At 63.6% G+C, this 57,671-nt stretch carries 46 protein-coding genes (2 of these 46 cut by a window edge); 7 read left to right on the forward strand and 39 right to left on the reverse strand.

Features of this window, described 5'->3' with window-relative positions:
* Positions 1–278, forward strand: partial view of a phage receptor gene (locus HU766_RS17050; RefSeq protein ID WP_186659081.1) — the 3' end only. The gene continues 2,725 nt to the left of window position 1, outside the view; the window shows 278 of its 3,003 coding nt (coding positions 2,726–3,003); the start codon falls outside the window, past its left edge; the stop codon is at positions 276–278.
* Positions 278–1,117 carry a DUF4434 family protein gene (locus HU766_RS17055; RefSeq protein ID WP_186659084.1) on the forward strand — a complete coding sequence of 280 codons (840 nt, stop codon included), beginning with the start codon at positions 278–280 and terminating at the stop codon, positions 1,115–1,117. The genes HU766_RS17050 and HU766_RS17055 overlap by 1 nt, the downstream gene beginning before the upstream one ends.
* 164 nt (positions 1,118–1,281) lie before the next feature.
* Here HU766_RS17055 and HU766_RS17060 read toward each other — a convergent pair whose 3' ends face one another.
* The gene (locus HU766_RS17060) at positions 1,282–2,583 is read right to left on the reverse strand and encodes an ATP-binding protein (RefSeq protein ID WP_186659089.1); all 1,302 of its coding nucleotides are present in this window, start codon (positions 2,581–2,583) and stop codon (positions 1,282–1,284) included.
* A 6-nt stretch (positions 2,584–2,589) separates the two neighbouring features.
* Positions 2,590–3,291 (reverse strand): response regulator transcription factor, encoded by a 702-nt coding sequence (locus tag HU766_RS17065; RefSeq protein WP_033697621.1) that lies wholly within the window; start codon positions 3,289–3,291, stop codon positions 2,590–2,592.
* A gap of 212 nt (positions 3,292–3,503) precedes the next feature.
* On the opposite strand from HU766_RS17065, the gene HU766_RS17070 reads away from it, so the two are divergent.
* Positions 3,504–4,691 (forward strand): efflux RND transporter periplasmic adaptor subunit, encoded by a 1,188-nt coding sequence (locus HU766_RS17070; RefSeq protein WP_186659092.1) that lies wholly within the window; start codon positions 3,504–3,506, stop codon positions 4,689–4,691.
* Between the two features lie 11 nt (positions 4,692–4,702).
* Positions 4,703–7,831, forward strand: coding sequence for an efflux RND transporter permease subunit (locus tag HU766_RS17075; RefSeq protein WP_186659099.1), 3,129 nt, complete (start codon positions 4,703–4,705; stop codon positions 7,829–7,831).
* A gap of 68 nt (positions 7,832–7,899) precedes the next feature.
* Here HU766_RS17075 and HU766_RS17080 read toward each other — a convergent pair whose 3' ends face one another.
* Positions 7,900–8,178, reverse strand: a complete 279-nt coding sequence (locus HU766_RS17080; protein ID WP_186659104.1) for an HU family DNA-binding protein — start codon at positions 8,176–8,178, stop codon at positions 7,900–7,902.
* A gap of 182 nt (positions 8,179–8,360) precedes the next feature.
* On the opposite strand from HU766_RS17080, the gene mobA reads away from it, so the two are divergent.
* Positions 8,361–8,939, forward strand: a complete 579-nt coding sequence (mobA, locus tag HU766_RS17085; RefSeq protein ID WP_186659107.1) for a molybdenum cofactor guanylyltransferase MobA — start codon at positions 8,361–8,363, stop codon at positions 8,937–8,939.
* 21 nt (positions 8,940–8,960) lie between these two features.
* Here the strand turns inward: mobA and HU766_RS17090 are convergent, their stop codons facing one another.
* The 5 genes from HU766_RS17090 to peaA all read right to left on the reverse strand — a co-directional run bounded on the left by HU766_RS17090 (position 8,961) and on the right by peaA (position 15,257).
* Positions 8,961–10,634, reverse strand: coding sequence for a fatty acid CoA ligase family protein (locus HU766_RS17090; protein WP_186659111.1), 1,674 nt, complete (start codon positions 10,632–10,634; stop codon positions 8,961–8,963).
* Between the two features lie 100 nt (positions 10,635–10,734).
* Positions 10,735–11,856 (reverse strand): quinohemoprotein amine dehydrogenase subunit beta, encoded by a 1,122-nt coding sequence (gene peaD, locus HU766_RS17095; RefSeq protein ID WP_186659114.1) that lies wholly within the window; start codon positions 11,854–11,856, stop codon positions 10,735–10,737.
* Positions 11,857–11,888: 32 nt separating this feature from the next.
* On the reverse strand, positions 11,889–12,212 hold the full coding sequence (gene qhpC, locus HU766_RS17100) for a quinohemoprotein amine dehydrogenase subunit gamma (protein ID WP_008091708.1): 324 nt from the start codon (positions 12,210–12,212) through the stop codon (positions 11,889–11,891).
* A 1-nt stretch (position 12,213) separates the two neighbouring features.
* A complete protein-coding gene (peaB, locus tag HU766_RS17105; protein WP_033697612.1) occupies positions 12,214–13,644 on the reverse strand; it encodes a quinohemoprotein amine dehydrogenase maturation protein in 1,431 nt (476 codons plus the stop codon).
* 47 nt (positions 13,645–13,691) lie between these two features.
* A complete protein-coding gene (peaA, locus tag HU766_RS17110) occupies positions 13,692–15,257 on the reverse strand; it encodes a quinohemoprotein amine dehydrogenase subunit alpha (protein ID WP_186659119.1) in 1,566 nt (521 codons plus the stop codon).
* A gap of 411 nt (positions 15,258–15,668) precedes the next feature.
* Between peaA and HU766_RS17115 the strand changes: the two genes are divergently transcribed.
* Together HU766_RS17115 and HU766_RS17120 are read left to right on the forward strand one after the other, a co-directional pair.
* Positions 15,669–17,162, forward strand: a complete 1,494-nt coding sequence (locus HU766_RS17115) for an aldehyde dehydrogenase family protein (RefSeq protein ID WP_186659123.1) — start codon at positions 15,669–15,671, stop codon at positions 17,160–17,162.
* Between the two features lie 137 nt (positions 17,163–17,299).
* Positions 17,300–18,613, forward strand: coding sequence for a hypothetical protein (locus HU766_RS17120; protein WP_186659128.1), 1,314 nt, complete (start codon positions 17,300–17,302; stop codon positions 18,611–18,613).
* Between the two features lie 81 nt (positions 18,614–18,694).
* On the opposite strand, the gene HU766_RS17125 is transcribed toward HU766_RS17120, so the two are convergent.
* From HU766_RS17125 to HU766_RS17275, 31 genes are all read right to left on the reverse strand, one after another.
* Positions 18,695–19,987 (reverse strand): tryptophan 7-halogenase, encoded by a 1,293-nt coding sequence (locus HU766_RS17125; RefSeq protein WP_186659132.1) that lies wholly within the window; start codon positions 19,985–19,987, stop codon positions 18,695–18,697.
* Positions 19,980–20,657: a peptidase S8 and S53 subtilisin kexin sedolisin gene (locus HU766_RS17130; RefSeq protein ID WP_186659136.1), complete on the reverse strand. Its 678-nt coding sequence runs from the start codon at positions 20,655–20,657 to the stop codon at positions 19,980–19,982. Before HU766_RS17130 ends, HU766_RS17125 begins: the two co-directional genes overlap by 8 nt.
* Positions 20,647–22,380 carry an ABC transporter ATP-binding protein gene (locus HU766_RS17135; protein WP_186659141.1) on the reverse strand — a complete coding sequence of 578 codons (1,734 nt, stop codon included), beginning with the start codon at positions 22,378–22,380 and terminating at the stop codon, positions 20,647–20,649. The genes HU766_RS17130 and HU766_RS17135 overlap by 11 nt, the downstream gene beginning before the upstream one ends.
* Positions 22,381–22,383: 3 nt before the next feature.
* The gene (locus tag HU766_RS17140) at positions 22,384–24,297 is read right to left on the reverse strand and encodes a sigma-54-dependent Fis family transcriptional regulator (protein ID WP_186659144.1); all 1,914 of its coding nucleotides are present in this window, start codon (positions 24,295–24,297) and stop codon (positions 22,384–22,386) included.
* Positions 24,298–24,595: 298 nt separating this feature from the next.
* Positions 24,596–30,229 carry an RHS repeat-associated core domain-containing protein gene (locus tag HU766_RS17145; RefSeq protein ID WP_186659147.1) on the reverse strand — a complete coding sequence of 1,878 codons (5,634 nt, stop codon included), beginning with the start codon at positions 30,227–30,229 and terminating at the stop codon, positions 24,596–24,598.
* Between the two features lie 771 nt (positions 30,230–31,000).
* On the reverse strand, positions 31,001–32,317 hold the full coding sequence (locus HU766_RS17150) for a hypothetical protein (protein ID WP_186659151.1): 1,317 nt from the start codon (positions 32,315–32,317) through the stop codon (positions 31,001–31,003).
* 164 nt (positions 32,318–32,481) lie between these two features.
* Complete coding sequence (locus tag HU766_RS17155) at positions 32,482–33,333, reverse strand: CsgG/HfaB family protein (protein ID WP_186659155.1); 852 nt, start codon at positions 33,331–33,333, stop codon at positions 32,482–32,484.
* A gap of 33 nt (positions 33,334–33,366) precedes the next feature.
* On the reverse strand, positions 33,367–33,780 hold the full coding sequence (locus tag HU766_RS17160; protein WP_033697605.1) for a curli assembly protein CsgF: 414 nt from the start codon (positions 33,778–33,780) through the stop codon (positions 33,367–33,369).
* Positions 33,777–34,178, reverse strand: a complete 402-nt coding sequence (csgE, locus tag HU766_RS17165) for a curli production assembly/transport protein CsgE (RefSeq protein WP_033697604.1) — start codon at positions 34,176–34,178, stop codon at positions 33,777–33,779. The genes HU766_RS17160 and csgE overlap by 4 nt, the downstream gene beginning before the upstream one ends.
* On the reverse strand, positions 34,175–34,702 hold the full coding sequence (locus HU766_RS17170; RefSeq protein WP_186659158.1) for a type II secretion system protein: 528 nt from the start codon (positions 34,700–34,702) through the stop codon (positions 34,175–34,177). The genes csgE and HU766_RS17170 overlap by 4 nt, the downstream gene beginning before the upstream one ends.
* A complete protein-coding gene (locus tag HU766_RS17175; RefSeq protein WP_186659163.1) occupies positions 34,677–35,051 on the reverse strand; it encodes a type II secretion system protein in 375 nt (124 codons plus the stop codon). The genes HU766_RS17170 and HU766_RS17175 overlap by 26 nt, the downstream gene beginning before the upstream one ends.
* Before the next feature lie 5 nt (positions 35,052–35,056).
* Positions 35,057–35,530, reverse strand: coding sequence for a type II secretion system protein (locus HU766_RS17180; protein ID WP_033697600.1), 474 nt, complete (start codon positions 35,528–35,530; stop codon positions 35,057–35,059).
* Positions 35,527–37,392 (reverse strand): secretin N-terminal domain-containing protein, encoded by a 1,866-nt coding sequence (locus tag HU766_RS17185; protein ID WP_033697598.1) that lies wholly within the window; start codon positions 37,390–37,392, stop codon positions 35,527–35,529. Before HU766_RS17185 ends, HU766_RS17180 begins: the two co-directional genes overlap by 4 nt.
* Positions 37,389–37,913 carry a hypothetical protein gene (locus tag HU766_RS17190; protein ID WP_186659168.1) on the reverse strand — a complete coding sequence of 175 codons (525 nt, stop codon included), beginning with the start codon at positions 37,911–37,913 and terminating at the stop codon, positions 37,389–37,391. The genes HU766_RS17185 and HU766_RS17190 overlap by 4 nt, the downstream gene beginning before the upstream one ends.
* Complete coding sequence (gene pilO, locus HU766_RS17195; RefSeq protein WP_033697594.1) at positions 37,913–38,476, reverse strand: type 4a pilus biogenesis protein PilO; 564 nt, start codon at positions 38,474–38,476, stop codon at positions 37,913–37,915. Before pilO ends, HU766_RS17190 begins: the two co-directional genes overlap by 1 nt.
* Positions 38,463–39,005, reverse strand: a complete 543-nt coding sequence (locus HU766_RS17200) for a pilus assembly protein (protein ID WP_156310325.1) — start codon at positions 39,003–39,005, stop codon at positions 38,463–38,465. The genes pilO and HU766_RS17200 overlap by 14 nt, the downstream gene beginning before the upstream one ends.
* A gap of 1 nt (position 39,006) precedes the next feature.
* Complete coding sequence (locus HU766_RS17205; RefSeq protein WP_186659171.1) at positions 39,007–39,801, reverse strand: hypothetical protein; 795 nt, start codon at positions 39,799–39,801, stop codon at positions 39,007–39,009.
* Complete coding sequence (locus tag HU766_RS17210; RefSeq protein WP_186659174.1) at positions 39,782–41,485, reverse strand: GspE/PulE family protein; 1,704 nt, start codon at positions 41,483–41,485, stop codon at positions 39,782–39,784. Before HU766_RS17210 ends, HU766_RS17205 begins: the two co-directional genes overlap by 20 nt.
* 61 nt (positions 41,486–41,546) lie before the next feature.
* A complete protein-coding gene (locus HU766_RS17215; protein WP_186659177.1) occupies positions 41,547–42,080 on the reverse strand; it encodes a response regulator in 534 nt (177 codons plus the stop codon).
* Positions 42,081–42,328: 248 nt separating this feature from the next.
* Positions 42,329–42,970 (reverse strand): SurA N-terminal domain-containing protein, encoded by a 642-nt coding sequence (locus tag HU766_RS17220; protein ID WP_186659180.1) that lies wholly within the window; start codon positions 42,968–42,970, stop codon positions 42,329–42,331.
* A gap of 12 nt (positions 42,971–42,982) precedes the next feature.
* Complete coding sequence (locus tag HU766_RS17225) at positions 42,983–44,527, reverse strand: ABC transporter substrate-binding protein (protein ID WP_186659263.1); 1,545 nt, start codon at positions 44,525–44,527, stop codon at positions 42,983–42,985.
* A 5-nt stretch (positions 44,528–44,532) separates the two neighbouring features.
* On the reverse strand, positions 44,533–45,198 hold the full coding sequence (locus HU766_RS17230) for an SCO family protein (RefSeq protein WP_186659183.1): 666 nt from the start codon (positions 45,196–45,198) through the stop codon (positions 44,533–44,535).
* Complete coding sequence (locus tag HU766_RS17235; protein ID WP_033697582.1) at positions 45,195–45,887, reverse strand: SCO family protein; 693 nt, start codon at positions 45,885–45,887, stop codon at positions 45,195–45,197. Before HU766_RS17235 ends, HU766_RS17230 begins: the two co-directional genes overlap by 4 nt.
* Positions 45,884–47,875 carry a cytochrome D1 domain-containing protein gene (locus HU766_RS17240; protein WP_186659186.1) on the reverse strand — a complete coding sequence of 664 codons (1,992 nt, stop codon included), beginning with the start codon at positions 47,873–47,875 and terminating at the stop codon, positions 45,884–45,886. Before HU766_RS17240 ends, HU766_RS17235 begins: the two co-directional genes overlap by 4 nt.
* 18 nt (positions 47,876–47,893) lie before the next feature.
* Positions 47,894–53,755, reverse strand: coding sequence for a manganese-oxidizing multicopper oxidase MnxG (mnxG, locus tag HU766_RS17245; protein ID WP_186659189.1), 5,862 nt, complete (start codon positions 53,753–53,755; stop codon positions 47,894–47,896).
* 170 nt (positions 53,756–53,925) lie between these two features.
* Positions 53,926–54,690, reverse strand: a complete 765-nt coding sequence (madM, locus tag HU766_RS17250; RefSeq protein ID WP_033697574.1) for a malonate transporter subunit MadM — start codon at positions 54,688–54,690, stop codon at positions 53,926–53,928.
* Positions 54,691–54,692: 2 nt separating this feature from the next.
* Entirely contained in the window at positions 54,693–55,115 is a 423-nt protein-coding gene (gene madL / locus HU766_RS17255) for a malonate transporter subunit MadL (RefSeq protein WP_186659192.1), read from the reverse strand.
* Between the two features lie 163 nt (positions 55,116–55,278).
* Entirely contained in the window at positions 55,279–56,199 is a 921-nt protein-coding gene (gene mdcH / locus HU766_RS17260) for a malonate decarboxylase subunit epsilon (RefSeq protein ID WP_186659195.1), read from the reverse strand.
* Positions 56,196–56,810: a malonate decarboxylase holo-ACP synthase gene (locus tag HU766_RS17265; protein WP_186659198.1), complete on the reverse strand. Its 615-nt coding sequence runs from the start codon at positions 56,808–56,810 to the stop codon at positions 56,196–56,198. The genes mdcH and HU766_RS17265 overlap by 4 nt, the downstream gene beginning before the upstream one ends.
* Position 56,811: 1 nt before the next feature.
* Positions 56,812–57,603, reverse strand: a complete 792-nt coding sequence (mdcE, locus tag HU766_RS17270) for a biotin-independent malonate decarboxylase subunit gamma (RefSeq protein ID WP_186659202.1) — start codon at positions 57,601–57,603, stop codon at positions 56,812–56,814.
* Positions 57,600–57,671 carry the end of a biotin-independent malonate decarboxylase subunit beta gene (locus tag HU766_RS17275; RefSeq protein ID WP_186659206.1) on the reverse strand. It continues 777 nt past the right edge of the window, so 72 of the gene's 849 nt are visible here — the last part of the coding sequence; its start codon lies beyond the right edge, outside the window; it ends in the stop codon at positions 57,600–57,602. Before HU766_RS17275 ends, mdcE begins: the two co-directional genes overlap by 4 nt.

A 57,671-nucleotide genomic window follows, 5' to 3' on the forward strand; every position in this document is an offset into this window, starting at 1 on the left:
GCTACCAGCAGGGCCATACCTGGAAGCTGCCGGGTAATTCGCCGCAAACCCTCATGCCCTATGGCTTTGTCGAATTATCCAGCCAGGACCCGAGCAACGACTGGCGCCAGGATGCCCGTGCCGGGGTTGGCCTGCGCTGGCAGTGGTGGTTCGATGACGACCGCTACAACGCTTATCGCGGCTCGCTGAAAGTGCGTGCCGAGTACCAGCAATCGCTGGGCGGCAACCTCTACGAGCGCGCCAATGGCGTGCTGCTTGGTGCGGAGATGACCTTCTGATGCGCACGCTCCTGGCGATCTGCCTGCTAACCCTGTGCCTGCCGGCTGCGGCAGACCAACGCCTGTTCTACCAGCCACTCAACCGCGATGCGAGCGTTACCCCGGCCCAGTGGCAACAACTGTGGCGTGCCACTGCGGCGCAGGGTGGCAAGACCCTGATCGTGCAGTGGAGTGCCTACGGCGACAGCGATTTTGGCGGGGCAAAGGGTTGGCTGGCCAACAGCCTGCGCGAAGCTCGCGCCCAGGGGCTTGAGCTGGTACTTGGGCTGTACATGGACCCGTCCTATTACCAGCGCCTGGAGCAACTGGATGGCGAGGGCCTGAGCAGTTACTGGAAAGCCCAACTGGGGCGTTCGCTGGGCCAGTACACGCAATTGCGGGATGGCTGGCAGCTGGCAGTGGACGGCTGGTACTTGCCCATGGAGTTGGACGACCTGCACTTTCGCGAGTCGAGCAGGCGCGACGCGCTGTACAGCCAATTGCAGGCATTCAACCGGCAACTGGACAAGCCCTTGCATATCAGTGCTTTCAGCGTGGGCAAGCTGGCACCGCGGGTCAACGGCGCATGGCTGGGTCAACTGGCAAGCTTGGGCTTGACTGTCTGGTGGCAGGACGGGGCCGGTACTGGAAGGCTGCCAGCGCTGGTACGTGACGGTTATGAACAGGCCCTGCCGTGCCGGGTGGGCGTGGTGCGTGAAGCGTTTCGCCAGGTGAGTGCACCGGGGCAGGTGTTCAAGGCGCAGCCTGCAGAGCCGAAACTGGGCACGGGTTGCCATGCCGAAGCCGTGTTCGACTTGCGCTACCGGCCTTGGGCCAGGGGAGTCTTGCCGCAGAATTGAATCTGTCTGTGCAGAACGTGCATGCCTCAACGGAGCTGGGCTGGCCCCAGTGGACCCTGCAGATACCTTGACCAGGGTGCTGGTCAAGGCGGATCAGGCGTTATATGAGGCCAGGCACAACGGTAAAGATCGCTTCGTGCTGTGGACTGCCCAGCAGAGCGAACCTACCCACCCGCAGGCAGGCGAATCCTGAACTGCGCCCCGCCCAGCGCAGACTGCGCCACCGTCAACGTGCCGCCCTGCCCTTCGATGGCCCGCCGGCTGATCGCCAGCCCCAGGCCGAAACCACCAGTATTGCGGTCACGGCTACGGTCCAGGCGATAGAACGGCTGGAAGATCCGCTCACGTTCTTCAACCGGAATGCCGATCCCGTCGTCCTCAACCGTCAGCAGGCAAGCGCCGTCCTCTTCAAGCCGCAACCTCAACAACAGGTTTTCGTCACAATAACGCATCGCATTGCGCACCAGGTTCTGCACCGCCCGGGCTGTCAGCCGTGGGTCGAGCACGAACCGCGGCAGCTCACGCTCGGCACGCACTTCCCACTGGATGCCGCGGCTGTCGAGCTCTTCGGCAAAGCCGCCAAGCACACTGTCGACCAGCTCCAGCAACGACACCTCGACCCGCTCACGGGCCTGGTCGGCGTTGTACAGGCGGCTGTAGGACAGTAGCTCGAGCACCAATTCGTCCAGCTCACGCACGTGCCCAACCAGCTCCAGCAGGCGCTTGCGGCTGGTGGGCGGCACCTCGTCGAACAGCAGCACAAGGCCGAAGTCCAGGCGAGTCAGCGGTGTGCGCAGCTCATGGGATACCGCATTGAGCAGCTCGCGCTGCTGGTTGACGTGGCGCTCCAGGTCGCTGGCCATGGTGTCGAACACCCCGGCCAGTTCGCCGATGTTCGAGTGCGACGAGATGTGCGTGCGTTCCGCCATCTGCCCCTGGCCCAGGCGCCGGGCGGTTTCTTTGAGCCGCTCCAGGTCGCGCCAGTGCGGCCATACCCACAGCAGCAGGCAACCGAGCATGGCCGCGCCGATCAACACCGTGACGCCCCACGACAGCACGTTGATGTCCAGTGGGTCCGGGGGCGCATGCAGGCGCACCAGCCAGTCCTTGTCGAGCGGTGCCAGCACCGTCTCGTAATAGCCCCAGTCGGCGATGCGCACGGCGTACGAGCCGTGCTCCAGGCGCGCCTGTTCATCTTCGCTCAGCTCGGCCTGGTCCCTGCGCAGCAGCTTGATTTCGAGCGGTGCGAAGGCGTCTGCCAGGTCTTGCTCCACCGCAGGCCAGCGCTCGCGCGGGGCTTGCTGGAACTGGCGCACGATCAGCGACTGCACGCCTTTGGCCTGGTCCAGGTTGTAGGCCATGAAGCGATCATGGAACAGCCCGACGATGGTGTCGGGAATGAACAGCAGCGCACCGGCGTAGGCGACGATGATCACCAGGTAGAGGCGCACCAGGATCTTCAGCATACTCGGTCAGCACTCCCACTCGACGCGGCTGAACAGGTAACCTTTGCCCCACACGGTCTTGATCTTGCGGGCCTCGCCAGCGCTGTCGTCGAACTTGCGGCGCAGCTTGGAAATGGCGACATCCACCGAGCGGTCGGTGCCGTTGAACTCGATGCCGCGCAATTGCTGGAGGATGCGGTCGCGGCTGAGCACTTCACCGGCATTGCGCGCCAGCACCACCAACAGGTTGTATTCGCCGCTGGAAAGCTCCACTTCTTCACCGCGCCAGCTGACCAGGCGCTCGGCCAGGTCGATGCGCAAGCAGCCGACCAGGATCTGCTCGCTGTCCAGGCGCGGCTCGTGAACGCCGCTGCGGCGCAGCAAGGTCCGTACACGCGCCAGCAGCACACGGGGCTCGCACGGTTTGGTCACGTAGTCGTCGGCGCCCATCTCCAGGCCCAGCACCTGGTCGTGGCTGTCGTCGCGGGCCGTCAGCATCAGGATCGGCAGGCTCTGCGATTCCTGGCGCAGCAGGCGGCACACCTGCAGGCCATCGATACCTGGCAGCATCAGATCGAGGATGACCAAGTCGGGTTTGTCCTGGCGCAAGGCCTCCAGCACATGATCGCCGCGGGCGATCACCCGGACATGAAAGTCGTTGCGTTGCAGGTAGCTGGCGATCAGTTCGGACAGGGCGCTGTCGTCCTCGACCAGGAGAATATTCGGCATAGGCGTTTGGGTAGAATTCAGTGAAGACGTCGCCGGCCTCTTCGCGGGCTTGCCGGCGAAGGGTCCAGCACACAGGGTTACAGGCAGAATATAGAATCCCCTATAGCGACAGGATTTTTCTTCACACTTTTTCACACACGCCCTACAGGTATTAACAGGCACCGGAACGCCGTCTGCCTTAGCATACGCACGGTCATCATCGGAAGATCCGTATGCTTATTACCCGTATTCCTCGCCTGCGCCCCGTGGCGCTACTGGCGTTTCTGAGCATCTCCCTGGCCGGCTGTGGCGACAGCAACGAGCAGGAAGAAAAACCCCCCGCCACCCACGTCCGCGTGGAAACCCTGCAATTGCAGCCACTGGCCATCAGCAGCGAACTCAGCGGCCGGATCCTCGCCCCGCGCACTGCCGAAGTGCGCGCACGGGTGGCCGGCGTGGTGCTCAAGCGGGTGTACCGTGAAGGCAGCGACGTCAAGCAAGGCGACGTACTGTTTCTGATCGACCCGGCGCCGTTCAAGGCCGACCACGACAGCGCCCGCGCCACCCTGGCCAAGGCCCAGGCCAACCTGTATCAAGCGCGCCTGCAAGAGCAACGCTACGGCGAGCTGGTCGACGAAAAGGCCGTGAGCCGCCAGGAATACGACAATGCCCGGGCCAGCTTCCTGCAGGCCGACGCCGAAGTGTCCGAAGCCAAGGCCGCCCTGGAACGCGCCCGCCTGAACCTGGGTTATGCCACGGTCACCGCGCCGATCTCCGGGCGCATCGGCCGTGCGCTGGTGACCGAAGGCGCACTGGTTGGGCAAAACGAGAGCACGCCGCTGGCCACCATCCAGCAACTGGACCCGATTCACGCCGACGTCACCCAGTCGACCCGCGAGCTCAACGCCCTGCGCCGTGCCCTGCGTGCCGGCGAGCTGCAGCAGGTCGGCGACGGCCAGGCCCGCGCCACACTGATCCAGGACGATGGCAGCGCCTACCCGTTGCCCGGCAAGTTGCTGTTCTCCGACATCAGCGTCGACCCGAGCACCAACCAGATCACCCTGCGCAGCGAGTTCCCCAACCCGGACCTCGACCTGCTGCCAGGCAGCTACGTGCGCGTGCGCCTGGAGCAGGCGGTGCAGCCCAAAGGCCTCAGCGTGCCGCAGCGCGCCATCCTGCGCGACAGCGCCGGCGTGCCGAAAGTGTTGGTGGTCGACCCGCAGGCCCGCATCAGCGACCGTCAGGTGGTGCTGGGCAATGCCCAGGGCGACCGCTGGGTCGTCAGCGAAGGCTTGGCGCCCGGTGAACAAGTGGTTATCGAAGGCCTGCAGCACGTCAAGGCCGGCGACCAGGTGCAGGTCGAAGCGAGCCAGGGCACAACGCCCGGCGCGCCGCCCATCGCACAGCACAACAGCCAGTGAGGGGCTGACCCATGCCGCAATTCTTCATTGACCGCCCGGTATTCGCCTGGGTTGTCGCATTGTTCATCCTGCTGGCCGGTGCCTTGGCCATCCCGCAGTTGCCGGTGGCCCAGTACCCCAACGTGGCCCCGCCACAGGTGGAAATCTATGCCGTGTACCCTGGCGCCTCGGCGGCGACCATGGACGAAAGCGTGGTCAGCCTGATCGAGCAGGAGCTCAACGGTGCCGACAACCTGTTGTATTTCGAGTCGCAAAGCAGCCTGGGCAGCGCCACCATCACCGCCACCTTCGAGCCTGGCACCCACCCCGACCTGGCCCAGGTCGATGTGCAGAACCGCCTGAAGGTGGTCGAGTCGCGCCTGCCCCGCCCCGTGACCCAGCAGGGCCTGCAAGTGGAAAAGGTATCCACCGGCTTCCTGCTGCTGGCCACCCTGACCTCGGAAGACGGCAAGCTCGACGAAACCGCCCTGTCGGATATCCTCGCGCGCAACGTGATGAACGAAATCCGACGCCTCAAAGGCGTCGGCAAGGCCCAGCTGTATGGCTCCGAGCGCGCCATGCGGATCTGGATCGACCCGAGCAAGCTGATCGGCTTCAACCTCACGCCTAACGACGTAGCCGACGCCATCAGCGCACAGAACGCCCAGGTCGCCCCCGGCAGCATTGGTGACCTGCCCGCCCGTGGCACCCAGGAAATCACCGCCAACGTGCTGGTCAAGGGCCAGTTGAGCACCCCCGAGGAATTCGCGGCCATCGTGCTGCGCGCCAACGCGGACGGCTCCAGCGTGACCATCGGCGATGTCGCCCGAGTCGAGATCGGCGCCCAGGAATACCAGTACGGCACGCGCCTGAACGGCAAGCCAGCCACCGCCTTCAGCGTGCAGTTGGCCCCTGGCGCAAACGCCATGGAAACCGCCGACCTGGTGCGGGCGAAAATGCAGGAGTTGTCGCGCTACTTCCCGGAGGGGGTGAAATACGACATCCCTTACGACACCTCGCCCTTCGTCAAGGTGTCCATCCAGCAGGTGATCAACACCCTGTTCGAGGCCATGTTGCTGGTGTTCGCGGTGATGTTCCTGTTCCTGCAGAACCTGCGCTACACGCTGATCCCGACGCTGGTGGTGCCGGTGGCACTGATGGGCACCTTCGCCGTGATGATGGCCATGGGCTTCTCGGTCAACGTGCTGACCCTGTTCGGCATGGTCCTGGCCATCGGCATCCTGGTCGACGATGCCATCGTGGTGGTGGAAAACGTCGAGCGGATCATGGCCGAAGAAGGCCTGCCGCCCAAGCAAGCCACGCGCAAGGCCATGGGCCAGATCAGCGGGGCGATCGTCGGCATCACCCTGGTGCTAGTGGCGGTGTTCCTGCCAATGGCCTTCATGAAAGGTTCGGTGGGGGTGATCTACCAGCAGTTCTCGGTGTCCATGGCGGTGTCGATTCTGTTCTCGGCGTTTCTTGCCCTGAGCCTGACCCCTGCCCTGTGCGCCACCCTGCTCAAGCCGCTGGCCAAAGGTGAGCACCACGAACGCAAGGGCTTCTTCGGCTGGTTCAACCGACGCTTCGATAGCATGAGCAACGGCTACCAGCGCTGGGTCGTGCACGCGCTCAAACGCAGCGGCCGTTACTTGCTGGTGTATGGCGTGCTGCTGGCCGTGCTGGGCTATGGCTTCAGCCAACTGCCCACAGCGTTCCTGCCGACCGAAGACCAGGGCTACACCATCACCGACATCCAGCTGCCGCCCGGTGCCAGCCGCATGCGCACCGAGCAGGTGGCCGCCCAGATCGAGGCGCACAACGCCGAAGAACCGGGCGTAGGCAACACCACGCTGATCCTCGGCTTCAGCTTCTCCGGCAGCGGGCAGAACGCGGCGCTGGCCTTCACCACGCTCAAGGACTGGTCCGAGCGCGGTGCCGACGACAGCGCCCAGTCGATCGCCGACCGCGCCACTATGGCTTTCACCCAGCTCAAGGATGCCGTGGCCTACGCTGTACTGCCGCCCCCTATCGATGGCCTGGGTGAGTCGACCGGTTTCGAGTTCCGCCTGCAGGACCGGGGTGGCATGGGCCACACTGAACTGATGGCCGCGCGCGATGCATTGCTGGCCAATGCCGGCAAGAGCAAGGTGCTGACCAACGTGCGCGAGGCTTCGCTGGCCGAAAGCCCACAGGTACAACTGGAAATCGACCGTCGCCAAGCCAATGCCCTGGGTGTGTCGTTCGCCGACATCGGCGCGGTGCTGGATACCGCCGTAGGCTCCAGCTACGTCAACGACTTCCCCAACCAGGGCCGTATGCAGCGGGTGGTGGTGCAGGCCGAGGGCGACCAGCGCAGCCAGGTCGAAGACCTGCTGAAAATCCACGTGCGCAACAGCAGCGGCAAGATGGTACCGCTGGGGGCCTTCGTTCAGGCGAAATGGGTCAGCGGCCCGGTACAACTGACGCGCTACAACGGTTACCCGGCGGTTTCGATCTCCGGTGAACCGGCCGCGGGCTACAGCTCGGGCGAAGCCATGGCCGAAGTCGAGCGCCTGGTCGCGCAACTACCCGCCGGTGTGGGCCTGGAGTGGACCGGCTTGTCCCTGCAAGAGCGGCTGTCCGGCAGCCAAGCACCGATGCTGATGGCGCTGTCGCTGCTGGTGGTGTTCCTGTGCCTGGCAGCGCTGTACGAAAGCTGGTCGATCCCGACCGCCGTGCTGTTGGTAGTTCCGCTCGGTGTGCTCGGTGCGGTGCTGGCCGTAACCCTGTGCGGCATGCCCAATGACGTGTTCTTCAAGGTCGGCGTGATCACCCTGATCGGCCTTTCGGCAAAGAACGCGATCCTCATCATCGAGTTCGCCAAGAGCCTGATGGACCAGGGCGTCGATGCCGTGGACGCTGCGGTACAGGCAGCCCGCCTGCGCCTGCGGCCGATCGTCATGACCTCGCTGGCCTTCATCCTCGGCGTGGTCCCCCTGGCCGTCGCCACCGGCGCCAGCTCGGCGAGCCAGCAGGCGATTGGTATCGGGGTGATCGGCGGCATGCTCAGCGCAACCCTGGCGGTGGTGTTCGTGCCCGTGTTCTTCGTGGTGGTGATGCGCCTGGCGGGGCGGGGTAAGGCCAAGCCTGAGGCGCGAGCCAGCCACGCCACTGAAGGCTGACAGGTCGGGGTAAGCCGATGAACAGGAGCGTTGGCATTGCGCTCAACGCTCCTGTTCTGGTTAACCCACTACTTTTTGTTAACCGCCGCCTTTAGCTTCGTGCCCGCTGTGAAAGCAGCCTTGTTTGCTGCAGGGATATTCAGCGGCGCCTTGGTCCGAGGATTTCGGCCAACCCGAGCAGGCCTGTGCTTCAACTTGAACGTACCGAAGCCAACCAGGGCAACCTGGTCTCCCGTCTTCAACGCTTGGGTAACTTCTTCAATGAAAGCATCGAGGGCTTTTGCAGCCTTCAACTTTGAGACTTCTGCCTTTTCCGCGATGGACTTGGTCAGTTCGCCTTTGTTCATAGACTCGCTCCTTGGTTTGCAGGCTTGTCCCCAGGACAGCGCCGTCGGCGTATTTAGGGCCCCATTGGGGTAAGCCCACAACTGGTAAAAATGTCAGGTCGCGCACCCTGTTGTTCTGCCAATCTGGACTTTCACTTCCAGGCATGGGAGGTTGCCAAGCCTTGAACCTTGGAAACTGCCCGATGACCTGCCCCCCCTTGCCCTGCTGTTCTGTTCTCATCCTCGCCGGCGGCCGTGGCCAGCGCATGGGCGGCCGCGACAAGGGGTTGCTGGCCTGGAAGGGCGAGCCGCTGGTGGCGCATGTACAGCACGTGGTGCGGCCGTTGAGCGATGACCTGGTGATATCCTGCAACCGCAACCAGGCGGCCTATCGGGCCTATGCCGACCAGTTGGTCGAGGACGCCGACCCGGACTTCCCCGGGCCGTTGGCCGGGGTGATCGCCGGCCTTGCCGCGGCGCGGCACGAATGGGTGGTGGTGCTGGCCTGCGATGCGCCGCTGATCGACCCAGTGTTGATCGAGGAATTGCTGCAGTTGGCGGTGACTGGCAACAGTGCGGCGATGGTGCGCCAGGGCGGTTACTGGCAACCGATGTTCAGTGTATTGCCGCGCAGGCTGTTACCGATGCTGCAGCAGGCCTGGGCGGCCGGTGAGCGGAGTTTGCAGAAGGCCCTGCTGCTTGAGCCGGTGCAGGGGCTGGAGTGTGCCGAGGATGACCGCAGGTTGAGCAATTTCAATAGCCCTGACCTGCTGCAGGGGTGAAAGGTCGATTTCCTTCACGCATTAACCCGCCGACAGCTCCCCGACGCTGATCTCGCGCATTCTGAACTTCTGCACCTTGCCGGTCACCGTCATCGGGAACTCATCGACAAAACGGAAGTAGCGCGGCACCTTGAAATGGGCAATCCGCGCCCTTGCCCATTCGCGCAGCTCGTCTTCAGTGGCCGTATGCCCCGGATGCAACCGCACCCAGGCAACGATCTCCTCGCCATACTTGCTGCACGGCACGCCAATCACCTGCACGTCGGCGACCGCCGGGTGAGTGAAGAAAAACTCCTCCAGCTCACGCGGGTAGATGTTCTCGCCGCCCCGAATGATCATGTCCTTGCTGCGCCCGACGATGCGCACATAGCCCTGCTCGTCCATCACCGCCAGGTCACCGGTATGCATCCAGCCTTCGGCATCGATGCTTTCGGCCGTGGCCTTGGGGTTGTTCCAGTAGCCCAGCATCACGCTGTAACCACGGGTACAGAGCTCGCCGATCTCACCGTGCGGCACGCTGTGGCCATCGCCATCGACGACCTTGTTCTCCAGCCGCGGCTGGGTCCGCCCGACACTGCTCACCCGCCGTTCCAGGTCATCATTGGCGCCGGTCTGCAATGACACCGGGCTGGTTTCGGTCATGCCGTAGGCAATCTGCACCTCGGCCATGTGCATCTCGTCGATGACCCGGCGCATGACTTCGATCGGGCAGGTGGCGCCGGCCATGATGCCGGTGCGCAGGCTCGAGAGGTCGAACGCGTGACGTTGCGGGTGATCCAGTTCGGCGATGAACATGGTCGGTACGCCGTACAGTGCCGTGGCCTTCTCTTCGGCGACCGCGCGTAACGTGGCCAACGGGTCGAACGCATCGTTGGGGTAGATCAGCGTACTGCCATGGGTCATGCAGCCCAGGTTGGCCATGACCATGCCAAAGCAGTGGTACAGCGGTACCGGCACCACCAAGCGATCATGCTCGGTCAGGCCGAGGCTTTCGCCGACCATGTAGCCATTGTTGAGGATGTTGCTGTGGCTCAGCGTGGCGCCCTTGGGGAAGCCGGTAGTGCCGGAGGTGTACTGGATGTTGATCGGGTCGTCACAGTGCAGTTGCGCCTGGCGCGCCGCAAGGGCCTCGGCGCTGACCGCATCGGCGCGGGCCTGCAAGGCGTCCCAGGCCATAAAGCCCGGCGGCGGTGCCGCAGCCAGGCTCACCACCCCGCGCAGTTCGGGGAAGCGCTCGCAGGCCAGTGCGCCCGGCGTGCCATGGGCAAGGCCCGGGACCAGGCCGAGCAGCATGGCGTGGTAATCGGAAGTCTTGAAGGCGTCGGCGCAGATCACCCAACGGCAACCCGACTGGACCAGGGCGTAGTCCAGTTCGCTTGTGCGGTAGGCCGGGTTGATGTTGACCAGGATTGCCCCGACCTTGGCGCTGGCGAATTGGGTAATGCACCACTGGGCACAGTTGGGGGCCCAGATGCCCAGGCGGTCGCCCGGTTGCACGCCCAGGGCCATGAGCGCGCGGGCGTGCCGGTCGACGGCTGCGGCCAGTTGCCGCCAGGTGTAGCGCAATGATTGGTGGTGAACGACCAGGGCTTCGCGGTCGGGGAAGCGGGCCACGGTGGTGTCGAAGGCGTCGCCGATGCATTGGGTAAGCAAGGCCTTGCCCTGGTCGCCCTGGGAGTAGCTTGGCTGGGTCATGGGTGCGCTCTTGTTGTTCTTGTGTTGATTGGCCGGCCCTTGCGCAGGCAACACCGCCCCCACAGGTACTGCACGCCCTGTGGGAGCGGGTTTATCCGCCCTACCTGACAAACACCTGCGGCGTGGCGGTCGACATGTCCCCACCCGGCAGCTTGATGTTCTTCACTTTCTCCAGCGTCTGCGGGTCGAACACCGCCAGGTCGTTGAAGGTGCCGCCCAGGTACAGCTTGTCGCCCTTCTTGTCGAAGGCCACGCAGTAATAGGTGTGTTCAAGGTTAGCTGCCTTGATCAGTTTGCGTTCCTTGATGTCATACCGCGCCAGGCGGTTGAGCACACCGTAGATCTGGTTCGGATCCTTCGGCGAACGCAACCCGGTGAAGTACAGCTCGCTCAGGTCGGCAAACTCCTGGGTGTGGGTCTTGCCGGTCTTCAGGTCCACACTCAGGTAACCATAGAGCAGCTCGGCGGTGGCCGGGTCCTGCTTGTCGTCCTTGAACTTGGCGATGGTATAGAGCATCGAAAACTCGTGCCGGGCGCTCTGGTGCGGCCAGAAATACAGCACGTCCGGGGCGCTGTAGCCGGGCCGGTTCCAGTTGCGCAACGGCAATGCCACCTCGTACTTGCCGGTTTGCACGTCCATCTTGTAGATGTCCGGGCCGGCCACGAACAGGCTGCCATCGTCGGCGGCGCGCATCAGGTACACCTGGCGCGGCATCGGGAAGGTACGTGCAGGTTTGGCATCGAGGCCATCGGCGGTGCGGAACACCTCCAGGCGCGGCGGCTTGACCACATAGTGATCGTTCAGCCGCTGGGTCGGGTTGACCGTGGCATACACCTCTTTACCGTCCGGGCTGATGGCAAAGGAATACATCGATTTGCCGACCTCCCCGGGCACACTGGACAAACTGGCGTGGAAGGTGGTCTTGCAGGTGTCCAGGTCGATGCCGTAGAGGTCGCCGTAATGGTTGTTGAGCACATAGGCAGTGCGGTTGTCGGGCGCCATCATCGCGGTGCCGGGGCCGAACGCGTCAGGCATGCGGCAGCTCTTGTACACCGCATCCGTGGCCACATCGACCACGTGCAGGTTGTTCGGGTAGTTGGTCACGATCAAGTATTCATGGCCAGCCTTCAAGGCCGGCCCGGTGTCGTCAGCCTGTACCGCCCAGGCGCTGGCCGTGGTGGCGACGGTGAGCGCGAGCTGCGCGCAGAGTCCAGGTTTCATGCGGTTTCCCCTTGTCATTCTTGTTGGGCCGGTCACTTGTCTTTCGGGAACACGGTGCCAAGGTTGCGCCAGTCGTCCTGTGAGTTGGTCGCCTGGGCATTCCAGTCCTGGTAGGTGCTCATCATGTCCGGCACCTGAGCCGGCCACCAGCAGGGGTCAGAACAGCCATAGAGGTCGGCCTCCATGGGTTGGCACAGTGAGCTCACGCCGCCAAAGGCGTCCACCTCCCAACCCGGGTCGGTGGTGGCGGTACAGCCGGCCACCGCGCTCATCGCCATGACCTCTTCAACACGGTCTTCGGCAGCGGCCTGTTCGAGGATGCGCGCCTTGTTGTTCAGGGGCTTCAAGTGCTTCATGTCAGTGCGCCTTCCGCGGGGTGATATAGCGGTCGATGAAGGCCGGGTTGGCGGCCATGATGCGGCTGTAGACTTCGATGCCGAAGTCGACCCAGTCGCGCATCAGTTCGCAGTAGTGGTAGGTGGGGTGCTGCGGGTCGCCGTAGCGTGCGTAGCTTTCGTGGTAGCAGCCGCCGGAGCACAGGTTGCGGATACGGCAGCTTTCGCACCCAGTGTTGCTGCGGTCCAGGCGTTGCGACAGGAAGTCATTGAGCTGCGCTTGTTTGACGCCTTGGTGCACATTGCCGAAGGTCGGCAGGCTGGAGCCGGTGAAGCGGTGGCACAGGTTCAGCTCGCCTTCGTGGTCTACCGCCAGCATCTTCAACCCGGCGCCGCATGGCAGGGCTTTCTTGTGGCCTTCGTGGATGTCGGTGATCAGCTGGTGCAAGTTGGAGAAGCCGATGTTGCGGTGCTCCAGCGCTGCTTCCAGGTAGCGTCGACCCAGGGTTTTCATATTGGCGAACACCTGCACCAGCTCGTCGCCGGTGAGGTTGAACGCCGACAGGTCGCCGGAGGTCACCGGAGCGAAACCGACCTCTGCAAAGCCCAACTCGTTGAACAGGTGATGCCAGATGGTCTCGACATCGGTGATACCACGGGTCAGGGTCACCCGCGCCCCCACTGGGCGGCTGTTGTAGCGCGACAGCAGCATCTCGGCCTTGCGCCGCACCACGTCGTAGGTGCCCTGCCCGCCCACGGTGATGCGGTTGCGGTCATGCACGGTCTTGGGCCCGTCGATACTGATCGACAAGCCGAAGCGATGGGCGTTGAGCCAGTCGATGATCTCTTCGGTCAGCAAGGTGGCGTTGGTGGTCATGATGAACTCCACCTGCTTGCCAGCCTCGGCAAAACGCCGCTCGCAGTAGGCCACCATGTGCTCGATCAAAGGCCGGTTGGACAACGGCTCACCGCCGAAGAACACCACGCTGTAGCGTTGCTCGTCGGGCGATTCCTTGAGCAGCATCTCCACCGATGCCTCGGCGGTGGCGGTACTCATCTTCTTGCCGGCCGAAGGTTTGTCCAGGTCCTCCTTGTAGCAGTAGGTGCAACTGAGGTTGCAGCCGGTGTTGACGTTGAGCACCACCGTGTTCAACGCCGTGCGCTCGACCTGCTTGAGGGCGATTTCCGGCGTCAGTGGCGAGCCGTCACTGACCACTTCCAGGGCGATCAGCTCGCGCAGGGTCTCTTCGATATCGACGCCGGCAAACTGCTGGCCGAGGCGCTGCATCAGCTCTTCGGCAGAGCAGCCTTGCTGGCGCAGGGTGTCGATGATGCCGCCGGTTACCGCGTCAGTGGCAAACAGCGAGCTGCTGGGGATATGAAACAACATGCGGTCGGCATCGACCTGCACTTCGTGCAGGTTGCGTTCGACCAGGTTCAATTGTGCGCCCATGGCGACCTCCGATAATCGATCCGTTGGAAAACGCGTTCACACCTGCCTTATGGCAAGGGCGGGTTGTTCCAGCGTTGGACGGTGACGATCATGTGGCCCTCGCCGGTCTGGCCGCCGTCAGCCAGGGTGGCAATGACCTTCAGGTTGCCCGCGTTGTTGGTCATCATCTTGCGTGCCGGGTTAGGCCCTGCGCCGCCGGGCACGAAGACCCCGTCGGCCTGCATCTGGCCGGCGAACTTGACGTCCTCGTCCTCGACTGCACGCTCGTTGAACGGCTCGACCTTCCATTTGGCCGGCAGGTAACCGATGCGCAGCGGCTGGCCGCTGGCGTCCCTGCCCCAGGCTTCGGCTTCGAAACGCCCTTGCACCTTCGGTACCGAAGCGCCGTTCTCGCCGATGCGGGCGATGGAGAACGCCGGCACCACCTTGACCTCGTCGACCTTGTCGTACACCGCCAGGTTGACGCCCTTGAGCGCGCCCACCGCCACTTCTCGCTGGCCTGGCTTGGCGTCTGCCGCCGCGCGCGCCTTGACCCGCATCAGGGTCGGCGTGGCCTCAAGTACTTCGGTCACTTCAACACCAGCGCCCAGTTCCGGCTTGCCCGACAGGCCGCTGCCGACCAGGGTGATCTCGCTTTCGGCACCCACCTTGATGTACGCCGGCTGCACTGCCAGCAGGCGTGCCTTGTCCGCTTTCACGGCGCTGAAATCCAGGCCGCGCTCATCGTGATCGGCCTCGAACATGCGGCCTTTCATCTCGCCATCCAGCGCCGCGAATACCTGGCGCAGGTTGCTGTCGCCGACTTTCACGTTGCCGCGCCATTCATAGCCGTTGTAGAGAATCGCCGAGCCGCTGCCCGTGAACGGCGTACCGTCGGCGTAGCTGCCGTTGACCTCGACCTTGAAGGTGTCGCCCTCCCCCGCACTGACAGTCATCACCCCGCGGACATCGCCTTTGGCCAACATGTGGCCGCTGAACGCCCACTGCCCTGGCAACGCATCGGCCTTGGGCCGGGCCTGCTGCCATTGGGCCCAAGCCGGGCTGTCGAGCGGGAAGCGCTTGGCCAGGTCCGGCACCATTTGCTTGAGGGCGATTTCCAGCCAGTCGCGATCGCGGGCCTGGGCCTGGTATTCGAGGGACGGCCATTGGCCGAGGTGGAAGTTGACCAGGTGTTCCCATTCCTGGGCCGGGCGGCGTTGCAAGGCGACCCGGGCACCGGAGTGGCAACGGCCACAGGTTTCACTGAGCTGTTGGTCGAAGTGCTCGACCGTGTTCAGCCGGCGCTCCATGGCGTAGCGCACGCCGTCGGTTTCACTGGGCGCCAGGCCCTGCTTGTCGGCCAGGTACTTGACCAGGGTGCGCCGATCATCGTCGCTGATCTGCAGGCCGTGCATGACCTGCATGCGGGCGATGCTCATCAGCCAGCCTTCGGGCGTCTTGCGCTGATGGCTGATGCGGCTGTAGTTGTCGTTGCCCTCGGGGATATGGCAACCCATGCACTTGGTTTGCAACAGGCTCGGGCCCTGCTCGGCCGCCATGGCCTGGGTGCTCAGCAGCGCGGCGGCGACCAGCGCCAGTTTGCCCGCATGCCGCCGGAGTCGAGTCGTCTTCAAGGTCAGACCTCCACGGTTGTTGTTCTTATCGTTTTTGCACGCTTTGGTACAGCAGATGTGCATGTGACTCTGGCGATACAGGAACTGTGCCACCTGCTTCAAATGTGTTGAATTTCAGCCTCTTAGTAGGTTTTTAACGGTCGTGAAGGCGAACCTGAGCCTTGTCGGAGCGTGCCATTTCGCGACAGTGTGTTTCATGTTGAGACAGGGCCCTGCCCCGCAAAGAGGCCAGTGCAGGCAGTGTTTCACCACCGTCTCACAGCGTCTCAATGTGCAACAGCGCAACCCTGCAATCGCAACCTTGCACGGCGGCAAACCCCAAGCGCCTCAAGCCCTTGCAGCCAATCGGCGACCTTGGCACGGCCATTGCGCAACCGCCTCTCACATTCCAATGACAAGAGGCACTGCCCCATGCTTTCCGAACTGCCCATCCTGCCCGCCACCCGCGCCTTCCTCGAACGCAAGCTGAAGATGCGCATCGGCGCCAACTGGCAGGACGCCGCCAGCGGGCGCACCCTGTCGTTTCGCAACCCGGCCACTGGCGAGGTGCTCGGTGAGGTGCCCGCCGCCGACGCCGAAGATGTCGACCGCGCCGTACGTGCCGCGCGCCAGGCCTTCGACGATTCGCCGTGGAGTCGCCTGCGCCCGCGAGAGCGCCAGAACATGCTGTGGCGTCTGGCCGACCTCATGGAGCGCGATGCGCAACAACTGGCTGAGCTTGAGTGCCTGAACAACGGTAAGAGCGCCGCCGTGGCCAAGGTCATGGACGTGCAGTTGGCCATCGATTTCTTGCGCTACATGGCCGGCTGGGCCACCAAGATCGAGGGTAGCACCGTCGAAGCTTCGATGCCGTTGATGCCCAACGACCAGTTCCACGGCTTTGTCCGCCGCGAGGCGGTTGGCGTGGTGGGCGCCATCGTCGCCTGGAACTTCCCGCTGCTGCTGGCCTGCTGGAAGCTGGGCCCGGCCTTGGCCACCGGCTGCACGGTGGTGCTCAAGCCCGCCGACGAAACCCCACTGACCGCGCTCAAACTGGCCGAACTGGTGGACGAAGCCGGCTACCCGGCCGGCGTGCTCAACGTGATTACCGGCACCGGCCTGAATGCCGGTGCGGCGCTCAGCCGTCACCCGGGCGTCGACAAGCTGACCTTCACCGGCTCGACCGAAGTCGGCAAGCTGATCGGCAAGGCGGCCATGGACAACATGACCCGCGTCACCCTGGAACTCGGCGGCAAGTCGCCGACCATCGTCATGCCCGACGCCAACCTGCAAGAAGCCGCCGCCGGCGCCGCCACGGCAATCTTCTTCAACCAGGGCCAAGTGTGCTGCGCAGGCTCGCGGCTGTACGTGCACCGCAAGCACTTCGACAACGTGGTGGCCGACATCGCCGGCATTGCCAACGGCATGAAGCTCGGCAGCGGGTTGGACCCAGCGGTGCAAATGGGCCCGCTGATCTCGGCCAAGCAGCAGGACCGCGTCACCGGCTACATCGAGCTCGGCCGCGAGCTGGGCGCAACCATTGCCTGCGGTGGCGAAAGCTTCGGGCCGGGGTACTTCGTCAAGCCGACCGTCATCGTCGATGTCGATCAGCGCCACCGCCTGGTGCAGGAAGAAATCTTCGGGCCGGTACTGGTGGCGATGCCGTTCGATGACATCGACGAGGTGATCGGCATGGCCAACGACAACCCCTATGGGCTGGGGGCGAGCATCTGGTCGAACGACCTGGGGGCGGTGCATCGAATGATTCCGCGGATCAAGTCCGGGTCGGTGTGGGTCAACTGCCACAGCGCGCTCGACCCTGCCCTGCCATTCGGTGGCTACAAGATGTCCGGCGTCGGCCGCGAAATGGGTGCGGCGGCCATCGAGCACTACACCGAACTCAAGTCGGTGCTGATCAAGCTCTGACCTTCAGCCGCTACCGGCCCTTGCACAGGTACACCACTGAACGCGAAAGCTGTGAGGTACCTGTGGCAGCGGGTTCACCGGCGAATCGGCCGGCACAGGCAGCGCAAAAACAACAATAAAGAACCATGGAGCACACCATGAGGCACACACTCGCCTGCACATTAGCCCTGCTGTTGGCTGCACCTGCCGCCCAGGCCCACGCGCTGTACAACCAAAACGGCACCACCCTCGACGCCGACCTCGAAGCCTTGTTCGGTGCATTCCACAGCGACGAAAGCTACAACCAGGCCGGTAACCGCCAACCCGGCAGCAGCAACTGGCGCGAGGGCTACGTCAAGTACGGCCTCAGTGCCAGCCAGGCCCTGGCCGACAACGGCGCACTGTATGGCGCCTTCAACCTGCTCAGTTCCGCCACCTGGGGCGATGGCGACGCCGCTGGCCTGACCCTGGGCGATGAACGCCGCACGGCCATCGAAGACCTGTACCTGGGCTGGCGTTCGGCCAACCTGTTCCCAGCACTGGGCGAGGATGGCATCGACCTCTCTGGCGGCCGTCAGGTGGTCAGCCTGGGCGATGGCTTCCTGATCCAGGGCGACCCGGTCAACTTGGGCAAGGTCGACCTGGGCGCCAACTTTGACCGCGGCGGCGCCTATTACCTGGCCGCGCGCAAAGCCTTCGACCGCACCGCCGTGCTGCGCCTGGGCGGCAAGCAGGGCTGGCGCGGCGACCTGATGTGGCTGAAGTCCGACAACCACTACCAGGCCGACACCTCCCTGGCGGTGGCCAACCTGGAACACGTCGCCGACGCCGGCACCGTTGGCCTCAGCTGGATCCGCGGCCTGGACGTAGACCAGCGCTACGCGCAGATCATGGGCCTGGAGCACCGCGACGGCATGGACACCGCCAGCCTGCGCGGGCGTGGCAACCTGGGCGTGAAAGACCTCGAGCTGGCTGCCGAGTACGTGACCCAGGACAAAACCGGCGGGCGCGAGAATGCCTGGTACCTGGAGGGCAACTGGACCTTCTCCGAGCTGCCCTGGTCACCCACTGCCACCTACCGCTACAGCCGCTTCTCCGAAGGCTTCGACCCGCTGTTCTATGGCCTGAGCCGAGGCTACGGTACCTGGTTCCAGGGTGAAGTGGCGGCCAACTATGCCGGGCCGTTCAACAAGAACAGCCAGGTGCACCACGTGGCGCTCAAAGGCAAGCCACGGGACAACCTGACCGTCGGCGCGCTGTACTTCGACTTCGATACGCTGGACACCGACCAGGGCAACCTCGGCGGGCGGGAGCTGGACCTGTATGTGGAGTGGATGGTCAACGACCACCTGCTGATCAGCCCGCTGGTGGGGTTCTACAAGCCTGAGCGCAGTGTGGCCAATGGCGGCACGCAGATGGGCAGCCGTGACACCGGCACCTATATGCAGTTGGTGGTCGGGACCTTTTTCTGACCTGCAACCCCGGGGGGCAAGCGAATAGCAGTTCAGAGGCTCCGATTCGGGACCCTGGGGCCGCCATGCAGCCCTGGGTTCTCAGGCATAGCCCTGCTCTGTGAGCCAACGTCGCAGCATTTTCTGATGCTCGACCTGCTGCCCCTCAAGCACGGCACTGAGCGCCTGGCCGGCCTGCAGCACGCGAACTATCGGCGCCAGCTCCACACCTTGCAAATGCCAAACCCCCAGCGGCTGGTCCGTCGTCACCACGACCTCGGCCTCATCCACCAGCCCGTCACGCAGCACCGGCTGCCGCGCCACTCGCACCGCGCGCCAGTCCGCGCTCAGGTGCAGCGGCTGGGCATCCGGCCAGCCCTGACGCCGGGCCCAGAACGGTTGCCCCGCCCGGCGTTGCTCCTGGGCATAGAAATCCCGGCCAATGCGAGCAAAGCGCAGGAACAACTGCTCGATCCGCTGCTGATGAAACTGGCGCGCCAGCCCTGCGCGTTCGGGTTTGCGCAGCAAGGTGTTGATCACCACAGGCGCCTGCAGCGCGGAAGACAGTGACTGGAAAATGCCATTCCCCGACAAGGGGTCAACCGCCATGGCGGCATCACCTACCCGCAGCCAGTCTTCCCCGACGCAATCGCCCGCCAAAATTGCCGTGCTGCTGCGTGCATGCACCTGCGCCGGCTCCAGAGCTCGCGCCCCGAACAGTTCGGCTACAAGAGAACTCTGACCTCGGCGCTCAGCGCAGTAGGCGGCCAGCTCGGACTTGCCCGGCAGCCCAGCGGCGTCCAGCGTGACTTGCCAGTAACAGCGGCCATCCTCCAGCCGCGCCATCCACGCCCAGCCATCCTCCAGGCTTTCCACTGCCGAGGCAGGCGCCCCTGGGCTACCCTGCCAGGCATTGAGCAGGCTGACAGTTTCCGGCCCGCGCAGGCGGTCCGCGGCCAGCGGTGCCTGACGGCCTCGGGCCTCAACGAGAAAATCAGCGATCAGTACCTGCCCATCGTCCAGACGAACACGATGACCGCCCTCGTGCACGAGCTCGCGCACCCGCCCCTCGACCACACTCACGCCCGCACGCTGAAGGTCCTCGCGCAGCGCCCGGTCAAACCGCTGTCGATCCAGCAGAAACTCCTGGTTCATGTGCAGGTGCTGGCCATTCCAGTGCACCTGCCGGGTAGCCGGCATGGCCGCCTGGCTCAAGGCCCCACCAAGGCCCGCATGCCGCAAGCCCTCCAGCACCCGTTGCGAAACCCCTTCAACTGCCGCGAAACGGCGCCACTGCGACACCACCGTCACGGTGTAGCCCAGCCGCCGCAAGCCGATGGCCGTGGCAGCACCTGCAGGGCCGGCGCCCAGCACCACAATGCGCGCATCAGCCACGGCTGGCACCTCGCCGTTCAGGGCCGATGAACGTCGCGTGATCGCGCAACCAGTCATGGACCTGCTGGCGATCCATACCCGGTTCGTCACGCAGCAACGCCGCAATCCTGCCGCTCAAAGCTGCACAGCCCAAGCTCGCGCCCGCTCTGCCGCCCGCACCTACATAACCGCCGAAAGCTGCCTGCCGGGTGCCAAGCCAGGACCACTGGCCGGGCGCGCAACGCGCATCACCGGTAACCCGGATCACCCCAGGGTAGCTGGCCGGGTACACCGGTCCACCCTGTGCCGGGCTGGATGCACACAACAGCACACCGCAAGCCAGCGCTTCGGCACAGGCCTGATGCAGCACGGGCCGGTCGTGCTGTAACCCCAGGCTGAGGTTGACCAGCGTAGCCCCCGCCTCCACCAGCCACAGCAGCGCCGCAGCCACCTGCAGGGCACTGGTACTGGCCTGGTCGCTGAACACCTGGGCCACCAGTACCGGCATCGGCCCGGCCTCACGCTGCAAGCTGGCAAGTACCGCGCTGCCATGCCCTAGCTGGTCGGGCAGCATTTCTCCTTCACGCAGCTGACCGTCCTCCAGCCAGAAACGCCGGGCGCCCAGCAAACCGCTGGCCTGCTGCGGCGAACAGCCACTGTCGATGATGCCCACACGCAAGTCAGTGCCCATGCTTGATCACCTCCTGCGGCAGCACCCGCAACTGGCCGTCATGCAGCTGCAAGTGCAGGTCGGCATCGGCGAGTATCGACGCGCGGTGGCTGATCAGGATGCGCGTGCGGCCGGCGAACAGTTGGTCGATGGCCGCGATCACTTCGCGCTCGGTGGCTTCGTCCACTGCCGAGGTGGCCTCGTCCAGCACCAGAATCGCCGGGGCCTGCAGTACCGCACGGGCGATGGCGATGCGTTGCTTCTGGCCGCCGGACAACTGCTGGCCCCGCTCGCCCAGCAAGCCGTCCAGGCCCAACGGCAGGCTTTCGACCAGGCTGTCCAGTCGCGCCAGGCTCACCACCCGCTCCAGCTCTGCACGGCTGGCTTCCGGCACGCCGTAGGCCAGGTTTTGCGCAAGCGTGCCGCGGAACAGCACGATGTCCTGGCTGACAACGGCTATACGACGGCGCAGCGCGGCCAGGTCCAGTTCGCGCAGATCAGTACCATCCAGCAGAATGCGTCCGGCGTCCGGGTCGTAGAAGCGCTGCAGCAAGTCGATGAGGGTCGACTTGCCCACCCCCGAGGCACCGCTGATGGCCACCTTCAGGCCACCCGGCACGCATAGCTGCACGTTGTCCAGCACGGTACCTTGCCGCCCTTCATGGGCAAAGCTCAACGTCTCCAGGCGCAATTCGCCCGGCCCGTCCGGAATGGGTTGCGGGTTGGCTGCCGGGCGCACGGCCACGGCCTCGCGCTTCAGCTCCATCACCCGCCCCAGGCTCACTGCCATGCGCTGCACCGCCACGTACAGGCCCAGCAGGCTCTGCACCGGGCCTACCGCCATGCCCATGTAGGTGGAAAAAGCGATCAGCGCACCCAACTGCCACGTCCCCTGGATCACCCACCAGCCGCCCACCAGAAACGCGCAAGCGCGGCACCAGGAAGTGAGCGTGCCGGGGATGGCCTGGGTGAAGAATTCGGTCACCTGCACCTTCAGCAACTGGCGCATGTAACCCTGGCCAAGCTGATCCAGCCGCCCTGCCTCGCGGCCTTGCTGGCCGGCCGCCTGAATGAACTTCATCGCCGGCAAGGTCTCGACCAGGAACGACGAAACATCCGCCGAGCGCTCGCGCAGGTTGCGCACTTCGCGCTCCACCTTGCGCCGCATCCAGCGCAGCCACAGCACCTCGATCGGCACCAGCAGCGCCAGCAACAGCGACAGCTGCCACGACAGCATCAGCATCAACGCCACCGCGCCCACCAGGCCAATCACCGCCGACACCGCGGAAAACAGCGAATCCACGGCAAAGCGCTGGATCTCTGCCACGTCACCATCCAGTCGCGAAAGAATGTCGCCCATGCGCCGCCGCCCATAGAACGTCGGCGACAACTGCTGCAGGTGCCGATAAAGGTCATCACGCAGGGCAAACAGAATGCGCCCCGACAGGCGCGTATGCAGGTAGCGGTTGACCCCGGCCAGCACCGTGCCCAGCAGGCCCGCGCCGATCATGATCGCCGCCATGTGCCAGAGGGTCTGGTAATCCTTGGCCAACAGCCCCTCGTCGATCAGCGTTTTGACCAGCCAGGGCTGTGCCAGCGCCAGCAGCGAGGCACCCAGCGACAAACCGAGCAACAGCCCGATGGCGCGCCGATGGGGGCGCACGAAACCATACAGCCAGGCCAACGCCTGGCGCATGAGTACAGGGTCGCTGGAGTCCACCAGCCTTGCGAACAATGGGCCCATGGTTCAGCCGCGCAACTGTTTGAGTTTGCGGTACAGCGTCGCCCGGCTGATCCCCAGTGCCTCAGCCGCGGCCGAAACATTGCCCTGATGGCGCGCCAGGGCGCCGCGAATCAGCTCCAATTCGTTGTCCTTGAGGCTACCGGAGGGCGCCGTGCCACTCGCCAGTTCGTCCAGCAGGCAATCGGTGAGGTGGTCAAGGGTCAGCACCTGTTCACCGTCCTCGCGCATGGCCAGCGCCGTGCGCACTACCATTTCCAGTTGGCGAATGTTGCCCGGCCAGTCGAAGCCTTCGAGCAATGTGGTCAGAGCCGGGTCCAGGGTTACGCCACGGGCATCGGACTTGTCCAGCAGGCTTTGGATGATCTGCGCCAGGTCATCACGCTCGCGCAGCGCCGGCAAACGCAGCGACACACCGTTGACCCGATAGTACAGGTCTTCGCGGAAATGCTGTTCCAGCACCAGGCGTTTGAGGTCGCGGTGGGTGGCGCAGATCAGCGCCACATCGATGTCCTGCTCGTCACCCGCCCCCAACGGCGCTACCCGGCGCTCCTGCAATACCCGCAGCAGGCGCGCCTGCAAGGCTAGCGGCATGTCGCCGATTTCGTCGAGGAACAGCGTGCCACCATGGGCCTGCATCAGTCGCCCGACCATGCCGCCGCGGCGGGAACCTGTGAAGGCGCCCTCGCGGTAGCCGAACAGCTCGGATTCGATCAAACCTTCGGGGATGGCTGCGCAGTTGACGGCCACAAACGGTTTGTCGGCCCGCGGGCTGGCCTGGTGCAAGGCCCGGGCGACCACCTCCTTGCCGGTACCGGTCTCGCCCAGCAGCAGCACCGGCAGGCCATTGCCCAGCCCCTGGCGGGCCATGCGCAGGTTGCGCGCCAGCCTTGGGTCGCCACCGGCCAGGGCGTCGAGTGCTGGCGACTGCTTGCTCAGCGTCGGCTTGCTGGCCGGCGTACTGCCATTGACCCGGCCATGGCGCGGCAGCTGCAGGGCACGGAAGTAGAACGCCCCCTTGGCCGTCTGCACACTACTCACCCCGCCCTGCCACAGGCGTGCGATGAATGCAGGTGAACGCTCGCCGAGCAGGTCCGTGCTGCGCCGGCCAATCAGCTCAAGGCGCGGCACTTGCAACAACTGGCAGGCACTGTCGTTGGCGGCCAGTACTTCGCCGTCCAGGCTCAGTGCCAGCAGGCCATGCCAGCAACTGTTGAGGTACTGCGGGCGGCTGTGGAAGGCCAGCACCAGTTGGTCCGGGTGGCACAGGCCGAACATACGGCTCTCGATGTTGCCAGCCGCCAGCATCAGCGTCGACAGGCTGTCCTGCGGTTGCGCCATCACCCCTTCGCGGGTGATGTCGAGCACGCCGATCACCTCGCCACGCGGGTCGCGCAGGGGCACCGAGGTGCAGGAGAATGGGCTGAGCCGGTCCAGGTAATGTTCACCGCAGTTGATCAGCGTCGGTCGGCCTTCCACCACGGCCGTGCCGATGGCATTGGTGCCGCGCAGCGACTCGCTCCAGCAACTGCCCGGGTGCAGGTCGCGCAGGCCCTCGCGGCTGAGTACGTGGGTCTGGCCTTCGATGGCCAGCACGTTGGCCTGGGCGTCGCCGAGGATGACGATGCCCGCCTTGCCCTGCCGTGCCACCAGGTAGTCCAGTTCCGGGGTGACGGCGTCGACCAGCAGGCGGTTGCGCTCCAGCAGCATGCGCAGGTCGTGGCCCTGCTCCAGCCCTAGGCCGACCTGCTCGCCCTGCAGGCAATCCAGGCCATGGCCCAGGCTGCGGCGCCAGGACGCGTCGATCTCGTCGCGCAGCATCCCCAGCGGCAGCTCGCCTTCGTTGGCCAGCTTCAGGCGGGCCTGGCGGGATTCATGCAGCGGGTCTTGGGCATTTATTATGGGGATATGTCGTGCCATTTGTACTCCAGCGCATGCTCTGGCACGGGCAGTGTAATGGGCCATTGTGCCGCCGCAGTCTGCATCAAAGAGGCGTGGGCATAATCAAAGAACACGAGGGTCGCACAAGTTTACATACACGTAAAGACAGGGAAAATACAGTCTACAGGTCCGCTATAGAGCAACAGCGATCAGGTGAAAAAAGCAAGATTGACCGCAGTTGATCATTCACGACAAGGCCGTCAGGGTGACGGCCTTGTGCATCATCAGCAAGGAAAGACAACGAGCGCTACGCCCGTTGCGCATCCATCACCTTCCCTCACGTCAGGTCATAGTCATCTATCCTCACCGGAGATGAGCGCCCGAGTGGGTCTTCGTAAATGGTGGGGTTCTTCAGGTAACGCTTCATTAGCTGTTCCGAAGTGAAAGTGTGTATACGTTCGACCGGCATCCACCTATTTCTAGGGTTAACATGATAAGTAACAGGTTTGAAGTTTTCATGTCGCTCCAGCATGGGCTTGCCATCCGCACCCAATACATAAGCGTGATCCTTATACACCCACTCCACCTTCCTAGGCTGCAAGTTGGCCCTCGCAATATCGACTCCAACGATATCTACAATTTCCTGATATGTATGCACGACATCGAATTTGGTCAGGGCCTCGCTTGACCCCCTAGCTTCCCCAACCAGCCCAGCGACTTCCATTGGCCCTCTGTAACCTTTTACCTCAACCCCAAGCTTCATGGCTAAGTCCCTGGCAAAGCTGCTCCCCGAATACTTACTGATAGTCGCCGAGTCGCAAACATGCAACTTTAACTCATAACCGTGGTAATTAACATTATGGTGATCCATATAATCAAGAAAGTCGTATGCATTCATTGAACTCCCATTCACTTCGATATAACCGGGCCCACCATGCCCTTCAATTACAAGCCGAGGCCTGCCCTTATGGGCATCTTCAAAGAGCCTGATGTCTCGACTCAAGTTTCTAAAGTTCGATCCTCCGCCCATTGTCCGGTTAAGGACAAATTTTGTGGAGGACGACCGCGACGCTGCGGCCGCTGCGCCGCCCGACATGCCAGCAGCCATGCTGGCTAGACCAAAACCGAACCCTACAACAGCCAACCCAGCTGATAAGTCTTTATCGCTGTCTTCCAACATGACTGAAGCGATTTCAAAACTGGCCGCTACCAGTGCCAACCCCGTCGTCGCGGCTGCCACAGCTAGGCTAGCGCCTCCCGTAAAGGGAGCCACCACAACATTGAGCACAGACATCGCGATACGGAATTCCTTGGTATACATTGCCGGTATCGCTTCTTGCCGGCTGTACTGGGCAACGACCTGATGACCGCTCGGGTCATGGTAGTTGACCGGATCACCCGCGCAGTATGCATACGCCGCGGGTCCACCGGCTCCAAATGGACTCCAACTATCCGGCGTGCGAAATGACATCAACTTAGGATCGTATACTCGATAGTTGCCCAAGTAGTAGGTGTCGTCCGGTAACAACACCTCGCCCTTGAAGCCAAGCCAATTCTCCCACTCGTCGCCTGCATCAGCGTAGCCATAGGGTGAGTAAGTATGGTAACTGACTGCCCCCTTCTGGTCGACCGTAGCGAACACAGTGCCGGCCGCGTCACGAAGTTCGAACGTGCATGATACCGACGGCTGACTTCCACCCTTTTTATCACGCCGCTGTTGCAGGTAACACCCCGGGCTCTCGTTAAGCAGAATCAGCTGCCGCTGCGTGACACCGCGCCACATAGTAGTGTTCGATGTTACCTGTGAGCGAGCGTAAACTTTGCCACCCCGATAATGAAGTTGGAAACCTCGGGTGGAGTCATTATTACCAGCCGTATAAAGACCCCGAATTCGACCGAGGTCATCGTAGCCGAAAGTCACGCTCACTTTGCCGGGAGCATAGACATTGCCACGCCACTCTGACGTTTTGACTTGCCCATTCTCATAATAACTGGTGCCAAACCCATTCCATCGACCCTTATCGTCACTCTTAATGACGGTTGAGCCGTGCTTGCTCAGCAAGCCTGGTTTTTTTTCAGTAAATTCACGATCGATGTGTGCACGCCAACTGGCGGAGCCGGGCGAAGCAGGTCTTGCCTGGAGATTACTAGAAATAACATTGCTCAGTACATCGTAGCTGAATGCCTGCTCATGGACAGTGTTTGTATTGTGAACATACCCTTGGCCCGTGGTGCTCCAGGTGATCAGGCGACCCTGCACATCGTACCCAAATGTTTCTTTGAAGTGCTCTTTGCTGGCTACCTTCAACGTATTTTCTTTTAACTTACCCGCTGATGTCAGCTTGCGTTCCATGACATGAGTGGGCATCCCTTCGCTGCTGAAGGTACGAGACGTTTCGTTACCCATTTCATCATAAGCATACGCCACTGTTACGGTGCGACCGCCCGCCTCATCCTTAACCGTTTCCTCCTTGAGATGGCCGTCATCCGCATAGGTAAAGGAAGTCTTGCATGCCTCGCTGCTCAAACCGCTCAGTCGCCCATACGCATCATACGCATAGTGGGTGACCGTGCCGCCGATATCCGTCACGTCCAACAACCGACCGCGTAGACTGTAACGGGACGACGTTGATAACGTTGCGGCCTTAGCGCCAGACGAACTATCGTGTACGGGGCACGTTTCAGTATAGGTAATGGTATCCATGTTCCATCGAGACACGTAGCCTGCCATTGCTGCGGGCCCCGTGAGGGCAGGAGCATTATTCGATCTGGAGGATCCGGGATAGCTGAATTCCTGTGAAACACCATTAACCGTGCGGGTAGAGACTCGCCCAAGGCTGTCGAGGGTCTGACTGCCCAGGGTAATGGCGGCGGCGTCGCTTCCGTGAACAGTGGTCAGGGTCGCATCAGGGCTAAGATGGGTTTGTGAGTATTCACTGCGCAGCTCGATGCCATTACTAACCTGTTTGGTTACCCGCCCAAATGCATCGTATTCGTAGGTTGATGACGGCTGCGAATTCGACGTTTTGCTGTTGAGCAATCCTGCTGAATTATAGCCATAGGCCACCTGATTGATTATTGTTTCCTTCTTGCCACTGCATGAACGCGACGTGAAGGATTGGAGTGCACCGTCGGAGGTAAACGCCAAGGTGCGTTTCAATTGGCGTGTCTTGTCACTGCTGCTAGCTTGGGTAAAGGTAAGGCTTTGGGTCGCAGCGTCGTACTGACTGCTGTATTCGAATGAGCCATGGGTAACACGGGTGCCCTCATTGGTCGCCGCCACAACTTTCGATTTCCGGTTAACCTCTTTATTTTCAGCATCTCGCAGTATATGTGTCACCGTGCAGCGTTTCTTGTCCTTATCCGCTGCCCACTGGGTAGTCTGGCTGGATAGTCGCGTGCCTGCCCCATCGTAATCGTACTCGACGAGGCTGCTCACCCGCCCTTTATCATCGCGGGTTATGCTTGCCCACAACAGCCAATTCGTTCCGTCTACACAACGTCGCACCTCTTGCTCACGCCCCAAAGCATCCACTGTCACACGTTGACCTGCGTTGGTTTCGCTGTCGATTGTCTGATAGCGAATATGCCCATTGCTCAGCAGTGCGGTGGAGTACTTCATTTTGCTTGAAGCTTCGTCGCCTTGGCTGTACTGCTCACCTTTAAGCAACCCCCCGTCGGTAAAACTCCAATCGGTTTGCAGGGCGTTGCTGTCTTTTGTCTGCACCACTTGGTCATTATAACCAGTAATTGTCTGGCTCGATGCGTACTGAGTGCTTCCGACTTCGAGGGTGGTGCTAAGGGTGCGTTGTCGTTTATTCTGAGCATCCACAGCACGGACAATCGACGTTTTTTTACGTGAACCGGCTATCTCCTTGCCTGTTTTATCAAGCAGGTAAACCGTCTGCGAAGTGACCTGACCGAAATCCGGCTTGCTTGCATCCGCACTGTATTCGAGCCGTTCGACTTGAATCCGTGTTGCGTTCCAATTCTTAAGTTTGAAACCATTAGCATTGAGTACGCTTTGTGCTCTCAGGCTCGCTTCAAGATTTTTCTTCTGCGCACTGTATTCTGACTTCTCGTCATCCGAAGGGGCATTCTTGATCTGTTTATCCAATGTCGTAAGCCAGTCCCCCGCAGCGCTTACTGCCAATTCAAAATGTCTGGTGCTGAGGTCTACACTTTCCAAATTGGGCCCTAGCACCATGAGTCGGTGTGTCGGCACGACAAGCGGCGTTGTGGCTATGCCGTCGATTGACGCTCGGGTCAAGGTCTCATAGCCATAATAGGTGACGTGTTGGACCTGTGGCTTGCCATCGACCACGTGACTGACCTTCTGCGACTCAACATGAGCAACAAGCCCGTTGCCGTCTCCAGGGTACTCAATCTTTATTGGCAGGTTGAATGTAGCTTTACCGTAATCGCTATGTGCAAGCGATGCACGAACCGACGAGAGCGTCCAGACACTACTGGTCAACCCCCGATCGCCACCCAGTTCCAGGGGTAACAAGTCAGTGTATTGCATGCCGAATAAGGCCCGATACATCCACGCACCGAAACCGGTCTCGGCGTGCACGGCCCTCCATTCCTCCACCTCATAATGCTTATAATTTTTATAATAGGTCCATTCAGTAATTTGCCCGCCTTCCTCCAGGCGCACCAAGTTACCCAGCGCATCGATTTTCATTACACTTTTTTGCTCGGCATGCTCGCCGGTTTTACACGTCGTTGTCAGAGTGGCTGTGCCAGACGCTTCATCCAGTTCGACCTCATGACGCCGGAAAGTAGTCACTCCACTTGCGGATGTCAACGTTTCTGACGTCTGCACGCCGTCCTTGTACTCCAGGACCTGAGTCGTGACCTTTGTATCGCTTCGCTTGAACGCAATAGTCGTCTTATCAACCTCATAGGTATATTCACGACTCAGCACATCGAGGCCATCGGCGAGAGAAACGGTATGGCATTGAACTTTTTTATCCTTGTACTTCAATGTCTCCGCATCGATCCTTTTCATTGCTTTTTTGTTGACCGTACCGTATTGGGTCTCAAGGCTCACGCCATTGATTCTGCCGCTACTTGTATCGATACGATAGGTTTGCTCTTCTGCCAGCGCATCGCCCCCGAGCACTTTTACCACCCAGGTGTTTTCTTCGACTTTTATATCGTATGTGATGGTATGCTGAGCAGTGGGGTAGACATCTACCGAAAACTGCGTATCCGATTTCCACTTAAGCTGCACTAAATCCTCAAGGTCGTCGGCGATTGAGAGCAGTCGTGGCTTGCGTGAATTCCTTTCGCCCCAGGTAAAAGTCAGCGACCTGCCTACGGCAGGTACGAAACGCGTCAACAATACGTTGGACACTTCCGAGGGGTGCCCTTCACCGCAACAATCGAATATGTAGATAGCACCATTTCTTGAGATAAGCGCCACCTGACATTCGTCCAACTCATGGTAATAAGAGTATTCCTGCTGATGCTCGGCAAGCTCATGTTCCGACATGCTGTCAATCTGTGCCTCACCGACAAGCCGCTCACGGCGTTCTTGGGAATTTGCGTACTCCACCCTTTTCTTGGCAAACACACTGGCGTCCAGCAAAAAACCAGCGCCCTCTTGGCGCCCATGGTTATTCAAAGACGTATTGACCCGTCGACCATCCGGATGCAGAAGCCCTTCGAATTCCAACGTGTACTCATATTCGCCGCTGCGACATTCTTCGTCCCACGTCACCAGTTTTAATTCTTGCGTCCAGGAACCCACTGGCAGCAGGCTGACATCAGGGCTGTCAATAGGAGAGCTTATGGCCAGCTCAAATAACGCCCCACCCTCTTCACTACCTAACATAGCAAGCGGAAGTTTCAACCCCCCTTTCCCAGTCATCGGATTTACTGCAATGCAATCAATTTTTTGAAAATTACAATAAAGACCTTCAACATCCTTGGCAATTGTCACGGCATTATTCGCGTTGGTCATTTCATCCACCTCTTGAGACATTCAGTGCTTGAATTTCCCGCCTGCTGCGATGACAGCATTCGCGACACACAACGCCCTGACAACTGATAAAAATGACAGTAGTCTCCCGACATTTTTCGTGCTCTCACCTTTGCTGACAACCCGCAGAGGCGCCCTTGCGCCCCTTTGCCAAGATGACAACTGCTGTTTTTGATAATTGCAGCTGAGCGCTAATTTCTCTATGCTCGCCGCGAGGACAGCCACATGCGCGTTAGGCTGAACTTTGCCTTGTAGGGATCTGCCTAGTGCACGCTGGCTATAGCGTTTGTTCCTCAATATTCATGCGCTTCTGCTCACCTGACTAATACGGTCCATTCGGCATGAGGGGAGTTAATCTTACGGGCACTGCTGCGCCGAACGCCTCTCAGCCCCTCGAGTTGTGAAGTAAGCGAGAATCTGAAAACAGGCGCTATGAAATGGAACAAGCCGAATACCCGGCGTGTGGGGCACCTGAAGCATATGCACTATGAAAGGAGCCAAGTCGCAGCTGCTGCCGGGAGGGTGGGGTTGAGGCCTTTGGGACGATGGCCGAATGCAGCCTTCGAGCGGCCTTGGCGGGGCCAGACCGGTCGTGAAGGGCTGCAAAGCGGCCCCTGCGACTTGTGCATCATCGCTGATCCCGGGGCCGCTTCGCGGCCCGTTCGCGACGCAAGGCCGCTCCTACAGAGGCCTGCGTCGGCGGGGTGTTTCAAGCGAAGGGCATCAACCTGACCCTATGGAAGGCCGACTGCCTTATTTGTGAGGGAGCTGTCGCACGGTCAGGTGGTCGAACACCAGCATCGCACCATCTTCTTCGGTATCGACCACCACGGTCAGCACCTCCGGCCCGTCGATGATCATCTCCTTGGTGCCGTACCGCATGGCGCCTGGCCCCTCATCCGACAGATCCTCATAATCACCGCCTATCGCGGTTTGAACCCCACAGTAGCTGTTGCACCCCCAGGCGAAGGTGACCAGCCGACGCCCTGCGCCTTCGAGTACCAGCTTGATCGTAGAGTCTGCTTCCAGGTGATGGCCCTTGATCAGGCCTTTGCTGCCCTCATGCGGCCCGTCACTCACGCCCCTCGTTCGTCGGTCGAGCTGGAACTCGACGCCGTGGGTAACCAGCCGCGCGCAGGACCCGGGCTGTACGTCTTCGAAATCTATGTGTGGTGTGGGCGTTGGTCGACCTACTGCCTGATCCCCTTCGGCATAGCCGAAGCTCATGATTCCAGACCGGTCTGTCGGGAATCGCACATTGATCACCGGGACCAGTTGCTCGTAGAGCTGCTGGTAGCGAAGCTGGTCATACTGCGCCTTGGCAAGCGCTTCGCGCTCCCCTTCCACATAGAAGAAGGAATGCACCGGCAACGCTCCCCCTTCGCCTTGCTTCCACACCGGCAGCAACACTTCATTGTTCACAGCCCATTGCGCATCATTCAGGCCCTGACGGGCCTGTAGAGCAGTATTGAACGCACCGGCCGACGCCGCCTCTGTTTGGCGCAAATTCCAGCCGCACACCCGGTAGTTTTCAGCCTGCGGATACCTGGCCAGCCATTGCTGCGCGGTATTAACCGCCAGGGCCTGGCAGGTGTCGGTGGTTTCTTCAAACCCTCTGATCGGGCCACAGCCCTGCAGGGTCGACCTCTGGTTGGTGTTGGCATTGATGGGAAACGTGCAGAGTACATTCAGATGGGCAAGGCTACCCGGCGGGGCGTATTGCGGAGGGTAAAGGATCAAGCCATTCTGGTTACCGAAGGGCTTGCCGAAGTTGCTGTCGCGGCGCACCCAGGAAAACGCCACGCTTCCCTTTTCCAGCTGGCTGTCGCTAGATTCCCAGGGCAAAAATCCGATACTGCTGCTGGTTGTACGCAGCGCGATGCCGCTACACAAATAGCCGGGCTTGTCCGGCCCACCGCAGTCGTCGGTGGTGCTGTTGTACCACGTGTTCAGTTGATGCAGCGCCGTCTCGCCGCGTGCGTTGAGCACACGCGTCGCATCAGCGGCCAGTAGCGGTGGCGTCGAAATGCCAAGCAGGAGGGCAGCGATCGGGCGAGACAAGTTCCTCATTACGGACTTCCTCTGTCATCCGTGGAATGTCCGCCGATTAATTCACTTGTAACAGTTTGCCGCTACTGGCAGAAATGACAGGGCGTGCTTCAAACTGGGCCAGCCTTTGCGGGTAAAACCACATCTGGGAGCGGGTTTACCCGCGAAGGGGCCCTCAAGGTGGATCACGGCTGCTGATTCTGGCTCAGGTACTTGTCCACTGTAGCCTTGCCCTCCCCCGCATCTCCCGCCACCTGCCACAGCCGCCGTTCAATCCCTTGCGCCAGCAAGTGCCCTACCGCTGACTCGATCGCCGACAATACACAAAGCTGCGCGGGTTCATTGGTGGTGTACCCCACCTCCGCCTCCAGCAACTTCTTGAACTCGATGAACTTGAACACCCCCGCACTGCGCCCCACCGAATAGATGGTCTTGCTGGTCATCACGTTGGCCAGCACCTGCCCGGTGCGTACGTCCACCGCGCGCAGGTTCACGGTCACCTGGTCGACCCGGTATTCGCGGGAGATGTCGATGCCCAGGTAACGCGCCCCTTCCCCGCCACTGCGCACGTTGGTGTCGTAGGCGATGATGCCGCCTTCAAGCATCAGGTTGGCCGCCTGCAGCGGTGGCAGCTCACCCATGATGTTCTCCGCCACATCCGGCTTCTTCTGCGAGGCGCGGATGATCTTGCGCTCGGTCAGCAGGTTCTGCAGGCCTTCACGCTCCAGCACCACGAACCAGCCACTGGCGCTCAGGGCATCCATCAACATGCTGGCCGCGCCCTGGGTGACGCTGGTCGAGAACGAACTGGCCGGGGTCGGCTTGTACTGCCCAGTCTGGTCACGGAAGCCATACACCACCGCCATCAGCCGGCCTTTGGGGCGTGGCATGTTGATCAGGTCGTAGTAGGTCGAGGCCCGAGGGGTCAGGGTCGGGGTTTCCGAGTCCTGTTCGGCCGACATAGGGTCGCGCAGGCTGCAGCCTTGCAGGCCGTGCAGGGCGGCGAGGATCAGCAATGTGCTCAACAGACGTTTCATGGTGTTCTCTCCCCAACTCAAAGCCCTTCCCTCTCAGGGGTTCAGGCCGCTGACCTCAATGATCGAGATTTCTCCGGTGACGCGGTCGGTGACTTTGATGCTCAAGGCACCCGAGTCGTCGATCACATCGATCAGGAAGGCATCGGTTGCCATGCTGCCCGTGCTGCCATTACTGATGTTGTCCAGCAACTGCGAGAGCATTCGCGACTCCAACTGGTTGCTGAAGCGCTCCAGGGCCGTGGTGCCCGAAAAGGCGGAAGCACGGTCCTTGAGGTCGGGGTCGTCGTAGTCGTTCTGTGCCTGGGCGTTGTTCAGCAGCCAGGTGCCGTTGAGCGGGTTGCCACCGAAGGCCGGGTTGACCGGGGTGTACACCAGCTCCGTGGCCTGGGCGGCACAGGCGCTGGCCAACAGGCAGGCGGCGATGCAATGGGGAATGCGGGTTTTCATAGCTCGTCCCTCTCCAGATCGGTGGTGTCCTGCAGCAAGCGTTGCAGCTTGCGTTGAATGATCTGCTGCTTGACCAGGTCGGCGGCCGCGACAGCCTCGTCTTTGAGTTCCGTGGTGTTGGGTGGCAGGAAGCGCCGGTACAGCACTTCGCGCTCGAACTCCACGGTAACCAGGCTGCCCCAGCGGGCATCCGGGCGTTCGCGCACCACCAGGTTGAAATCCAGGCGGCTGGTGGCACGCAGGCGGTCGGCGAAGTAGTAGTAAAAGTCGTGGCCGATGTGCGAGATGGTGTTGTCGACGATGAAGCCCATCATCTCGTCCTCCTCAGCCGCCTTCAGCAGGCTGCAGGGCGATGCCGCCAGCAGCAGGCTCAGGCACAGCGCAGCCAGGCGTTTCATGGCGTGTCTCCCGCGCCGGCCTGGGGCTGGGCACCGTTGGGGCTGTCGGCGAACGCCTGCTCGGCGACGAACTGCCAGTCGCTGTAGTGTTCCAGCCCTTCGAAGCCCGACCACTCGGCAGTAAAACCACTGTGCTTGAACGGCGTGGCATCCGAGCGGCTGTGTACGCCGGTGATGCGGCCATCGATCGAGCGCAGCAGGCCCCAGTCATCGCTGTTGGTGATCGGGTCCGGGTAGAGCCTGCGGATGTGCCGCTTGGCCTCGGGAAAACGGTTGTCCTGCAGCAGGTCGGCCAGCTCCTGCGGGTACTGGGCCAAACCCGGCGAGGCGCGGTAGTAGCTGCGCAGGGCCTGGGCATACTGGCTGCCCACCCACAGCAACTGGCGCTCGTGATCGCGCCGGGCAACGCTCGACCAGACTGTCCCGGTGGCGGCCAAGGCCACGCTGCTGACCGCAATCAACAGCAGCACACCCAGGTAGGTGAAGCCGGCACAGGCCTTACCATTCGGCATAGAGGCTGCCATCACGCGCCCTCCCTGTAGCACCGCTCTTGATATCGGCCACGCCGCCGGCCACGCCCTCTGGCGGCGGCAGCAGTTGCCAGGCATCGCTGCGTTCGGTGATCGGGTCGACCGGGGTGCTGCGCAGGTAGCGCAGCTCCACCAGTTGCTCCAGCGAATCGGGGTAGTGCCCGGTGTCGCCGTAGAAGTGGTCCAGCGACTCGCGCAGCACCGCCAGGCTCTGGCGCAGCGTGGCCTCGCGGGAGCTCTCCAGGCTGTTGAAGTAACGCGGCATGGCGATGGTCATCAGCGTGGCGATGATCGCCATCACCACCAGCAGTTCGATCAGGGTGAAGCCTTGGCTGCGTTTCATGGCCGTCACCATTGCCCGTAGGGGATGTTGTTGAGGCCTTTGCCACGGGCCTTGGAGTACACGTCGAAGACGTCTTCGCCTTCACGCGGGCTGTCGGGGCTGCTGTCGTAGGCACGCAGGCCCCAGGCCCCCTCGTCGTCATCCTTGGCCGCCAGCAGCGGGTCGTGGGGGATGCGCCGCAGGAAGTAGAACTTGGCCCCTTTGGCACTGCGCACATCGCGCACGCCTTCAACCAGCACCTGCAGGTTTGGCGGGTAACCGCTGGCATCCAGGCGCTTTTCGATGTAACCGGCGTCGAAGGCACGCTTGTAGGCGTCGATGGCATCGCGGATCTGGTACAGCGCCTCGCGCAGCTGTTGCTCCTTGCCGCGGCGCACCACGGTTTCGGTCAGCGGCGCGGCCATGCTGGCGAGCAGCCCAAGCAGTGCCAGGGTCAGCACCACCTCGATCAGGCTGAAGCCTTGCACGCGGCGTTTCATGGCCGTGGGCTCCCGTTGGCGGGCACTACGGCCATCTGGCTTTCGACCACCGGCTTGTCACTGGACGGCGCAGTGCCCGGCACCTCCATCGGTGGCAGTGGCGCCATTTGCCGCACCTGCAGGCTCGACTCGGTGCCGGTGGCGAACTCCATGTCAGACGGGCTCTGGTACGGCAGGTTGCGCACGATGCGCGGGGTGATCGCCAGCACCAGTTCAGACTTGCTCATGTCGTCCTTGTTGCTGCCGAACAACCGGCCCAGGCCGGGAATGTCGCCAAGGCCCGGGATCTTGTTGCCGCTGGCGTTGTGGTCGTTGCGCACCAGCCCGGCCAGCACCTGGGTTTCGCCGTCGTGCAGGCGCAGGCTGGTCTGGGCGTTGCGGGTATCGACCTGGACTGGGATGGTGCCCTGGCGCGTGGCTTCCAGCGGGGTGGCGTTGCTCACTTCGAGTGCGATCTTGATCGCCACTTCGTTGTTCAGGTGCACGGTCGGCTGCACTTCGAGCTTCAAGCCCACATCCAGGTAGGTGACACTCTCGGTAATCACCGGGCCCTGGGTCGAAGGCACGGAGGTGGCGCTGATGATCGGCACCCGCTGGCCAATGTGGATACGCGCCTGCTCGCGGTTGCTGACGCGAATCACCGGGCTTGCCAGGGTGTTGATGTCTTTGTCCTGGGCATTGATCTTGGCCTGCGGCGCCGGCGAGATGCTGATGCGGCTGGAGTCGATGCCGCGCAGTTGGTCGAGCACGCTGACCGACTTGCCGTCGGAGGTCAGCACGCCGAAGGTGTTGGGCCATTGCAGGCCGAGGTCGAGGATGCGCGAAGTGGCCACCTCCATCACCTCCACTTCCAGCACCACCTCGGGGTTGGACTGGTCCTGGGACTGCAGCAGCTTCTCGGCCATGCGCACGGCATCGGGGCTGTCGCGCATGGTCAGGGTGTTGAGGCGCTCGTCGACGAACACGTCACGGGTCTTGAGCATGGTCTTGACCATGTTCAGCGCCGTGTTGGCGTCGATGCTGGTCAGGTAGAACGTGCGCATGACCAGTTCCTGATAGTCCTTGGTCTTTTGCGGCGAGTCGGGGTAGATCATCAGGGTGTTGTCGTTGACGATCTTCTGCCGTAGCTGGTTCTGCTCCAGCAGCAGAGCCACGGCGTCCTCGATGCGCACGTCGCGAACGAAGATGGTGGCCTTCATGTCCGGGCGCAGGTCCTTGTCGAAGATGAAGTTGATGCCGGCGACCTGGGACAGCACTTCGAAGATGGTCTTCAGGTTGGCGTCGCGAAACTCCAGGGTCACCGGGCGTTCCAGCTTGCTGCGCAGTTGCGGGAACGGCTGCGCGGTGCGCGCCTGGACGTTCTCGATGTCACTGCGCAGGGTCATGCCCTTCTGGTTCTGCGGGTCCAGGCGCAGCACTTCGCGCATGTAGCGCTCGGCGCCGAACAGGTCGCCCTGGCGCAGGGCCGCCTGGCCAAGGGCGACACGTTCGTCGAGGGTGCGGATCAGCTCCAGTTGGCGGATGCCTTCCTGGGCGCGGCGGTTGTTCGGTTCGATGCTCAGCACCCGGCCATAGCCCATGCGCGCACCGGCGAAATCGTGGCGGATGCGGTCGCTGTCGGCCTGGCTCAGCAGCGCCTCGACCGCCGCTTGGCGGCCATGGGCCAGGGCGATGTTCAGCTCGGTGTCGCGCGGGTCTTCACGCAGGGCCTCTTCCAGACGCGCGATCCCGGCTTCGTACTGCCCCTCCTTCATCAGTTCTGCGCTGTCTTCACGTACCGCACTGGAGCCGCAGCCTGCGATGGCTACGCACAGCGCCAGAAGCAGGAACGGAGCAGGCTTGCACAGCTTTGACGACTTCATGGTGCGCTCCCGACAGACAAGGTCTGCGACTGGTGCAAAGGCAGGTAGACCAGGTCCAGCTCATTGGCCGAGACCCGATCGAGGCGGTAGGTGTCTTCGATGACGTCGCCCTGGCGCACGACGTACAGTTTTTCGCCGCTCTGCAGAAACACCTGCAGGTCGTCGCGATCGCCCAGGCGGCCGACGAACTGGAAGGGCAGCGCCGGGGCGGTGGGCGCGGCAACCACCACAGGCGCGGCGATGACCGGTTGTTCGGTGACGGTGGCCAGGGTTTGCGGTTTGCTCCAGCGCTGGCTCGGGAACAGATCGGTAGAGACCCGTTGCGACCCCTTCGCGTCAGCTCCGCGCCCCGATGTGTCCGCTTCCACACGGTCAGGGGTACTCACAGAACCTGTAGCAGCAGGCTTGCCCGCGAACAGCCCCACACTGTCCTCTTGGCCGAACCAATGCTCCGGCGCCCACGCCAACGCGGCAGAAAGCCCTAGAAACCCGGCCCAGATCACCGCACGTTGAGTCTTCATCACGACCTCGACAAGTAGAGGGTCATGCGCAGGCGGGCGTTGAGCTCGCTGTCGCCGATGCGTTTGCGTTGCAGCTCGAGGTCTTCCAGCACCAAGGTTGGCAGCTGGCCCAGCAGGCCCTTGAGGAAGCCGCGGATCTGCGGATAGCTGCCGCGCACCGGCAGCACGATCTGGTAGCGCGCCAACTGGGTTTTCGGGTCGATGCCCAAGGCATATTCGCCGCGTGCCAGGCTGATGTGCTCGGCACTGGCCAGGTGATACAGGCGCTCGATCAGCTCGCTGGCCTGCGGCTGCCCAGGCAGTTGCTGGCGCAGCGTGTCGAGGGCCTGCTGCTCGGGTTTGACCGCGATCTTCAGCTCGCCCCGCTGCACCCGCCCCACTTGCACGCTGGCGTCCGCCTCGCTGGCGCGCAGTTCGCGCACGGTTTGCCAGTGCGGCAACACAGCGGCCAATGCCACGCCGACGGCCAGCAGGCCAACGGCGACAGCGGCTAGGCCCACCGGGCCGATGCGGCGCAGACGCTCCTGCATGATCAGGCTGCTCAGCGGGTCAGGGACGCGCATGGCCGGTCTCCCAGGTAGCGGTAAGGGTGAAACGCACCGGGTGCTCCGGCTGGCCCACCATCACCTCGTGGTTGAGCAAGGAAACATCGCTGAGCTCGGCGCTGGCCTCCAGGCGCTGGTGGTACTGCAGCATCGCCTCCAGGTTGCGCGCCTCGGCGGCGATGCGTACCTGGCCCTTGCGTGCATCCGGGGTCAGGCCAAGCAGCGCGACATCGTCCTGCGGCTGCGCTTCGAGCATGGCGAACAGCTGCTGCCAAGGCCGTTGCAGCTGCTGCGAGACACTGCGCATCTGCGCCAGGCGCTCGGCCTGTTCGCGGCTGGCAGCACTGCTTTGCGGGGCCGCAGTGGCCGGGCGCCGGCCCAGTTGCAGTTCCAGGCTGTGCAGGCGGCCTTCCAGGTCGACCTGCTCGACCTGCAGGCGTTGTTGCAGCACCACCAGGGCGGCCACCACGGCGCAACCCAGGGCCAGTAGCGACCAGGCCAAGGCGCCGCTGCGCCGGGGCTGGAATTCCAGGTCGAGGCGGCGCATGTCAGGCCACCGCCCGCCACATGGCGCACAACGGGTCGGCTTCGCTGGCCGGTTGGCACAGCTGCACCGCCGCCAATTGCGGCACGTCGCCGCGGCCGGGTGCATGCAGGTACACCCGTGGCAGATGCTCCCCGTACAACTCGCAGGTGCGTTCGATCAGCGCCTGCAGGGCCTGGTCGTTGTCGGCACAGCCTTGCGCCAACACCTGCTGCCAGGCCCCCCCGGCGGCCAGCAGCAGCACGCTGCGGCGTGGCTCGGCGAGGACAAACAGGAAGTCGCCCTGCCCCAGCTGCGCCGAGCAACGGTTGTAGGCGGCCATCAGGTATGGCTGCACCGAACGCAGCTGCAACCGGCTTTCCCGCCCCAGTGCCTGCAGCCGTTGCAGCAAGGCCTCTGGCAGCGCGGTGGCAATGCGCGCGGCGCCTGCCGGCTCCGGCGAGAGGACGATGCGCCAGTCGCCCAGCGACTGCCCGTAGAGGTTTTCAAAGCATGCCCGCGCATAGGCATCGAGTTCGCGCGGGTGGCCGATGGCATCGCTCCAGGGCACCAGGCAGAAGCGGCTGTAGCGGGCCGACAGCAATACCCGCAACTGGGCACCGCGTACGGCGTGCTCGGCAAGCAGCGCGGCCAGCGCCTCGAGGGCGGCGTCCCAGGCCGGTTGGGCCGCCTCGCAGCTGAATTCGCGGCTGCCTAGCCACTGCTGTTGGTTGGCGTGCCAGCGGCCCAGGCCTACACCCTCGGCGCCGAGCACGGCACAGTATCTATGAGCACCACGATCACGCGATAAATGTGACACGGTTGATCTCCTCAAGGGTGGTGCGGCCTTCACGGACCAGGTCCAGGGCCGAGGCGCGCAGCAAGCGCAGGCCGCGCTGGCAGGCGAGTGTCTTGATCTGCGAGAGGGGGCGGCGTTCGACGATCATCTGCCGCAGGTCGTCGTCCAGATGCAGCAGCTCGGCGATGGCACTGCGGCCGCGAAAGCCACTGCCGCGGCACTGCCCGCAACCCTGGACGCGGACAAACGTCCAGCCGGCCACGGCGTCACGGGTCAGGCCTGAGGCCAGCAGGGTTTCATCGTCCACCTCGCAGGCTGTGGCGCAGTGCGGGCAGGCCAGGCGAATCAGGCGCTGGGCCAGGATGGCGTTGAGCGCCGAGACGAAGCTGTAGGGGTCGACCTGCATCTGGCTGAAGCGGCCGATCACATCGAAGACGTTGTTGGCGTGAATGGTGGTGAATACCAGGTGCCCGGTCAGGGCCGACTGCACGGCGATCTGTGCGGTGTCGGGGTCGCGGATCTCGCCAACCAGGATCTTGTCCGGGTCGTGGCGCAGGATCGAACGCAGGCCGCGGGCAAAGGTCAGGCCCTTCTTTTCGTTGACCGGTATCTGCAACACACCGGGCAGTTGATATTCGACCGGGTCTTCGATGGTGATGATCTTGTCCACGCCATGGTTGATCTCGCTGATCATGGCGTACAGGGTGGTGGTCTTGCCGCTGCCGGTGGGGCCGGTGACCAGGATCATGCCGTAGGGCTCGGCGGCCAGCCGGCGCAGGGCGCGCAGGGTGTCGTCGGCAAACCCCAGGGCCTGCAGCTGCACACCGCTGACCTTGTCGGACAGGTCCTGTTTGTCGAGCACCCGCAGCACGGCGTCTTCACCAAAAATGCTGGGCATGATCGAGACGCGGAAGTCGATCTGCCGTTCGCCCACGGCCACCTTGAACCGGCCGTCCTGGGGCACGCGCTTCTCACCGATGTCGAGCTCGGCCATGACCTTGATGCGCGAGATCACCTGGTCGGCGAAAGCGCTGCCGCTGGCCTTGCCGGCACCGTTGAGCACGCCGTCGATACGGTACTTGATGGTCAGGCCCTGGCCGGTCATGCCCAAGTGGATGTCGCTGGCGTGCAGCTTGAGGGCGTCGTAGAGGGTCGAGTTGACCAGTTTCACCACCCGGCTCTGGTCTTCGCTGATGCTGGTCAGCGACAGGCGTTGCAGCGGGTCGCTTTCGCTGCTGGCTTCGCTGTCGTGGTCAAGGGCATCGACGGCATGGAAGCTTTCTTCGTGGCGGGCCAGAAACGTCGCCAGCTCGGCGGCGTGGGCCAGGTACAGTGGCGCGCCTTGCAGCACATCGTCGATCCAGGCCAGGCGCGAAGAGTCGAAGGGGTCGGCGAACACGCCCAGCAGTTCGCCTTCGCGCTCGATCAGCACGAATTCGCGTTTCAGGCACTGGGCCAGGCTGACCTTGTCGAAGCGTGGGCTGCTGGCCAGCAGGGCTTGGCTGTGCAGCACCGGGTAATGCAGGGTGATGCCCAGGCGGTGGGTGAAGGTGCCTGGGGTGTCGTTGGCCAGGCGTTCCAGGCAGTTGAGCAGGCGTTCTTCACCGGCTTGCAGACGGGCCTGGGCCAGCAGGTCACGCGGGTAGGCACACAGTGGCTGTGCTGGCTGCAGGGGTGTGGCGGCTGTATCGACTGCTTCGGACATGGCCTGCGACTCCACTCAGGGGGCGCGTCGCAGGCTGGCTCAGCCAGGGTAGCGGGCGCCGCTATTCCCCTGTGAGCAGTTGTTCGTCGTCAGCACCTGGGGGCTTTGCGCCATTGCGGCGGCGTTCGGCCAGTACCCAGCTACCATCGTACAACTGCAGGGGGAACGATTCGTTCCTGGTCTGGCGTCGTTCGACGAACCCTTCTGCCGGGTTGTCCGTGGCCCTGCGCCGGCGCTCGATGCCCATCAGGTCGAAGATCGCGCGGGCCAGTTCCGCCAACGGGAACGGCTTGAACAGGACATGGGTCACACCCAGTTCGGCGGCGCGCTCACGGACCTCGGCAGTCGGGTGGGCGGTGATCAGCACGAAATGGCACTGCCTGTTCTTGCGCACGGTCTCCAGAACCTGAAACCCCTCCATGTCGGGCAAGCGGTAATCCAGCACGATCACTTGCGGTGCCAGGCTTTCAGCCTGCTCGATACCACTGGCACCGTCGTGGGCAACATGAACATCCAGGCCTTGCGCCTGCAAATACGCTTGCAGGTTCTGCGCGAGGGTCTGTTCGTCATCGACTACCAATACTCTGTTCACCAAGGTCGACTCCCCAATACTGCCCGGTTACCCGGTCTGCGAAGTGCGGCCTCGATAAGGCTTGAGCAGGCTTCGTGCCAGGCGTGAATAATCATGCTGCACCACTGTAAGTCGTTGATCTGGCAAGGCTGCCCGAAGGCGCCCAGCCTGCTGCGCGCAGCCAGGCTTGCCCAGTTCCCCACATCCGGGGGACCTGATGGCACTTTGCCAAGTCGTTATCCCCCAGCTTTGGGGGAACACCATTGCGGGCCTCAGTCGGCGATTTCCACTTTAGCGGATTCGCGCAAACGTTGGCGCACGGTTTGCCGAGCCTGCGCCTGCAATTGCCCGATGAGCGTGGCCCTGGCCAAGCGCAGGCCCTGTTCTCGTATGACAGAAGGATTATCACTTTGGTTCTGCGCTCCTTGCAGGGTTTGCCGATTGGCCTCGTAGAAGGCCTCTACTTGTGCCTGGCTGGGCGCGTCGACCGCACTCAGTTGGGCATACAGCTGCTGGGCTGCCATCTCGTGACGGGTGTACTGAGCGTACTCTGCCCTATTGAAACCCGCCTCCGCCAGCCGCCGCTCGAACACGGTCGGGCTGCCGAATGCAGCCTCCACTTCGCCGACATGGGCAGCTACCTGTGCGTCACTGATGGCGATGCCCTGGCGCTGGGCTTCCTGCCACAACAGCTCCTTGTCGATCAGCTCATCCAGGGCCTGGTCACGCAGGCGTTTGTACAGCGTCGGGTTGCGGATGCTGGCTACCGCCCGCCCCTGGGCTTCGAGGTATTCCGTGAAGTAACGCTCCAGGCGCAGGGTATCAATCTGCACACCGTTCACCCGCGCTGCCGGCACATCGGCCCAGCTCGCCGTGGTGGTCAGCAACAACAGGCACAACAACAGGGTACGCATGGCAACCTCCGCTCAAAGGGCGTCCGGCACAGGCCGGTACGGGGTAACCGAGGTGAATCGCGGCCCCGGCAAGGCCACTGCCACCACATGGGCACCGGCCATGCCCTGCCGGCGGCCGGGGCCAAAGCCCAGGGCCGGGGTCAGGCCGGTCGTGACATCGTGCAGGCCTTCCAGGGCCGTGATCAACTGCTCGCGGCTGGCATCCCGGCCAATCTGCTTGAGGGCTTCGGTGAGCAGGCGCAGGGCGCACAGGGTATTGACCTGCAAGGACGCCTGGCGTGGGTCGAGGCCCTGGCGTTGCTGCAGGCCGGCCAGGGTTGCCAGGCCCTGTTCGGTCCAGTCTTCGGGTACGAACGGATAAGCCAGGAAGACCCGTTGCGACCACTGCTCAGACAGGCTTGCCAGCCCCCCGACCACCTGGCTGGAGGCCGCGAACAAGTACGGTTTGCGACCTGCCGCCTGCAGCGCTGTGGCCAGGTCGGCAAAGGCCTGGGCGCGGCCGAGAAAGACGATGCCCTGGCCGTCCACGGCCTGGCCATCGAAGGCCTGGATGGCGCCAGGTGCCCAGCCTTGCTGCACAAGCTGCTCGCGCACCTGCTCGGCCAGCGGCGCTTGCTCGTTACCGGCGTAGACCACGCGCAGGCCATCCGGGCCGAGGCCCAAGGCTTCGCGGGCATGGCCGGCCAGGCTCAGCAGTTGCACGGGCAAGCCCGGCAGAGGGTCGAAGATCTGCGCACTGCCGCCACTGCGCGGGGTGCTGCCGATCAGCGGCACATTCTGTTGCGCCAGCACGGGCGCCAGACGCTGGTCTAGCATCGGTGCCAGGGGGGTGATCAGGCTGAACACCTGCTCGTGTTCCAACAGCTGGCGCAGGGCCTGTTCGGCGCTGTTTGGGTCGTTGCCGGGGTCGAGCACCACCAGCTCCAGGCGCCGCCCATGCACACCGCCTTGCTGATTGAGTTGCGCCAAGCCGTCTTCAAGCACCGCGCGCACCACATGCCCCGCTTCGGCCAGCGGCCCAGAAGCGGGGAGCAACGTCCCCAGCCGCAGTACGCCCTCCTCCACGCCCGGGTCGCGGTCCTCGGCCAGGCGTTTGAGGTAGGCCGTGAGGTTGCGCTGGTCGGCCAGGGTCAGCTCGAAACGCGGCATGGCGGTGTCGAGGTGGTTGCCGGCAGGGTCCACACCCCGCTGGATCGCCCTGGCAAGGCTGGCGTCAGTGTAACCCGGGTAACTGCGCCCGTTGGCCTGGCGCTCGCCCTGCCCCAGTGCCAGGCGCTGCCATTCGAGGCTAGGTGGGCGAACACCGCCCTCGGCGCGGCCGCGCCCGTCGCTGCCGTGGCAGCTGGCGCAGGGCAGCACGCTGGCCGGCACGCTCATGTCGCTGGCGCCCACCCGCGCCAGCAATTGCGCGTCACTGCTTGACAGGCCTTCGCGGTACAGGCGTTTGCCAGCCTGTTCGTGCTCGCTGAGGTCAAGGGCGAAGGCTGAGCTGGCAACGCTTAAACCTAGCGTCAACAGCAGGGCGTTGTATGCGCGGCCAAACCCGCCTGCACTCATGATGTTCACCGACCCGCCAGCGGTTGGGTCAGCAGCTGCATGCGCTGGGCGATCGCCACAGGTGGTGCATCCGGGCGGATCTTGCTCCAGCGCTTGCCTGCCACGTCACCGGCAATCAGTTGCGTGGAATGCTGCTCGGGGCTGGGCAGGAACTGGCCGATACGGCCCAGTACCAGGTCGACACTGGCCTTGTCGCCCGTCAGGAACAACCAGTTGGGGCCATCCACACCCTGCTTCTGGGCAAAGGCCTTGAGCGCCGCCGGGGTGTCGTTGAGCGGGTCGCTGCTGATCGAGACGAACGTCACCTGCCCTGCCAACACCGGCCCCATGGCCTCACGCACCTCCCGCAGTTTGCGGGTGATCAGCGGGCAGGCGTCGGTGCAGTGGGTGAAGATCACGTTGAGCATCACCACCTTGTCCTTCAGCACATCACTGTAAAAGCGTAGCTCGCGGCCGTTCTGGTCCTTGAGCACGGTATCGGTGAACCAGGTCTGCGCATCGCGGGTACCGCTGCCACTGCTCATCACCTGGGGCGCGGGCTGTGGTTCGGGGGCCTGGGGCGCATGGCCGTCATGGGCGAAGGCCACCGAGGCGAGAATCCACAGGCAGCCGCCCAATACCAGCCAGTCGAAACTGCGCATACCGACGCGGCGAGAGGTCGAATGGCTCATGGTTGCACCTCGTTATGGTCGGCGATGGGTTCGGCGCTGTGCTCGGCAATGGCCGTGCTTTTGGCATGCACCCGGCGGGCGCTCAGGCGGTTGATCTCCGCGACCAATACCGTCGGGTCGGTGAAGCCGTAGTAGCGGGTCCAGTGCCCGCTGCGGCCATCACCCACCAGGATCAGCGGCGGGTGCTGGCTCAGGTCGGCACTGAAGCTGCCCAGGCCTTTGAGGGTTTCGGTGATGGCGTACGGCGTACCGGTCAGCCAGCTCCAGCCTGGCCCTTTCTGAAAGGCCTTGGCGTAGTGCTGCAGGCGCTTGGCGTCATCGCGCTGCGGGTCGACGCTGATTGACACCAGGTGGATCTCATCGCCGACACGGCCGCCCAACTGCTGCTGGACCTTGCCCATGATCGACGACACCACCGGGCACACCGTGGTGCAGCTGGTGTAGATGAACCCCATCACCACCAGGTGATCCCCGACCAGGTCCTTCTCCAGGCGCACCGGCATGCCGTCCTGGTCGAGCAGCGAGACATCGGCGAAGCGCAAGCTGGCCTTCTCCTGCCGCGCGGCGGGCGGTTGCTCGGCAGGGCCGCCGTGGTCATGCCCGGCGTGGGCCAGGGCCAGGTTGCTGGACAACATCAGTGGCAGCGCCAGGCTCAGGCCCAGCCGTGTAAAAGCATGCTTGGCGTTCATCGCACACTCCTTATTTGCATCTGGGTAGCGTCCCCTTGGGCAGCCGTGGAGACCGAAACCGGCAGGACGCGCAGGCTGGTGTAGTTTTCTTCGGCAAACTTGCGGCCAAGCGACGGCGACTGCACATGCAGGTACCAGGCGCCGGCTTCAGGCAGGGTCAATGCAGCCTGGTAGATGCCCTCGCCCACTTCTTCGAGGCGCAGGTTGCGCGGCATCGACGACGGCGCCAGGAAATAGCGCAGGCTCAGGTCGCTCAGGCCCAGCCGCGGCTCGCCATCATCGCCAACGATGCGCACCCGCGCGGTGAAGGCGCTGTGCTGCGGCAGCGGCTGTTCAAGGCCGAGAAACTCGGCATGCGCGCCCTTGTGCTTGCGCGCATTCGGCGCTGCGGCGACATCGGTGCTGAAGCAATGAATGATCTGCGGCTGGTTGAGCAGGAAGGCCACATCGAACTTGCCGGCTGCCGGCATTTTCACCGTCGAGCCGTACACCCCCGGGGCCACCTCGCGCAGGCTGCGGTCGACGACGATGGCGGCGCGGGCCTGATGGCCGCGGTTGTTGTAGCCGGACATCGGCGCGTTCATGCCCTCGGCGTAGAAGTAGGTGGTGTTGTCCACCGGGTTGACCACGAACACCGAGTTGTCGTCACGCGATACCGACAGCCCCTGGGCCAGCGGCAGGTCGCCGGCCTGGCGCGGCGCGGCGGGGCCTGCGTCGAAGCCTTGGACGATCGGCGAACGCCCCTGCCCAAGGCTGCCCAGGTTGATCATGCTAACCCTCGACGAGGCCAGGCCGCGCACGTAGGCATAGCCCTTGGTGAAGGTCAGCTGATACGGTTCGGCCGCCACCGGGATGCGGTGGATCAGCGTGTCGGTACTGGCGTCGATCACCAGGGCCTGGTTTTCCAGGGTGTTGAGCACGATGCCGTAGCGCCCGTCACTGCTGAAGCGCATCGGGCCCAGGCCCTGTTCGGCCGTGAGGGTGTGGCGCAATTGATGGCTACGGCCATCGAATACCCGCACCGTGCCTTCCCTGCCGTCGACCACGTAGACCGCCTGGGACAACGCCGAGTAGCTCACCGACAGCGGGTGCGGGCCCACCGCCAGGGTCTTGGCCAGGCGCATTTCGGGGATGTCGATGATGCTCAGGGTACCGCCGTCGCGGTTGCTGACGTAGGCGTAGCGCGAGTCGCTGCTGAAGGCGATCTCGTGGTGCCCGGAGCCGGTGGCGAAGGACTTGAGCGTACTGCGCCCGGGCACATCGATCACCGTTACCCCACCCTTGGCCGGGTCACTGCTGTTATTGCCCACCCAAAGACGGTGCTGGTCAGGTTGCAGCACCACCCGCGTCGGTTGCTCGCCGGCGTCCAGGTCCGCCACGCGGGTGAAGGTTTCGGTGTCGATCACCGACACCTTGCCGCGCTCGGGGATCGACACGAACACCTGTTTGTCGTCGCCGGTGGCCGCCCAGTCCATGGGGCTGCCTGGCAATTCGATGCGGGCCATGGTGCTGGTGACACCGCCCACCGACACCGTCGGGTCGATCACCGTCAGGCTGGCGTCCTTGTTCAGCATCAACAGGAAGTAGCCGTTGAGGTCGAGCAACGGCCGGGCGCCAATGCTGCTTTTCAAGAACAGTGCGACACGGGCCTTGCAGCTTTGGTCACGATCGCCGACCGGTGCCGACTGGGCTGGGTCGATCCAGGCCCCCGGCGCCATGCCCGACAGCGGCTGGCCGCTGGTCTGGTCGCTGACCTTGAAGCGGATGCCGGCAAAGGCGCCTTCGCGCAGCTCGCCCCCGGCCAGCGGGCGGGCCTCGAACTCCACGGTCACGCCGTCCCGGCTGAGCCGATGCAGGGCCTGCGGGTCGGCAGGCTCCTGCAACAGCTCGCGCGGGTCGCACCAGAGTTTTTCATAGGCAACGCCCAGGCCGATCAGCGCTACCCCCAACAGTACCCCCAAGTAAGCAGGGCGAGTCTTTTTGTTCATGCTCGCGCTCCCATGTCGTTATTGTGCTGCAGCCGTTGCCGGCGGCGCTTCGTTGGTTACCCGCAAGATCCCCCACAACCCCGAGAGGTTGCCGTAGGCGGCGTAGTCGCGGAACAGGTAGTCCCCCGGCACCGCGTTGGCCCCGCCTGCGCTGGGCAGCATGAAGCTGAAGTGCGCTGCCGGCAGTACGCTTTCCTGGGCACCGATGTAGATGGACATCGGGTTGTAACCGAAGCGCACCGAGCCGATGCCGGGCAGGCTCATCGGGTAGCCATTGACGTCATTCTTCTCGGCCTGGTAGGCGTGCAGCGGCCACAGGTGCCCGTCCAGCTGGTAGGTGATGCCGCGGCTGCCACCGCTTGGCATCAGCACATGGCTGCGCGCCGGCTGGCCAGGCTTGGCCCACAGCACCGGCGTTTGCGGGTCGCCACCGACCAGGGCGTTGCTGTAGGCCATGTGGGCATTTGGCACATCGGCAAAGCCATTGCCGTCGGCGTGGCCGAAGGGTGCGTCCGGCGCCATGCCGAAGCGCAGCCACAACGGTTCGGTCTTGTAGTTCATGGCCATGTTGCCGTTGTCTTTAGGGTCGCCCGGCACGCCATTGCCCTCAGTAGCGATACCTTCCACAGGCCGGCCATCAGCCCAGCGCATGTTCATCGAGCGCTGCCACACCGTGACAAAGTCGCGGTAGTCGGGCTGGCCGCTGACTTTCACCGTCGCCTGGGCACGGCTGGCGGTGTCCTCGGTGAAAGTGGCAGCCTGCGGCAGGATGCTCATGGCACCGACCAGGCCTTTTTGCGGTTGCTTGATGAAGTCCGACGGGGTCAGGTTGAGGCCGCCGAACTCGATCGCCGTGGTGTTGATGTTGTCTACCGTACGGCCCAGTTGCAGCACCGGTTTGCCTTCGCGCTCCAGGTGGCCGGCGTAGTACTGGTACACCTTGGACGGGTAGGCGCCGCTGTTGCCGGCACGCGGCGGCACGGTCTGCACCGGGTTGAGGCCAACGTTGGCACCGTCGGACTTGGTGATGTCGTAGGCCAGCAACTGGGCATGCAGGCCCACATGGCTGGAAGGCCGCATCAGGTTGTTGTTGAAGGCGGTGGAGCCTTCGCTGCCGTTGCGGTCACGTTTGACCACGTTCTGCATCACTGCGGTGCTCGGCAGGTCGGGCATCACCAGCGGCAGGCGGTTTTCCAGGGTGATGCTGATGCAGTCACCGGCGCTGGCGCGCAGCACCAGCGGCTCTACCGGCACGCCGGGCTTGAGCTTGCCGGTGCTGGCATCCAGGTCTGCCTTGCGCACATACAGCACAGCGGTCGGGTCGTGCAGCGGCGCGCTGTGGCCACCGACGGTGAAGGTGGTGCCGTCCTCCTCGTCGACCACCGTGACCTGCGGGATACTGGTGGTGCGGCTGTTGAACACCAGGGTGCCGCCGTCGGCCTTGAGCGGACCACCGACATGCTGGCCAACCCCCGCCGGGTCGGCGATGCTGACGCCGTGGCGGTTCTCGAGGATGTCGTTGGCCAGTGCGGCGACGATCTCGTAGTTGCGCTTGATCGTCGCCCGGGTGCCGATGCCATTGACGTTGGCCGTGGTTTTCGGGCAGATGCCGTCAAAGTTCACGGTGTTGCGCATGGCCACCGGCTGCGGGTTGTTCGACAGCGGAAACAGGTCCGGGCGCAAGGTGGTGTAGTTGCGCATGATGCCCCAGATGCCATTCCAGTAGCCTTCCAGTGCCGCGTCCAGCGAGTACAGGTAGTCGCCGTTGGTGGCGGCGGAGCTGGAGATCATCGACACCGGCGCCATGAAGCCCAGTTGTTCGGAGATGCCGATCATCTGCGACGCTTTCCACCCCGAGTTGGAGCTGCTGCCAAAGCCCGAGCCGTTCTGCAGCCACTTGACCCCGTGCAAGGTGACGTTGTGCTCCTCTTCATGGCCACCGGCATGCATGCGCAGCCGCACGTTGTCGCCCGAGTAGGTGCGCAACATTGGCGTGAACGGGTCGCCGGGTTCGCTGCCGGCGGTGTTGATGTGCGGCGGGAATACCGTGGTGCCACCGGTGGGGCCCACCGCCGAGGTGATCGCCGAAGGCGCCATGTTCATCGCCGGGATCGCGCGGTCAATGCGGCTTTGCAAGGCATAGCTGAGGTCGCCGCCCAGGCCGTCGGCCTGCATGCCACGCTTGCCGTCCGGGGCCACCTTGTTGGGGTCGAACACCCGCAGGGCCAGCGGCTCGTTACGGTAGTTGACGACGAACATGCCAGGGTCATCCACCGAAATGGCCTGTGGGCACGGCCGGGTCGGGCACCCTGGGCTCAGCCCGCCACGCGACTCGACCACCGATTCGAGCAGCGACGAGGCCTTCTGCCGTACCGGTGGGTTGATGGCGTAGCGGAAGCTGTCGGCAGTGGCCGGGTACGACTGGCCATTGGGAATACCGTCGGGCCCCGCGCCAACGTACACGCCCGCTTCATAGGCATGCTGGAAGTCGCTGTACTCGAGGAAGAACTCGCGGTAGCTGTCGTTACGGCCATCGCCGTCATGGTCACCGGTCTTGATCACCGCCTGCCACGAGGTCGGCCCGCCGTCCTGGCGAGACGGGTTGTACAGCTGCTCGCCGGTTTCGGCGTGGTACCAGGTAGAGCCGGCAGGCTCGGCCAGTACCGTGGCGTAAAGGCCCAACTGCTGGTGGGTCGATGGGCCAAGGTGGTCGTGGGTGAAGATGGTGCCCAGGCCACGGTCGACGTTATGCACGTTAACCACCGGGTCGGCGAACCAACGTTGCATCGCCGTGCGCGCGCCCAGCCAGTCGGCCCGGCCGAAACGCCCGAAGTAAGGGTGTTGCTTGGCTTTCGGGCAGGCGGCGGTACCGTCCCGGCTGTCGCCTTCGGTACAACCGTTGTAGGCGCGAATGGCATGCACGCGCTCGACCACGCTGCCGGGCGAGAGGATGCCGTCCTCGTAGTTCCAGCCGTTGGCCGAACCGTCGGCTGCGGTGAGGTCCCACTTGGGCAGGTGAATATGCTGGCCGATCACGTCGGTCGGGGTGCGTACCTGGTAGTCGTCCATCTCATAAATGGAGGGGATCAGGTTGGTGTGCTGGTACATGGTGCAGTCGAAAGTGTTCATGCGCATCACCAACGGCTCTGGCGGGCGCTGCTTGGTGATCACCGGCCAGGCGTCTTCCCAGAGGGCGATGATGCGTGCCTGCGGGAAGTGGTAGCCGACCTTGTTGTAGACCGCATCGAACTGGATATTGGCGCCCTTGTAGATGCGCGGGCGGTCGGCGGTGAAGGCAGAAGCGCCGCGGAAGTTCATGCCGGTCAGGCTCTCGCCGCTGGCGTACTCGCCCACCCCCGACGACTGGGTGAGGCGCTTGCCACGGTCGTCCATGCAGGGTTCAAAGAACGGCGCACCGGCGGTCGGCAGGGCGCCGTTGGTGCGGAAGTTACGCGCCACCGGTTGGCTGCCGGGTATCAGCGCATAGCTGGGGTGCTCGGCCTTGGCGTGGAATTTCATGGCTGCCTGCTCAACTTCCGTGCCCTCTTCGGGCAGGTAGATCGGCTTGGCTTTGTGCACCACCTTGGAGAAATCCAGCTTGGTGGTGGTGGTCTGTGCTTCACCCCCTGCCGAAACACCATCCAGTGCATGCCGGCCGAGGCCACCATCCCAACCATCGACCTGGTTGGCGTCCAGGTTGGCCCACAGGGCGTTGCCGCTGTTCTTGAGTTGTTGGGCCAGTGCAGGGTCGAGCATGTCCAGCGGCGGGGTGGGAGGCCGTTGGCCGACGCTGCTTTCCATGCCACCGATCCAGAACGGATAACCGGGGTTTTTCAAGGTGCCGTCGGCGTTACGGTTGCTCTCGCTGCGGTCGACCAGTGCCAGCGAGCCGACGGCCTTGGGTTCAGCTACGCCATGGCCATGGTCATCGTCGCCCTCCTCGCCGTCGTCATCCTCCTCGTCATTGGCTGCCACCCGTTGCTCAGCAAGCTTGGGTACCACGACCACCTTGCCCGGCATGGGCGCCATGGCTTTGCCAGGCAGTGGGACGATGGCGGGGATGGGTGTGCCCGCAATGATCTCACCGTCGGGCAAGGCCCGCGCGCCAACCGCCGGTTTGCCGCTGCGCAGGGCAAACGGGGTGCTGTGGTAGCCGTTCGCGGCCTGGCCACTGACCTCCAGCCGGGTGCCTTCCTCGAACACATCGTGCACCCGCCACATGGCCCACATGCCCTGGGCGAAGTGCGGGTAGAAGTGGCAGTGATAGATAGCATCGCCGGCCACCCGGTTACGGTTGCCAGAGCCACCGTTGGCGATCTCGTAGGTGTAGCCGATGCCCGGGCCGATACCCTGGGCGTCGACGTAGTCGGAGTTATCGTCGTTGGGGTTGAACAGCCACTGGTGCCCGTGCAAATGGAAGATGTGCTGTTCATGACCGTTGTGCGTGTTGCGGAACTTGGTGAAGTCACCCATGTAGCTGTGGTGGACGTTGGCCGGTTCTGACGGGTACAGGGCCATGCTGGCCTTGACACCGATGGCACTGGCCGGCGGCGTCTCGCCTGGGCGGATGTTCTCCAGGCCAACGTTGGCCGGCACGTCCACCAGCGTGCCGATATCGCCCACGGTGTGGGCGCTGAGGAAGAACTCCTCGTAGGCGCAGGACAAGCAGTCGTGCATCGGGCCCACGCCCAGGCGGTTGGCCACCACTTCGGCGCCCATGCCCCCAGAACCGTAGTTGATCATGAACGAATCACGGGTCGGCTCCAGTACATGGCCCATGACCGGGTCGGCCCAGTAACCGGGGAAGGCCTGGGTTGCGGCCACTTCGTCAGCGAACTGCGAGGCGAAATCACGGAACGCGTCCAGCCGGTTGGGCAGCGCCGGGTTACGTTTGTTGACGCTTTCCAGCGGATAGGTCGAACGCGGGAAGCTGCCATCGGGGTTGGGGCCCATGACAATGGCATCGGTCTCGCTGTTGAGGATCTCGTTGCCATCGACCATGGCGATGATCGGTTTACCGGCCTTGCCTTCGGTGATCCAAGGCTCGGCCTGGGGGTAGCGTGCCTGGTAATCGATAACCGGTTGGCCAGTGGCGGTGCGGCCGGTGCTGGCCAGGCGCATCTCTTCTTCTGTGAGGGTGTTGCGGAAGGTGCGCCCGCCTTTGGGCACCACCACCACCTGGCCGAACAAGCCATTGGCAACGTTGCCGGCACCGCCCTGGCCGCCGAAGGTCGCGCCTTGGCTGGTGGCGGCGAACGCCCCTTCGCGTTCGGCATACAGGGTGTAGCTGCGGGTATTGCCCGGTGACACCAGGAAGTTGCCGTTGCGGCCGGTGTTGGCAGCAATATCGCCAATGCTGTTGACCGCTTGCATGCCGTTGACCTGGAAGCCTACGTGGCGGTCGCTGACCTGCTCATCGGCAACGAAGTGCTCACCGCCTTCGTTTTCGAATTCGGTTTCCGGCCCTTCCTCCTCCTCACCTTCGGCCTCGTTCTCTTCGTGGTCGATGCCGTGCTTGTTGGGGTTGGCCTGGTAAGCCAGCAGGTTGGTCAGGTTGACGGTGAGGCAATCGCCTGCCGCCACGCGCAACACGATCGGCCGTGGACGCTTGTCCGGGCGCAAGGTGACTTTGCCAGGCACGGCGGCGCCACCTTTGCCGAGCGGGACCTGGTGCTCGTCCACCACATCCTCGCGCAAGGCGAACATCATGCCGTTGGCGTTTTGCGCGCCGAGGCGGTTGAACATCAGCGGCTGGTCCAGTGCCACCACATTGGCGACCAAGGTGCGCTGGCACTGCACAGCTGCCTCGCTGGTCGCTTCCCAGCCAAGCAGGGCCAGGAAGAATGATGACAGGACGGGGCCTTTGAGCGGGGTCGACATGCTGCACCTCCGGAACACAGGAACTCTGCGAGGAGGTTCAGCAAGGTATATGCCACATGTGAATTGCTATTAATTTCAGTGTTTTACGCGATCAACCGAAACAGATTGGGGAGGATTCCCCAACGGCTTTCCCCGATTCGGGGGATGGGGCTGCTGCGCAGCCCATCGCCTTAACCCATCAACCCACGCACACAGAAATACAAGATCGAAGGCCCCATCAGGCAGCCCAGCCCGGTATGGAACGTCGCCGTCAACGCGCCGTAGGGCACCAGCCGGCGGTCCGTTGCCGCCAACCCTGCCGTCACCCCCGACACCGTCCCGGCCAAACCGCCGAACACCATGGCCGAACGCGGGTTGTCCAGGGCCAGCAGGCGCGCCGATACTGGCGTGAACACCATGACCAGAATCGCCTTGATCAACCCCGTGGCAATCGACAACGCCATCACATCGGAGCTGGCACCCAGGGCCGCCCCCGTCACTGGCCCGACGATATAGGTGACGGCGCCCGCACCGATGGTGGTCATGCTCACGGCATCGCGGTAACCGAACGCGTAGGCGACCGCCGCACCGACGATAAACGGCAGTACCGTGCCCAGCAGCAACGCCACGGCGCCAATCATCCCGGCCTTGCGGGCCTCGGTGGCCTGCACTTCGAAGGCCGTGGCGACGATGGCGAAGTCTCGCAGCATCGCCCCGCCCATCAGGCCGATGCCTGAGAACAGCGCCATGTCCGCCAGGCCTTTTTGCCCGCCGGTAACAGTGCCGCCCACCCACGCCAGCACCAAGCCGATGACGATGGCGATCGCCGAGCCGTGCACCCGGCCGAAGGTCAGGTATTTCGACATCAGTACCGACAACCACATGATCGCACCGACCACCGCGAAGGCCGTGATCAGGCCGTTGTGCTCCAGGGCATTGTCCATGATCGGCCACATGATCAACGACCTCCTGCAGGGGCAACCTGCACCGGGGTTTCGGGGGCGGGCTCAAGCGCGGGCAAGGGTTCGCCGCGGTGGCTGCGGCTTATCAGCGCGATGGTCGCACCGCACACCAGTACCGCGCCGATCGCCGCCAGCAACGCCACCGGCCCGCCTTGCAGGGCGGTGACCACATTCTGCTGGGCGGCCATGGCCACCACCACCGGGATGTACATGGCGCCCCAGAAGCCGACGCCGAACTCGCACGCCTCGCTCATGCCGCCATGGCGCTGCCTGTACAGCCGCGCACAAATCAGCAGGATCATGGCGATGCCGACCCCGCCCACGTTGGATTTGACACCCAGCAGCACGCCCAGGAAGTCGCCGACGATGACGCCGGCAAGCGTGCATACCGCCAGCAGAGCCACACCATAGATAATCATTGTTGTTGTCCTCAGGTAGTGTCGAAGTTGCTTGTTGTTGTTCTTCGTAAACACACACTTGCGCGGCTCACGCGGTCAATGTGGGAGTTGCCAGATTGTCGGGGCCGCTTTGCGGCCTTTCGCGACACAAGGCCGCTCCTACAGGCATCGCTCCAGCCTGCCATCATCGGTTCTGGGCCACCTCCTGGCGCAGCAGCGCGTCGAGGGTATCCGGGCGGGTGCCTTCCACGCTCACCACCCTGCCCTGTTCAAACACCGGCCGGGCCAGGCCGCTGAGCACATTGCCCGGCGGTATTTCCAGGTGCAGGCGTACCCCGCGTTCATAGGCGTTGCGCAACGTGGCACGCCAATCCACCACCTGTGCCATGTTGCCGGCCAGGTCGTCGCGCAAGCGCTGTGTATCGAAGATTGGCCGTGCACTGCTGCCACTCAGGTAGGTGATCGCAGGCCGGCGCAGCTCGACCGTGGCAAAGGCCTTGGCAAGCTCTGCAGCCGGGCCGGCGAGCAGCGGGCAATGGGATGGCACGCTCACCGCCAGGTGCCGTGCGACGCCTTGGCCCTGGCTGCGCGCGCGGCGTGCCACCGCGGCCATGGCCGCCTCGCTGCCGGCAATGACGATCTGGTTTTCACTGTTGAGGTTGGCGACGTAGACCTCACCGCCCACCGCCCTCAGCAAACGCTCGACGCTAGCCAGGTCGAGGCCGCTGAGTGCGGTCATACCGTAACCGTGCGGATAGGTGCACTGCATCAGCTCGCCACGCAGGGCCACCAGCCGCACAGCATCGGCGAACCCCAGGGCACCCGCCGCAACCGCAGCGGGATAGGCGCCAATCGACAGGCCGGCCACGTAGTCCGGCGCAGGGCTGCGCTGCATCAGCCAACGGGCCCAGGCAACCCCGCTCAGCAACAGGCAAAGCTGCACCGCACGGGTGCCCTGCAGGGCCTCCTGGCTGTCCAGGCCCAGGGCGCTCTGGCCCAAGGTATCACTGGCCTCTTCCAGTAATTGACCGGCGCCGTCAGGCAGACGATGCAACATGCCCACCTGCTGAGCCCCTTGGCCGGGGAACGCGAACAGGCTGCTCATGCCGCGCACTCCAGGGCAGCCCAGGGGTCGCTGACCAGGCGCGCGCCGAGGGGCGATTTGAGCAGTACGCGCCGGGCACAACCTGCCCACTCGCGCAGGGCGACGGCGCCTGCCGGTGTTTCCAGCTGCACATCAATGCGGCACGGTGTGCAGTCGAGGATGTCCAGCAGTTCCAGGGCCTTTGCGCGCGTCAAAGGGTGCGGTGCACGCAGCACCAGGTCCAGATCGCTGGCCAGGTGCAGCACGTTGATACCCGTGGCCAACTGATAGCCCACCCCACCCGTCGGGCCCCAGGCCAGCCCGCAGGTGTCGAGCACCGGGGCCACCGAGGCCAAGGCCTGTAGCGCAGGCCAAGGGCTCGGCGCGCACCCGCGCAATGCCTCAGGGCTTTGCAGACGCAGGATATCGCCCAGGCGCATCTGCGTGCCCAGCCGCTGATCCCGGCTTTGCCCGCGTACGCCCACCGCCACCCAGCCGTCAGCGCAGGCTGCACGGCGCACCACCACAGGTTGGCCGCTTGCCACCACCTGCAGCGCCCACTGCGGGGTATCGTCAGGCAGCGCAGACAGGGGCAAGCCCCAGAGCAGGTCGTGTGGGCGTGGCGTGTTCATCTCAGGCCCCCTGCCACTGACGACGCAGGTGCTCGCGCACCCCGCGCGACGCCCGCCGGTTCTCGCCCGTCAGCCGCGATGACAGGTCGGTCGAGGTGCCGATATCGCGCACAGCGTCGGCCAGGCAACTACGCACTCGGGCCAAATCGTCGGCGCTTGGCGTCTCGGCGTTGTCCACGCCAAGGCGTCGCCACAGCAAACCCAGCGAGGCGTAGCTGTCGAGGTCGTAAGCCATCGGCGGCACCTCTGCGGCCAGGGCTTCCAGCGCTTCGACGCTGCGCAGGGTAATGCGCGCGGCGGCGGCCTTGCCCATGGCATGTACCATCACACCAGCGTCATCCAGCGCGATCAGGCGCTGGGCTTGATAGCCATGCGCCAGAAAAGCACCCGACATCGCCTTGCCGACCAGCAAGCCAATCACCGGGTGCCCGGCCAGGCGCGCCTGGGCATACGCCTGCACCGCACCGGCCAGGGCCTGGTGAATGCCCAACGCTTCTTCGCGGCGGCCATAGGCCTGGCTCGGCACATCGATGACCGCGACAATCGCGCGCTTCTCGCCGTGGCGGTCGGCCTCGACCGCCTCGCTCACCGCCTTGGCCAACCCCCAGCCTTCCAGCAGGCCTACTTCACCCGCGCGGGCCCGGGGGAACGGGTTGTGCGCATCTGGCACCACAGCAATGAAGCGGGCCAGGCGGTTGTCCAGTTCGCCGTCGATCACCTGCAGCGACGCAGGGTAGCCCGGCAACGCTTGGCCGCCGGCCAGGCCCGGCAGCCAGTTCGAGGTACGGTTCATTTGGCTTCTCCTTGATAGAGGGTGCGCACGGCGGCGGCATCCAGTTGCGGGCAGTCATCGCCCAGGCG

The sequence above is a fragment of the Pseudomonas sp. SWRI77 genome (assembly GCF_014269105.1).
GTDB lineage: Bacteria > Pseudomonadota > Gammaproteobacteria > Pseudomonadales > Pseudomonadaceae > Aquipseudomonas > Aquipseudomonas capeferrum.

Coding starts and splice junctions, on each gene's coding strand:
- peaB (WP_033697612.1), bottom strand. CDS start 13,644: ATGGGCGCACAATTGAACCTGGTCGAACGCAACCTGCACGAAGTGCAG.
- HU766_RS17175 (WP_186659163.1), bottom strand. CDS start 35,051: ATGAAACGCAGCCAAGGCTTCACCCTGATCGAACTGCTGGTGGTGATG.
- HU766_RS17115 (WP_186659123.1), top strand. CDS start 15,669: ATGCTTTCCGAACTGCCCATCCTGCCCGCCACCCGCGCCTTCCTCGAA.
- HU766_RS17170 (WP_186659158.1), bottom strand. CDS start 34,702: ATGGCAGCCTCTATGCCGAATGGTAAGGCCTGTGCCGGCTTCACCTAC.
- HU766_RS17230 (WP_186659183.1), bottom strand. CDS start 45,198: ATGAGCCATTCGACCTCTCGCCGCGTCGGTATGCGCAGTTTCGACTGG.
- peaD (WP_186659114.1), bottom strand. CDS start 11,856: ATGAAACCTGGACTCTGCGCGCAGCTCGCGCTCACCGTCGCCACCACG.
- mdcH (WP_186659195.1), bottom strand. CDS start 56,199: ATGAGCAGCCTGTTCGCGTTCCCCGGCCAAGGGGCTCAGCAGGTGGGC.
- HU766_RS17055 (WP_186659084.1), top strand. CDS start 278: ATGCGCACGCTCCTGGCGATCTGCCTGCTAACCCTGTGCCTGCCGGCT.
- HU766_RS17180 (WP_033697600.1), bottom strand. CDS start 35,530: ATGAAACGCCGCGTGCAAGGCTTCAGCCTGATCGAGGTGGTGCTGACC.
- HU766_RS17210 (WP_186659174.1), bottom strand. CDS start 41,485: ATGTCCGAAGCAGTCGATACAGCCGCCACACCCCTGCAGCCAGCACAG.
- HU766_RS17065 (WP_033697621.1), bottom strand. CDS start 3,291: ATGCCGAATATTCTCCTGGTCGAGGACGACAGCGCCCTGTCCGAACTG.
- HU766_RS17160 (WP_033697605.1), bottom strand. CDS start 33,780: ATGAAAACCCGCATTCCCCATTGCATCGCCGCCTGCCTGTTGGCCAGC.
- madM (WP_033697574.1), bottom strand. CDS start 54,690: ATGTGGCCGATCATGGACAATGCCCTGGAGCACAACGGCCTGATCACG.
- HU766_RS17225 (WP_186659263.1), bottom strand. CDS start 44,527: ATGAGTGCAGGCGGGTTTGGCCGCGCATACAACGCCCTGCTGTTGACG.
- HU766_RS17265 (WP_186659198.1), bottom strand. CDS start 56,810: ATGAACACGCCACGCCCACACGACCTGCTCTGGGGCTTGCCCCTGTCT.
- qhpC (WP_008091708.1), bottom strand. CDS start 12,212: ATGAAGCACTTGAAGCCCCTGAACAACAAGGCGCGCATCCTCGAACAG.
- HU766_RS17070 (WP_186659092.1), top strand. CDS start 3,504: ATGCTTATTACCCGTATTCCTCGCCTGCGCCCCGTGGCGCTACTGGCG.
- pilO (WP_033697594.1), bottom strand. CDS start 38,476: ATGCGCGTCCCTGACCCGCTGAGCAGCCTGATCATGCAGGAGCGTCTG.
- HU766_RS17060 (WP_186659089.1), bottom strand. CDS start 2,583: ATGCTGAAGATCCTGGTGCGCCTCTACCTGGTGATCATCGTCGCCTAC.
- HU766_RS17200 (WP_156310325.1), bottom strand. CDS start 39,005: ATGCGCCGCCTCGACCTGGAATTCCAGCCCCGGCGCAGCGGCGCCTTG.
- HU766_RS17235 (WP_033697582.1), bottom strand. CDS start 45,887: ATGAACGCCAAGCATGCTTTTACACGGCTGGGCCTGAGCCTGGCGCTG.
- HU766_RS17080 (WP_186659104.1), bottom strand. CDS start 8,178: ATGAACAAAGGCGAACTGACCAAGTCCATCGCGGAAAAGGCAGAAGTC.
- mobA (WP_186659107.1), top strand. CDS start 8,361: ATGACCTGCCCCCCCTTGCCCTGCTGTTCTGTTCTCATCCTCGCCGGC.
- HU766_RS17240 (WP_186659186.1), bottom strand. CDS start 47,875: ATGAACAAAAAGACTCGCCCTGCTTACTTGGGGGTACTGTTGGGGGTA.
- HU766_RS17190 (WP_186659168.1), bottom strand. CDS start 37,913: ATGAAGACTCAACGTGCGGTGATCTGGGCCGGGTTTCTAGGGCTTTCT.
- HU766_RS17090 (WP_186659111.1), bottom strand. CDS start 10,634: ATGACCCAGCCAAGCTACTCCCAGGGCGACCAGGGCAAGGCCTTGCTT.
- madL (WP_186659192.1), bottom strand. CDS start 55,115: ATGATTATCTATGGTGTGGCTCTGCTGGCGGTATGCACGCTTGCCGGC.
- csgE (WP_033697604.1), bottom strand. CDS start 34,178: ATGAAACGCCTGGCTGCGCTGTGCCTGAGCCTGCTGCTGGCGGCATCG.
- HU766_RS17075 (WP_186659099.1), top strand. CDS start 4,703: ATGCCGCAATTCTTCATTGACCGCCCGGTATTCGCCTGGGTTGTCGCA.
- mnxG (WP_186659189.1), bottom strand. CDS start 53,755: ATGTCGACCCCGCTCAAAGGCCCCGTCCTGTCATCATTCTTCCTGGCC.
- HU766_RS17150 (WP_186659151.1), bottom strand. CDS start 32,317: ATGAGGAACTTGTCTCGCCCGATCGCTGCCCTCCTGCTTGGCATTTCG.
- HU766_RS17130 (WP_186659136.1), bottom strand. CDS start 20,657: ATGGGCACTGACTTGCGTGTGGGCATCATCGACAGTGGCTGTTCGCCG.
- HU766_RS17135 (WP_186659141.1), bottom strand. CDS start 22,380: ATGGGCCCATTGTTCGCAAGGCTGGTGGACTCCAGCGACCCTGTACTC.
- HU766_RS17120 (WP_186659128.1), top strand. CDS start 17,300: ATGAGGCACACACTCGCCTGCACATTAGCCCTGCTGTTGGCTGCACCT.
- HU766_RS17145 (WP_186659147.1), bottom strand. CDS start 30,229: ATGACCAACGCGAATAATGCCGTGACAATTGCCAAGGATGTTGAAGGT.
- HU766_RS17155 (WP_186659155.1), bottom strand. CDS start 33,333: ATGAAACGTCTGTTGAGCACATTGCTGATCCTCGCCGCCCTGCACGGC.
- HU766_RS17185 (WP_033697598.1), bottom strand. CDS start 37,392: ATGAAGTCGTCAAAGCTGTGCAAGCCTGCTCCGTTCCTGCTTCTGGCG.
- HU766_RS17220 (WP_186659180.1), bottom strand. CDS start 42,970: ATGCGTACCCTGTTGTTGTGCCTGTTGTTGCTGACCACCACGGCGAGC.
- mdcE (WP_186659202.1), bottom strand. CDS start 57,603: ATGAACCGTACCTCGAACTGGCTGCCGGGCCTGGCCGGCGGCCAAGCG.
- HU766_RS17140 (WP_186659144.1), bottom strand. CDS start 24,297: ATGGCACGACATATCCCCATAATAAATGCCCAAGACCCGCTGCATGAA.